Raw genomic sequence first — 43,036 nt, forward strand, 5'->3', positions numbered from 1 at the left:
CCGGATGGGGGGTCGGTATCATGGCGGTGTCCTTCCGCTCCACCACGGAGCGCCCGCCGCCGGCCTTCCTTTCCCTTCTGGCGGGGTTGAAGCCGCCCTGGCCCCACGGCAGGCTGGGCCCATGAAATGGCTCCTGATCGGCTTCGCCCTTCTGTTGTGTCCGGCGGTCGCCAAGGCCGATCCGTGCGAGGGCCGTCTGCCCGATCGCGCCGGCCAGACCTTCTCCGGCGTCGTCCGGTACGTCGGCGACGGCGACAGCCTGTGCGTCGGTCCCGGCGCCGATCCGTCGACCTGGATCGAAGTCCGGCTCTCTGATTTCGATGCGCCCGAATTGCACAGCCCGAACGGACGGGCAGCCCGTTACCGGCTGTCGACGCTCGCGCGGGGTCGGACCCTGAACTGCGTCGCGGTGCGCGGCCGGAACGGCCGGGTCATCGTCTACGACCGGGTCATCGCGGCGTGCCGCCTGAACGGTCGCGGGGTCGGCGACCTCCTACGGGCGGCCGGAGGCCAGGAGGGCGGCAACCAGCCGCCGCGCCTCGACCGGCGCCCGAATATGCGATGACCCTGAACCGGATCCCCCGGAGACTGTGGGATAGTCCGGTGCCGACCGTCCTGACTTAAAGCGGCGGTTGTAATAGGCCTGTGTGAACCCCGGGGGCGGGAGGCGCCTCCTCGAAACACCCGATCGCGGTCGAGCGTCATAGGTCGGTCGGGCGCAGGAACTTCAGCGTTCCGAGGGCCCGTCAGCAAAATTTCGCACGAGCCTCGCCCGGACCTCATCGAACCACGCTTGATCCACGGGACCGGCATTGCGTCGGACGGGAGGTGCGCGTGCCCGGTCGGGACGCCGTTTGAACTTGACCACGGGGGAACGACGGTGGGATGTTCATCCTCTACGAGTTGCTCAGGCGCCCCCGCGGGGGGTCACGGATCGCGAAATGCCGGATGCCTGAATCGATCTACGAGTTTGACTGGAGCCGCACCCCCATAGGGCCGAAGGCTTCCTGGCCTCCTGCACTGCTGACCTCGTATCAGATCATGATGGATACCGCGTTCGCCGCGTGTGCGACGTGGGGGCCGGAACGAACCCTGATGTACAACGCCGCCTACATTCCCGTTCTCGGCGACAAACACCCTTCCGCCCTCGGCCAGCCGATCGACAGGGTCTGGCATGAAGTCTGGAATGATATTCGGCCGTTCGTTGAGCGGACCCTGGCCGGGGGGCGGGTCTATCTGGAAGACCTGCCCCTGATCCTGAACCGCTCGGGCGTTCCGGAAGAGACGTACTGGACGTTTTCCTACAGCCCGCTCCGCGACGGTGAGGAGATCATGGGCATACTGGATATCGCGATCGAAACAACCAGCCGCATCCATGCAGAACGACATCGCCAGCTGCTGGTGGAAGAGAGCGGGCATCGCGTCAAGAACACCCTCGCCCTGGTTCAGGCGATCGCGCGCCGCAGCCTGAAGGACGTCGATTGGGAAACGGCGGCTGATTTCGAGAACCGGTTGCTGGCGCTCGCCCGGGCCCAGGACGTCCTTCAGATGAAGGCCTTCCAGGGCGGAGATCTCGGCAGGGTCATATCGCTGGCGCTTGGACATCTGACGCGTGAGCGTTTCGAGTTCGACGGCCCGCCGGTCGATCTGTCCCCGCGCGTCGCGCAAACGGTCTCGCTGGTCGTCCACGAGCTCGCGACCAACGCCTACAAATACGGCGCGCTGTCGGTCTCCGGGGGGCGACTGAGCGTCCATTGGACCGTCGATGAAGGGCGGCTCGCCCTGACCTGGACGGAGCGGGGCGGCCCTCCCGTCGTGGCGCCTGCAAAATCGGGTTTTGGGTCAAAGCTTATACGACGCGGCCTCACCGGCGCCGGCGGCGCTGAACTCACCTACGATCCCGACGGCTTCTCCGCCGTGTTTTCGGCGCCCGTCGTTCGGCTGAAGGACGATTGAGACCAGGGCTGTTCTGACCTGGCCGGGCCCCTGTTCCGCGGACGAGACGCGCAAGTTGAAATCTGGCGGCCGCAGCCGGAGTCGCGTCCGTACGTCGAGCGCCGAGATAATAGGCGCTATTCACCCGGAAGAAGCGCATGTCTCCTCGCCGCAACACAAAGCGCGCCCGGGTGCATCCTGCAGCCGTGGACACGCGTGGAACCTGATCATGAAAAAGACCAAGGCTCCTTCGGTCGTTCTGGTGGTGGAAGACGAACTGATGCTGCGGATGCGCGCCGTGGATATTGTGGAGGACGCCGGCTTTATTCCGGTCGAGGCCGTGAACGCGGACGAGGCCATCGAAATCCTCGAGTCGCGCGATGACATCGCCGTTCTGTTCACCGACATCCAGATGCCGGGAAGCATGGACGGGCTGAGGCTCGCCCACCTCGTTCACTCCCGTTGGCCCCACATCAAGATCATCCTGGTGTCCGGGCAGATCGCGGTCACCGAGGCCGACAAGCCTGAGGACAGCCGGTTCTTCGCCAAGCCGCTCGAGATCCAGCAAATGATCCTGGAACTCCAGGGGATGGTCGGGCGCGGCGCACTGAAGGTGCTGCCCACGCTCTCCGCCGAGAACGGGTCCTTGACCAAGGAGAACAAGGAGCTTCGCTATCAGCTGCAGCAGGCCGGCGCCCATGCCAAGGCCCTGCTCCTGAAAACGGTTCTCGATACAGAGAAGCAGCAGCTGATCATCGACGAGAACCAGCCTCTTCAGGACGCCCTGACCACTGAAAACGACAGTCTCAAGCTGGCGCTGGAACAGGCCGGGATCGACGCCAATGCGCTGTTGGTCCAGGCCGGCATCGAAGCCGAGGAACGAGACGCCGCAGGAAAACTGCAGAACCTGATCCATGCGGAGCTGCACCACCGCATCAAGAACATGCTCGCGACCGTGGGCGCGATCACCGACCAGAGCCTGCGCACCGCGACCAGCATGACCCACGCGCGGTCGGCGATCGACGGGCGGTTCGCGGCCCTGGCGCGCGCCCACGATCTTCTGACACGCGCCAGCTGGGAGAACGCGACGATCGACAGCACCGTGCGAAGCGCGGTCGAGCCGTTTGACCAGGGGGGCGGCCGGTTCACCATCGCCGGGGAGGACATAAGGATCACCTCCAGTTCGGTCATCGCCTTCGCGATGACGCTGAACGAGCTCTGCACCAACACGACGAAATTCGGGGCCCTGTCGCTGCCTGCGGGCCAGGTCCGGCTGGAATGGCGGATCGAGGAGGACCGCCTTCGGCTTGAGTGGGCCGAGTCCGGCGGACCGCCGGTGGTCGAACCGACACGCCGGAGTTTCGGGACGCGCATGATCACCTCATTGGGTCAGCAGCTCAAAGGCCAGGTTGAGCTCGACTACAGGCCGACCGGATTCGTCTACCGCCTCGACGTGCCGCTCGAGTCGCTGACCACCAAATGGGACCGTCGGTCCTGACGGCCGGGCGGTTGTTGCCCGTTGCGCTCGAAGGCGCGAGTCGACCAGCGACCCCGCGCGGGCCGCTAGGTGTGTTGGAAGGCCCGGCCACGGTCGCCCATCAACACCCAGTCGGCGGTGGTGGGCCGATATCCCTTGCCAAAGGCCTGAGCGAAACCGAGCACGACGAGCTCCGCCCCCTGCGGCATGCTCGAACGGAATACTCCGGCCGGCGGAACCGGGGGCAGCGTGCTGGGCCGCGCCTGGCCGCCTCCACGATCAGGCGGATCGAGGACGGCGTCGCTCACCGGGACAGGAACATGGGCAGCGTGCATTCCGCGAGCAGGGTTCGCGTGACGCCTCCGAACAGCAGTTCTGTCGTGCGGGGGTGGCTGTAGGCGCCAACGACCAGGAGATCGGCGTGCAGATCCGCACACTGTTCCCAGATCACGTCAGCGACAGGCGCGCCGTCGGAGTCGACGCGCCTGACGAGGGCCGTCACATCGTGACGCTCAAGGTGACGGGTGATCTCCGCGGTCGAATCCTCGCCGGTCCGGTCGTTTCGCTCGTCGTCGACGGCGAGAACGACGACCTGTGTCGCGGCCAGGAGGAAAGGCAGGGCGTCGTTGACCGCCCGCCGGACCGCCCGGCTTCCGTTCCAGGCGACCACCACGGTCTGGCCGACCGCTTCGGCCCTCCAGGCGTTCGGGATGAGCAGCACGGGCGTACCGGTCGCCAGAAGCAGGCGCTCGCCCGTCCATCCATCCGGCAGGTCGCGGGGCTTGGGATGGCCGGCGACGATCAGATCGCAATGCAGGGAGCGAAGCGCCGCCCCCTGATCCAGGGCGTCGCGCCAGACCACTCTGAACTCCGAGCTCACGGCAAGCGCGCCGGCCAGGCCCGAGAAGGCGCGACCGGCGGCCAGGACGTGCTCCTCGTCGGCCCGTCGATGGCGCTCGGCCACGTGCCTGACGCTTTCGCCCCTGGCGTAGCTTTCGGAAGGGTGGACGGGCTCTCTTTGAATGCCGTAGACGCCCACCAGATGAGCCTCCTGGCGTCGGGCGAGACGCGCGGCGTGGAGCGCCACTCCCTGACCCTGTTCTGTCGCGTCCATGACGACGGCGATGTCTTTCCAGGTCGAAATCACAACATGCCTCCCTTGAACTCCATTCGTGGGACCGGGGGGCGAGAACGGCGGGTTGGATCTCGCCGCATTGACTCTCGCCGATCGACCCGACTCTCGCCGATCGACCCGGCGGCCGGCGCAGCCCCACCGGGTTGCGCCCGTGAAAAGCCACGGTCCTGACCGCGACCGCCCGGGGACAGACCTCAGGACCTCGACGGCCTGTTCGCCTCAATCCAATGGCGCGTTTCCGCCAGCCAGGTGCGAACCTGGGCCAGCGCCTCGTCCCGACCCAGCTCGTAGCGCTGTTGGAGACTGGCGGTCAGCTCGGCGGCATCCGTCTCGACCGACTCAAGCAGGTCCTGGGCCTCAGCCTGGCCCTCTTGCACACGGACGCGCAGATCGCCCCAACGGTCCTGCAAGGCGGCATTGAACCGCAACCACTGGGCCTCGATCAGGGCCTGAGGTTGCCGATCCGCACGCCAGCGCTCGAGCCGTTCGCCGGCCTGCTCAAGCGACAAACCGAATTCCCGCTGCAGGACGCCGGTGATCTCGGTGAGTTCGCCCTCGATCACGCCCTTACGGTCATTGAAGGCCTCGGACCACAACTTATGGATACGGCCCGAGATGATCTTCCACTGGCCCTCGACTTCATGCTTGTTGACCATTTTCGTGCTCCTTTGGAATTTGCGAAGGGTTCTGTGGATCCGGCGACGCGGAGCGGGAAGCTCGGCGTATGGCGGCTGCGCTCATGTCGGATGCGCCCATGTCGAGTGTGTCGCGTCGAGTGCGGCCGTGCTCACTGCGCGCGGCCAAGGCGTCGCAGGCCGAGCGCGACGGCCAGAAGAAGCGCCCCCCGAAACAGCAGGCTGATCCCCACCGCGGCCGCCAGGAAGCCGAGCGCACTTACAGGATCAGCAAACAGGACCGCCAACCCCAGAACCAGATCGAGGACGCCAAGGAGCAGGTTCCAGCCGCGACCGGAGGCGTTGCGAAACGCGATCCAAAGCTGGAAAATCCCGGCCAGGACCAACCAGACGCCGATCAGGAAAACGACCGACAGGGCCCCCGCGAAGGGATCGAACAGGATCAGGACGCCGGCCAGCGCCGCCAGGACGCCGAACGGGATCGTCCAGCCGGCGGTGGGTCGGGCGGAGACCCCGGCGATGATCGCCAGGACGCCATAGGCGGTCAATGTGATCCCGGTCACCAACCCGGCCGCGAGACCGGCGACAACCGGATTCGCCAACGCGAAGACGCCCAGGATGATCGTGCCGATCCCGTATGCAAGGATCCAGACCCAGCCATTGGGCGTGGACCTGCCCGAGCCAGGCGCGGAGTTGGGGAGCAACATGACCATTGTCCTTGGGTGGTGTCGATCAGATAGAAGCGGGTCACGACGCCGTCACGGCGCCCAGCCCGAGGAGGCCTGTTTCAGCGATCAGGACGAACGGATTTTCGGAACGATCCGCCAGCTCGAAGGCCGCCACGAGGAACGGCTATAAGTGAGACCTGGAGTTTCAGCAATCGATTTGAGCGGCGCGCACGGCCGCCTTTCACCGTCGCTGCGAGACGCCGATTCAGCCACCCGGGCAGGGCCAGGCCGGACCAGGGCCGCGCGACCGGTTTGTTCCGGGGACGCCTGGCAAAAGGAGGCCGGCCCGGGCCCACCTTGCGCGAACAGGCCGAGGTTGACAGCGCCAGGGCCGCCGTCTGTTGTCGGACATGACCACACGCCGCGCCGATGCCGTTCAGAACCGTATTCAGCTGCTCCGGGCCGCGGAGAGCGTGTTCCTGGAATTCGGTGTCACCGCGCCGCTGGACCTGATCGTGGACCGGGCCAAGGTCAGCCGGGCCACGCTGTTCCGCAATTTCGCCGATCGTCAGGCATTGACCATGGCGTTGCTGGAATTGGCTCTACAGGAAGTTCAGGAAGCCGCCGACGCGGTCGCGGATCGCGACGATGGGCTGTTGGTCGTCCTGCGGTTCATCGCCGATCGCGTGGCGTTTCGCGCGCCGCTCCATGAGTATTGGCACACCAGCAACCCGCATCTTCCCGAAATCCAGGCCGCTTTGGACCGGCTCGTTTCGATCTTCGCGGCGCCTGTAACGCGTGCCGTCAAGGCTGGCCTGTGCCGCGAGGATCTGATGCCGACCGATTTCGTCCCCTTGGTGACGATGATGAGCACACTGGTCTTCGGGCGCACAGCTGAGGAACGGCGGCTTCTGGCCGACCGCAGTTGGCGGCTGATGCTTGACGCGCTGAAATACAGCGGGTCGGAGGAGGTCTGAGGCGGGCGTGGGCTCCAGGGACGTACTGCAGGCCGGATCCCGCTATCAGACATCCCGGGGACAGCCTGATGGACGCCGGAGCTTCGGGGCGGTTCGAGAATGCGGCGCATCCGTGTTTGGTGTCTAGCGAGCCGACCCTGCCAACCGCTCGACGATGAAGTCGTCCACGGTCCGCGTGTAGTCGCCCGCAAGGCCGAGCGTGTCATTGACCTCGCGATGGGTGAGGTCGACCGGCAGGGTCACCGTCCGCCGGCCGGCGCCGGCGGTCATGCGCGCGAACGCCCCGGCTTCCTCGCAGGGGTGATCGGGGCGCCGCGTCGAGCAGACCACGAGCATCGGCGTCGCCGCCGGGGTCCATTGGCGGGAGGGCGAGGCGCGGTGCCAGTCGTCGGGGTCCGCGCCGAACGCCTCGTCATAAAGGCGGGGATGCCGACGGGTCAGGACCGCCTCTACGTCGAGGACGGCGGTATCGAGGATGACCGCTCCCGCCAGGGGGCGGCCCACCATCTCGGGTCGGGCCGCCAGCAGGGCGGCGATATGGCCGCCGGCCGAATGCCCCATCAGGATCATCGCCCCGGGATCGCCGCCCCAGGCTGACGCGCGGTCCGCGATCTGGCGAACCGCCTCCGCGACGTCCGTGGCCTGTTCGTAGGCCGTGGCCTCCGGCAGGAGCCGGTAGTTGACGCTGACGAGGATGTAGCCGGATGCCCACGCCGGCCAGGCCGTTGATCACGATCTGGCCGCCGGCGACGCCGAGTGTGCCCAGGGCGGCCCCGCGGTCGTAGCTGCGACCCGATCGGAGCCGCAGCCAGGATTCAAGGGCGGCGAAGGCCAGGGCGACGCCGAGAAACAGCAGGGCGTGCTCTCCGCGCATGCTCAGCCGCCCATGCCCATGGAGCGCCCGAAGGCGGCGATCTCGCCGTGCGCGATATAGCCGTTGCGGTCGAGGTCGGCGGCGGCGAAGCGCTGGGCGCCGACGGCGCGGAACTCGCCAAGGTCAATGGCGCGGTCGTTGTTGCGGTCGATATTGCGCAGCGACTGAAGCGCGTCACGGCTGGGGCGACGGCGCTCGCGCGAGCCGCCTTCCGGCCGAAGGGCGCGCGCTTCCGACAGGGTCAGGCGGCCGTCGCTGTTCGCATCGGCCCGGGCGAACAGGCCCTCTCGGGAGGCGTGGAACTCGGCGGGCGACAGCACGCCGTCGTTGTTCAGATCGGCGCGGGCGAACAGGGCCTCGGCCATGGCCGGGCGCGATTGGGCCAGCGCCGGCGCGGCGGCCAGGATCAGGCCGAGCGCGGCGAAGGGCATGATGAGCTTCATGGGATCTCTCCGGGAAAGGAACCCCGGTCGTCGGGGACGACCGGGGCATTTGGACGGCGGTTCGTGGGGGGGCTTCGTCACCGTCCGAAACGGGATGGTCAGTCAGGGCGGGTGCGGACGACCGTGCTCGAACGGGAGGCGCCGCTGTTGGTCGTGACGCCGCGGGTGATCACGGCGCCGCTTTCGTCCCGATAGACGTCGACGTCGCGCTCATAGCCGTAGCCGCCCGAGGTCTGGACTTCGGAGGAGCGGCTGTAGCCGTTCTCGTCCACGGTCACCTGGCCCGTGCGGGTCTGGGTGTTTCCCGCCGGGCCCGTGTGGGTCGCGGTCGTGGCGTAGCCGTCCCCGGTCGCGACGGTGGTGCGGCTGCGCGAGCCGGAATACGGCTGACCGTCGACCGTGCCGGACCGCGACACCGTGGTCGAGCCCGGGCTGCGATAGATTTCGGCGTTGCGGGTGGCGCTGTGGTTGGGGCCGCTGACGGTGACCGAGCGGCTGCGCGAGCGGGACTGGGCGTCGGCGCTCTCGGCCGTGACGGCGACGCCGGCGAGAGCCAGGATCGCCGCCGAGGCGGCGACCATCGCGCGCCGGGACAAGCTGGTCGGAACAGGTTCGTGGGAGGTCATCAGATCTGCCTTTTGTTTGGGACCGGCTGAACCGGACGCCCTCACCATGCACCCGCCGCAGGCCACGGGTTTTTCACGGCGGCGCCAGTGCGTAACAGCATGTATCCGCCACTGGCCCCCGCCCCTCCCCTGCGCCAAGGTTGCGCATGGCCCAGGGTGCGCTTGTCTATATCGTCGAGGACGATCCGGAGATCCGGCGGCTGGTCTGCGACCTGCTGGCGCGCGAGGACTTCCGCTGCGAGGCCGCCGCCGACGGCGCGGCCTTCTGGGCCCTGTTCGAACGGCGCACGCCGGACCTCGTCATTCTCGACATCATGATGCCCGGCGAGGACGGGCTGTCGATCTGCCGGCGGCTGCAGGGCGACAGCCATGTGCCGGTCCTGATCGCCTCTGCCCGCGGCGAGGCGCTGGATCGCGTCGTCGGCCTGGAGGTCGGGGCCGATGACTATCTCGCCAAACCCTTCGAACCGCGCGAACTGGTCGCCCGCGTGCGCGCCCTGCTGCGCCGCCGCGACCGGCTCGCACCCCCGGACTCGCCCCGTGTCTACGCCTTCGCGGGATGGCGGCTCGATCTGGCGACCCGGGCCCTGACCGACCCCGCCGGCGGCCCGCTGGAGCTCACCGCCGGGGAATTCGACCTTCTGGCCTCCCTGCTCGCCCGACCGCGAACGATCCTGTCGCGGGACGACCTGATGGACATGCTGAAGGGGCGGACCGCCGATGCTTTCGACCGGTCGATCGACATCCAGGTCTCCCGCCTCCGCCGCAAGCTCGGCGACGATCCGCGGGAGCCGCGCCTGATCCGCACCGTCCGGAACGCCGGCTATCTGTTCACCGCGGACGTCGAGGCGCTTTCGTGACGCGTCCCGGCCTTTCGCTTTCGACCCGTCTGACCCTCGCCGTCGTGGTGGTCCTGGCCGTGGTCCAGATCCTCGGTCTGATCGGCTTCGTCAACCTCCAGCGCGAAAGCGGCCGGGGCTGGCGCTTGCCGCTCCCGTCCCGCATCGCCGCGGCGGCGGACTTGCTCGATCGCACGCCGACGCGGGAGCGCGATCTGCTCCTGATCGCCATGAACGGCGACCAGACGCGGTTCTTCCTGACCACGAACGCCCCGCCAGGGTATGTGGAGCGCCCCGGGGTCGGGCCGGGCGTGTTGTCGGCCTATGGCTCCGCCCTGCAAGGTCGCGCGGTTCGCATCCTGGCGCCCGAGATCAGACAGGAGCGCTGGCGACCGCTGCTGCGGGAGCGACCCGCCTACGCCTTCTCGGTGCAACTGGCCGATGGCCAGCGGCTGGTGGTGGCGCCGGGGTCGTTTCAGCGGCGCAGAGTCCGGCTGGCGGCCCTTCTCGTCCTGAACCTTATCATCGGCCTGGCCGCGGCCTTGCTGGTCTGGGGCACCATCCGCGGGGCGACCCGCCCGTTGCAGGTCATCGCCGAGGCTGCGGATGGCTTCGCCGCAGACCTGAACGCACCGCCGATGGACGAGGGGGGGCCGGTCGAGGCCCGGCAGGTGGCCTTGGCCTTCAACCGGATGCGCGCTGAAATCCGCCGGCTGATGGCCGAACGCATACGCATGCTGGCGGCCGCCGCCCATGACGTAAAGACGCTTCTCACGCGCCTGAGACTGCGTGTCGCCCTGATCGCCGACGAGGCGCAGCGGGACCGCGCCGACCGGGACATCGCCCTGATGGCCACACTGCTGGACGACGTGTTGCTGGTCGCCAGGGGCGAGGAACGGCCGGCGATCGTCGCTCCGGTGGACCTCCCGCCGCTGCTGGAGGATATGGCTCGGGAGCGTCGGTCGCTCGGACAGGCGGTGGCGACGGGTCCCATGCCGGGCTCCGCCCTGGTTCTGGCCGACGCGGCGGGCTTGCGGCGGGTGCTGGAGAATCTGATCGAGAACGCAGTCTTGTACGGCGGCGGCGCGGATCTGGAACTGCGCGACGCCGGGGCCGCGTGGCGTGTCGCGATCGTCGACTATGGGCCCGGCCTTGAGGACGCCTTCGAGCCGGACGCGTTCGAACCCTTCTCACGGGGGGAAGCCTCGCGGAGCCGGGAAACCGGCGGAACCGGTCTGGGCCTGTCGATCGCCCGCTCACTGATCCGGCAGATGGGCGGAGAAATCTTCCTGGAGACGACGCCGGGCGGCGGGCTGACCGTGGTCGTGGCGTTGTCGGCTCCGTCCAGCCCGCCGACGTGACGACGGTCGCGGGGCGCTCGTCCTGGCCACGGCGCGAGGGCTCGACTCCCGGTACAGCGGGGCCCGACGGCAGCAGATCCGAGATTGGATGGGCGCCCGAAGGGGGGCTGAACTCACGCGCCTTCGTCGCCATGGCGTCGGCCGCGATGGCGACGCCGGGCGTTCAGCTTCCTGCGTATCCGCCAACCCAGTTCGCGGTGTCGTGACTCGGCCCAGGCGGTCAGGCTTCGAAGGGCTGCCGACGGGGCTCTCCATTTGAGAACGTCAGGCATTGGGTCTCCAGAGCGCGAAGCACGCGCACCGCAATCTGACCATCGGCGTCGTCTATGCCAGCGACCAGCTCGTCCCGCAGGCGGTCGAGCGCCTCATCCAATTTGAGGGACAGGGCACGGCCCAACTCGGTCAAGTGCAGGGTCTTGGCGCGGCCATCGGACAGGTCCTTGCGTCGCTCCAGCAGACCATCCCGCTCAAGTTGAGTGACCGATCGCGCAATGGCGGCCGGATCAAGCGTCGACTCCTTGGCCACATCTTGCTGGCGGATACCATCGCCCAGCCGGGTGATCACAAGCAGGATCGCCGCCGTGGACAGGGAGACGCCCAACTGCGCCAGGGCCGTTCCAGCCGCGCGTTGCCAAGCGCGACCCGCAGGCAGGATCGTCCAGGTCAGCGTCCTTCGCCAATCTTCGCCTTCTCGAAATGACATATGGCGTAAGTCCCATCCTTGATACGCCCAGCGCACGTCTGGTCCGCATTCTCCCTGTCGGCGTGACAACCCAAGCTGACAGTTGTCAACGCCTCGTCGCATCAGCCTTGGACGTCAGTCGCAACCACTATTGTTGATGCGTCAATCAATTCCTATATTCCCACGCATCATCAATTAATCCGTCCCGCCCGTAGGGCGGACGGACGGCATGGAGAGCGGGATGGGCAGGCTTAAGGGCAAGGTGGCGATCATCACCGGCGCGGCGCAGGGCATGGGCGCCTCGCACGCAAGGCGCTTCGTGGCCGAGGGCGCGCGGGTCGTCCTTTCAGACCTGAACGAGGCAGGCGGCGCTGCGCTGGCCGATGAATTGGGCCGTTCGGCGCTATTCGTGCGGCACGACGTGACGCGGGCGCAGGACTGGACCCAGGTCGTTGAGCGGACCGAAGCTGCTTTTGGTCCCCCGACGGTCCTGGTCAACAATGCCGGCGTGCTCGGCCCGATCGCCAGGACGTCCGATATTTCCGAAGAAGATTATCTGAAGGTCTGCGCGATCAACCAGACGTCTGTGTTCCTGGGCATGAAGGCGGTCATTCCATCGATGCTGAAGGCGGGCGTGGGTTCGATCGTCAACATCTCCTCCATCGCCGGCATCGTCGCCAATTACGGCTTTCCCAGCCTGGCTTACGTCGGCAGCAAATTCGCGGTCCGAGGCATGAGCAAGGCGACGGCGATCGAATATGGCCCGAACAACATTCGCGTGAACTCTGTTCACCCCGGCTTCATCCGCACGCCGATGATGGCCGAGGCGACAGATGAGGAGGGGGGCGACGCACTCGTGCAAATCCCGCTGCGTCGCATCGCCGATCCCGCCGAGGTCAGCAATCTGGTGCTGTTCCTCGCCTCGGACGAGGCCTCCTATATCACCGGCGCCGAACATGTCGTCGATGCGGGCATGACGGCCCAGTGACCAATATCGCGAAGGACAAGGACATGGATCAGGACTTCGCAGGCAAGGTGGCGATCGTCACCGGCGCCGCCTCGGGCATCGGCGCGGCGACGGCCCGCAGGCTCGCGGCCTCGGGCGCGGCGGTCGTGGTCGCCGATTTCAATCATCACGGCGCAGAGGCCATCGCCGCCAAGATCGGTGGAGGCGCTCGCGCCTGGGAGATCGATCTTGGTGACTTCGACGCGATCGAGCGGATGGTCGACTGGACCGTGAAGACGTTCGGCCGGCTCGATCTGGCCGTGAACAACGCCGGGATCGGCGGCGATTCAAAGGGCGTGGTCGAGTATGATCCGAACACGTGGCGCCGGGTGCAGGCCGTCAATCTCGACGCCATATTCGGCTGCATGAAGTATCAGATTCCGGCGATGATCGCGTCCGGCGGGGGCGCCATCGTCAATATGGCCTCCGCCTTGGGGCTCGTCGGCCAACGGAACAACGCGGCCTATATCGCCTCCAAACACGCGATCATCGGCGCCACGAAATCCGCGGCCATGGATTATTCGGATCGCGGCGTCCGCGTGAATGCGATCGCGCCGGGCTATATCGACACGCCGCTCGTCCGCAGCGTCGTCAGCCAGGAGGAATTTGACGGGATCGTCGCACTCCACCCGATCGGTCGCCTGGGTAAGCCCGAGGAAATCGCCGATGCCGCGGCGTTCCTGCTGTCCTATCGCGCCTCGTTCGTTACCGGTGCCGTCCTGGCCGTCGATGGCGGATATACGGCCCAATAGCGCATCGCGACCCCGCCCGGTGAGAGAAGACATCCATGAAAGCCGTCCAGCTTGTCCGCCCGACCGAACTTGTCCTCGCCGATCTTCCTATCCCCGAAATCCGCTCGCATGAGGTGCTGCTGCGGGTAACGGCGGCCGGTGTCTGCCATACCGATGTCAGTATCCGACACGAGCAAAGCGACGCCTATCCGTCAGGCCTTGTGCTGGGCCATGAGATCGCCGGCCGCATTGATCGGGTGGGAACGGGCGTGAACGGTTGGCAAGTTGGGGAGGATGTCATCGTCAGCGCTGCAACAATTGTCGGATGATCGCGCCTGGGCCAGATCGTCAACCTCCCCGACGCCCGGCAGATCAGGGAAGATGGCCTGACCGGGACTGCGGCCGGACGGATCGCTATCAGGCCGCGATACTTCGCGGCCGGCCTTGGGGAAGGACACCATGCAAAAATTGACTGCGTTGCGATTGATCATGCGCTTCGGGGCGGTCGGGTCGATACTGCTGGCCGCTCTGGCCGCCACCATCCTGGCATGGCCCGGCCTGGGCTGGGGCGGGCTCGCGGTCGGCCTGGTGGTGGCCCCCCTCGCCTGGCTCGCCTTGAAAAGCTATGTCGAACTGGTGTCGATTATCTTTCAGACCGTCCACTGATCAGTCTGAAGCCCCTTGCGTTGACATCTCTCGCCCCGGTCGTGGCGTGGGTTCGGCCATCAGCCTCGTGCTGATAAGCCGGGAAACCGACGGGACGGGTCCGGGCATCTGCGCCGCTGTCATGTCCGCTCTTCGGCCCGGGGATTTCGGGCTCGGGGACCGCCTCTGGCAGGAGCCATCGCTTGAGCCGCCTCCCGACGCCCCCGGACCTGAGGTGTATCAGGCCCGGATTGCCGGCCAACGCCCCGGCGGCCACGGCCCGGATTTTGATGCGCGATCATGACCCCGCGCCGCCGAAGGTCGAGGTGGGCCGCCGATAGGGCTGGCGACATTCCCTGCGCCCTGTGATCCGCGCCGATCCCCCCGGAAGCGGCCAGGGGCGACGTTTTGACGTTTCGAACACCGGCATCCGCTTCCGAGCCACGCCCGCAGACCCCTTGTCGATATCCCCCGGGAGCGTAAATACGGCGCTTGACAAAACGGACAGTATTGTCCACTTGCGACCCATGTCAGGTCTTCGCAAGGAACGCAGGGATGTCGCCCGCCATCGGGAGGCCATTCTGGATGCGGCGTCACACGTGTTCGCCGAGCAGGGCGTGCATGTATCGCTGGACGCCGTTGTAGAAGCGGCCGGCGTAGGCCGGGCGACATTGTATCGGCACTTTCCCGACCGCGCCGCGCTGCTGCTGGCGCTGTTCGAGCGGGAGATGGCGGCCGTCAGCCGGGCCAGCATCGATGTCGAGCCCGGTCAGGCTCTGTTCTCCATGATCGCGCAATCGGGCCGCGCGGCGCGTGAGGCCCCGGCCCTGGCGGACGCCTGGCGCGCCGTCGCCGCCGACCATCCGCAGTTGCGGGCGCGCCAGCGAGAGTTCGTCAGGCTTTTCGAGGCTCCGCTCGCCGCCGCCCTGAGCGAGGGCGCTGTGCGTCCCGACCTGAAAATCAGCGATGTGCTGGCCGTGATACGAATGGTGATCGCGGCCAGCCGCCAGGAAGATGCGGATGAAGACCAGACAGCGAGCCGCGTGCTCGATCTGGTCCTCAAGGGCATCCTGAGGCGCGATCAATGACCGCAGCCCGGCGCCAGCTCGGCCAGGTCATCGGCGAGGTTCCCGACTGGAAACCTCACGAACGGCCGATGATGCCCGGCTCCCCATCCACCCCTGATTTTTCCAATCCGGTCCGGCTGGGCTACGGCCTAGTCGCCCTGTTGCTCGGGTTCACGGGCGGTCTCGGCACCGCCCTTGTCGCCGTGAATCTGCCCGCGATCCAGGGGGAACTCGGACTCGATCCCGTGCAGGGAGCCTGGCTGAGCACCGTCTATGTGATGTTCAACGTCTCGATGAATCTGTTGGTCATCAAATATCGTCAGCAGTTCGGCCTGACCTCATTCGTGATGGTCTTCCTGTCGATCTACGCCCTCGCCGCCTTCGCCCATCTGGCGACTGACAGCTTCACCGGAGCCCTGGCCGTCCGCGCGCTCAGCGGCGTCGCCGGCGCAGCGCTCGGTGTTCTGGCGGTCTTCTACATGCTGCAGGCGTTTCCGGCCAAGCTGCGCCTGCCGGCTCTGATCCTCGGGATCGGCGTGTCGCAACTGGGAATGCCCCTGGCGCGGATCATCTCGCCTGACCTTCTCGACCTGGGCAACTGGCATGGCCTCTATGTTCTTGAGGCGGGCCTCGCCCTCTCCTGCCTCGCGGCGGTGCGCATCCTTCGGCTCCCTCCGGGCGTTCGTATCCACGCGTTCGAAAGAAGGGACTTTTTCAGCTTCGTCCTGCTGGCGGCCGGCCTGGGACTGATCGTCGCCGTGGCGGGCCTGGGCCGGGTGGAGTGGTGGTTCGAGGCGCCCTGGCTGGGCTGGGCGCTGGCGCTCGCTGTTATTCTGATCGCTGGCGGCGCCGCCTTCGAACACCACCGCGCCAACCCCCTGGTGGACACCCGCTGGCTCTTCACCGGAAGCTTTTTCAGGTTCGCGGTATCGATCCTGCTGGTTCGGGTGCTCCTCAGCGAACAGACGTTTGGCTCCACGGGCCTGCTGCAGACGGTGGGCATGGGAGCCGAACAGCTGCGCCATCTGTATGGCGTCGTTCTGATGGCGACGGTCGCCGGTGTTCTGGTGAGCGCCTTTTCGCTCCTCCTATCGCCCAAGCTGGTCATCATCCAGGTGCTGCTGTCCCTGATCCTGATCGCTGTCGGCGCCTTCATGGATGCGGGGGCCACCGCCCAGACCCATCCCGCCAATCTCTATGTCAGCCAGGCCCTGTTGGGCTTCGCCGGCGCCATGTTCATGGGGGCGGCCGTGATCATCGGCGTCGGACAACTTCTGGCGCGAGGCTTTGGCTCCGTCGTCACCTTCGCCGTCATGTTCGGCGCCACCCAGGTGCTGGGCGGGGTCCTCGGAGCCGCCGCCCTTTCAACGTTTCAGGTGATGCGCGCCCAGCATCACGGCGCCTATCTATCCGAAGCCATCGTGGGCGCGGACCCGCAGGCCGCAGCCCTGCTCCAGACCTACGGCGGCGCCTTCGCCTCCACGGTGGCCGATCGCAGTGTGGCTTCGCTCAATGGCGTCAGCACCCTCGCCCAGCAGGTCACGCAACAGGCCAACATCCTGGCGTTCAACGACGTCTTTTTCGTGATTGGCGTGACGGCCGTGGTGCAGCTCATCGTCTCTCTCGCGCTGATCGTCCGCCAGGCCATCAAGGCCAAGGCCAACCCTCAACCTGCGGGCGACGCCGCCGGCGCCGTCGCCATCTGACGCCCAACTTTTCGAAGAATTGTGCCCCCATGACCGACCATCACCCCAAGGACGCGCAACCGGCGCAGGCCCGGCAGCCCGAGGACGAAGGCCCGCCCACCGCGGCCGCGCCGGTCGGGGAGTCCGCCCTCCCCGGCAAGCGAAAGCCCCCCGTCGCCGCCCTGATTACGGCCATTCTGGCTGTCGCCGCGGTTCTTCTGATCCTGTTCGCCTGGAAGCTGCCGCCGTTCACGTCCTCGATCGAGCGGACCGAGAACGCCAATGTCCGGGGTCAGATCACCGTGATTTCGCCCCAGCTGAACGGTTACATCGCAGAGGTCCTGGTGGCGGATTTCCAGCCTGTGGCCGCAGGAACGCCGCTGTTTCGCATCGACGACCGGATCTATCGGCAACGTCTGGAGCAGGCTCGGGCCACATTGGCGGCGCGCGAGGCGGATCTGGCCAATTCGGCCCAGACCGGGGCCTCACGCAGGGCGACGGTAGGCGCGCGCGACGCTGATATCGCTTCCGCCGAGGCCCAGTTGACCCGGGCTCGAGCCGACATGGTCAGGGTCGCTGACCTCGCGGCCGACGGCTCGGTATCCCTGCGCGAACGCGATCAGGCCGAAGCGACTCTGAAATCCGCCCAGGCGGCCGTGCGCCAGGCCCAGGCCGGTCGCGAGGTCGCGCTGCAGGACGAACGGTCTGTCGGGGTGTCGCGTCACGGCCTGGTTGCGGCCGTCGAGGGTGCTGAGGCTGCGGTGCGCCTGGCCGAGATCGATCTGGCCAATACCGTTATCACGGCGCCCGAAGCTGGCCGTGTCGGCCAGGTGGGGGCCCGCCGCGGCCAGTATGTGACGGCCGGCAGTCAGCTTGTCTCCCTTGTCCCGCCTCAGCTTTGGGTGATCGCGAACTTCAAGGAACGGCAGGCTGGGCGGATGGTCGAGGGTCAGGCGGCGACCGTCACCATCGACGCCCTGGGCGACAAGCAATTCCGCGGCAGGATCCAGCAGATTTCTCCAGCGACCGGTTCCGAATTCGCCGTGCTCCCGGCGCAGAATGCGACCGGCAATTTCACCAAGGTGGCCCAGCGACTCCCGGTCCGGATCGCTCTGGATCCAGGACAGGAGGGGCTCCAGCGCCTGCGCCCCGGCATGTCGGTCGTCGCCCGCGTGGACACGGCCGGCGCCGGGGACGCGCAATGATGCGCGGCCTCCTGATCGTCGGCGCGTCGGCCCTGGTGATGTCCGGATGCGCCACGGTGGGGCCGACCCAAGCACCCGTCGAGACCGCCGTCGCCGCCCCAGAACGCTGGCGCGCTGAAACGCAGGCAGGCACTGCGGTCGAGGCGGGCTGGTGGAGCGCCTTTGGCGACGCCGCGCTCACCGCCGCCGTGGAAGAGGCGCTGGCGCGCAATACCGATATCGCCGTCGCCGAGAGTCGGGTCCGCGAGGCCGAGGCTTCCGCCGCCCAGTCGCGCTCGGCCTTGTCGCCGTCGCTGACCGGCTCGGTCGCGGCCCAGGAGGCGCGTGAGTTGAACGCTTTCGGCCAGGCCGCCGAAGCCGCGCTCGCCCAACCCCAGCTCCAGGTCGCCTATGAGATCGACCTGTGGGGGCGCCTGCGCAGCGCCGACGCCGCCGCCCGCGCCTCCCTGCAGGCCAGCCGCTTCAGCCGCGACGCGGCGGCCCTGTCCGTAGCGGGCGCCACCGCCCGCGCCTATGTAGCCCTCGCGGCGCTGGACGCCCAGCTCGAGGTCGCCAGCCGCACCCTGGTTTCGCGCGAGGATGCGGTCACGCTGGCCTGGCGGCGAGCGGAGGCCGGCCAGACCTCGCGCCTGGAACTGACCCAGGCCGAAGCCGAATTTCAGGCCGCCGCACAGCGGATCCCGGCCCTGGAACTGGCGATTCGTCGTCAGGAGAATGCTCTCAGGCTGCTGACAGGCGCCCTCCCCGGCCCGGTTGCGAGGGGCAGATTCGATGCTCTCATCCTGCCCGACCCGGGACCGGGACTGCCTTCGACCCTGCTGGCCCGACGGCCCGATATCGCCCAGGCTGAAGCCCAACTGGTCGCCGCTGACGCCAGCTTTGCGTCTTCGCGGGCCGCCCTGCTGCCCCAGGTGCGGCTGAGCGCTTCGCTGGCCGAACTGTTCGTCGAAGGGCTGGACCCCGTCACGATCTGGAGCGCGGGCGGCAGCGTCCTTGCGCCCCTGTTCGACGGCGGTCGCCTGACCGCCCAGGCCGACGCATCCGAAGCCCGGCGCGACCAGGCCGCCCTCGCCTATCGGCGGGTGGTCCTCGGAGCCTTTTCCGAGGTGGAGAACGCCATGGAGGGCGTGGACCGTCTCCAGGCCCAGGCGGACCGCGCCGAAGCGCAGCGCCTGGCGCTGAATGAGGCGGTCTTTCACGCCCGCAATCGCTATCGCGCCGGCTACACCTCCTATCTTGAGGAACTTGACGCGCAGCGGGGCCTGTTGACGGCTGAAACAGCGCTCATTCAACTGCGTGAAATGCAGATGACCAACGCCATCGCCCTCTATCAGGCGTTGGGTGGCGGCTGGCCCCCCCCTGCGCCCTGGAACCTTCCATGACCAGGGGCCTGCTTCCCAGGCCCCGCGGCAGACGGGTCGGTCGCGCCGGGACGTTGAGGATTCTGATCACGCGGGGTCGTGTTCGCCATCCTGGGCCCGACCATCCTGCGAGGCTCCCGACCCCGGTCGCCACGTCTCTGCGCAGTGAAGGAGCGACGCCATGTCCATGATCCGGACCACGGTCTGTATTCTTGTCGCCGCGACCCTGGCGCTCGCGGGGTGCGCGAGCGGAGCCCGCAGCGATTTCGGCCTGGGCTTTCGCGAAACCGCCATCCCTGTGGGTTTTCCGGGTGTCCGCTTTTCAGTCGAGGACGCGCTTGCGGCCGAAGTCATGGGGCTGCAGCTGAGTGAGGGCGCGCCTCACGGGGCGGATGGGCGGTTCGACCTGATCGCTCTCTCCGGCGGCGGCGCCGCGGGCGCCTATACGGCCGGTCTCGTTAACGGCTGGACCGAACGGGGCGACCGGCCTGACTTCGAAGTGGTGACGGGCGTTTCGACCGGCGCGCTCGCCGCTCCGTTCGTCTTTCTGGGTCCTGACCGGGATGCCGAGTTACGGGAAGCCTATACCGGCGGCCTGGCCGCGAATCTGCTCCAGGGACGAGGCCTCGGCGCCTTCGTCGGATCCGGAATTTATCAAAGCGCGCCCCTTCGCGCCCTGATCGAGACCTATGTCGATGCGGCCATGCTGACGGAGATCGCGGCCGAGCATCGCCGCGGGCGCGTCCTGCTGGTCGCGACCACCGATCTGGACGCCCAACGCGGCGTGGTCTGGAACATGGGCGCGATCGCGGAGCGTGGCGGCCCTGAAGCGCTGGCGCTGTTTCGCGACATTTTGACAGCGTCCGCCAGTATTCCGGGAGCCTTCCCGCCGGTGATGATAAAGGCCCGGGCCTCCGACGCCCTGGACTCACCGGCTTTCGAGGAGATGCACGTCGACGGCGGCGTCATGAATCCCTTTGTCGCCGTTCCGCAGATGATGTGGAACTGGACGGATCCGAACGGGGTCCTGCGTGGCGCCCGCATCCACATCATAGTCAACGGCAAGGCCGAGCCCGTCGTAAACGTCACGAGCGACGCCGTGGGCAGCGTGCTGGGACGAACGATCGACACGGCGCTCAAGGCCAACCTGCGCGCCAACCTGTTCGCCAACCGCACCTTCGCCGCGCGCAACGGCGTCAGCTTCTCGGTCACCACGATACCCGCGGAGTTCGACGGCGGCGACAGTCTCGACTTCAGCCCGGAAGCGATGCAGCGGGTATACGACCTGGGTCGGGTACGGGCCCTGTCCGGCGAGGCGTGGCGCACGGAACTCAATCTGGCTGCGGATTGACGACATTCGATCGGTTGAAACGCTGAGGCGGCCGCCCGCTCGCCGCTTTCCGCCTGTTCGCTGCTGCGGTTGATCCGGTCGACCCGTTGTTTGGGCAAGACGCAACCTGTCCACACACGCGAGCGGCGCTGAAAGCCGACCGTGTATTGCAGCCGCCCGCGCCGCCTTTCAGACGCCCCGGGCAGCCTGCCGGTGGAAGGAGCCCAAGGGCGTGCAGAGATAGCTGAGTACGAGGTGGACGAGCCGATCCTCAAGCGCGGGGCTGTCCAGCAGCTCGGGCTGCAGGATCATCGTCGAGCGCAACACGCCGAGCAGCGCCTGGCTCAGCACCGTCATCGACAGCGCATCGACGCGGTGATCCGGGGGCGCGGATTCGTTCCACATAGCGGTGACGTCATGCAGTATCCCGGCGAAGCGCGCATCTGGCTTTCCGGTAGAGACCACGGCGAGCAGTTTGAGCAGCACGATCCGCCTGGACCGGCGGCGGCGCGCGAAGAAGTCGATGAGCGCCCGAACGAAATGGCGCGCCCGCGATTCGAGCGACGCCATGGAGTCCTTCACGGCGACCGCGTGCAGTTCCCCATGCAACCGTCCGACCTCGCGGTCCGAGAGGGCGTTCAGGATCGCGTCCTTGTCCGCGAAATACTGATAGAGCGTCCCGATCGAAACGCCGGCGCGTTCGGCGATATGGTTTGTCGTAAACCGCGCCTCTCCGTGCGTCCTTAAAATCTGAGCCGCGGCGTCGAGGATCGCATCCCAAGTCTGCATCGCTCGGGTTTGGCGCGGCGTTCGCCTTTCTGAATCAATGTCTTTGTTCACCATGACTGACCTCCCCCATGGCCGCGCGGAAGCGAGTAGATTATGTGAGCATAGCTCATATTATCGCGACGCCCCCCTGGACAGCGTGAAAGCCAACGCCTCCGGATGCCTCGTACTGGCGTAGTGAGTGTCCGAATGGCCGACGACCCGCCTCTGCCCGATCTCACTCTGCGGCGTCCCCTGCCCGCCCCTCGGAGCCTCTGGCGGACCCTGCGGTGGCCGGCGACGGCGGTCGTCATCCTGGCGCTGGTGATCCTTGGATGGCGATACGGCTGGCCGCATCCAGTCGAGACCTGGACGATGCGGACTGCACCCCTCGACCAAACCGTTGGCGGGCCGGCCTCGCTCGACGCGACCCGTCGGGCCAAGCTGAGTTCGCGCGTGTCCGGCCGCGTGACGGAAATCCTCGTCGACCGCAACGACGTCCTGTCGGCGGGTCAGATCGTCGCCCGGGTGGAACAGGAGGACCTTCGCAGCACCGTGACGGTCTCGCAGGCCAATCTCCAGGCTGCGTTGCGCACGGTCAATGAGGCCGAGGCCAATCTGACCAGCGGCCGGGCAACGCTCGCCAATGCGCAATCGGCCTTTGACCGGCAGGCGGGGCTACGCGCCGACGGTTGGGTATCGCGTGCGAGTTTCGAGCAGTCGCAAGCCTGCTGCGCGAGAGCGACGCGCGCGTCGCCGCGCTGAAGCAGTCGGTCGAGCGGGCCCGGGCACAGGCGGACGCCGCTTCAGCGAGTGTGCGACAGGCACAGGCGCAGCTTGGGTTCGCGACCGTGCGCGCCCCGTTCGCCGGCGTGGTCGCGGCGCGCAACAGGAATGTTGGGGACGTGTTGACCCCCGGGAGTCCGATCGTGGAGATCGTCGACCCGCGAAGCATCGTCTTCACCGTGCGGATCGACGAAAGCGTGATCGGCCGCATCCATCCCCGCCAACCCGCAGCGATCCGCTTCGGCGCCCACCCCGAGCGACCGCTCGCAGCGCGCGTGCTGCGGCTCGGCCGCGAGGTCGATCCCGAGACACGCGAGTTCACGGCCGACGTCATTCCCGAGCGGCTGCCAGCCTACTGGGCGCTCGACCAGCGCGCCGAGGTCGAGATCGTTGTGGGCGCGAACCCACGGGCCCTTATCCTGCCCGCATCCTTCATCGTCCGTCGCAACGGTCAGGCCGGGGTCTGGATCGCGCGGAGGGGTCGAGCCCACTGGCGCGATATCGCGCTCGCCGACGCCGGTGTAGATCGCGTCGAGGTTCTCGAGGGACTTTCCCAGGGCGACGTCGTGCTGGCTCCGACGGGGATCTATGCGCTCATGGCTGTATCGAAGGCGGCGCCATGAACCTTGCGATCAAGGACATCCGCTTCAACTTCATGCGGTTCGCGCTTACCGCGCTCGGGATCGGATTCCTGTTGCTCGGCGCGATCGGCGCGATCGGCCTGTACCGCGGGATCGTGTCCGACGCGCTGCTGGTCATCGACCGCATCGGCGCGGACCTGTGGGTCGTGCAGGGCGAGCGCGTAGGACCGTTCTCGGAGGGCTCGGCGATACCGGCGACGATGGACCGGCGCATGGAGGGGGTCGCAGGCGTCGCGGAGGTCCGCCGGTTCGTACAGTTCAGCCACCAGTTCGAGCATGGTGAGCGGACGCGGCGCGCGACCATTACCGGGCTCGACTATCCAAAGGACCTGGGCGCCTGGTTTGAGCTGAGCGATGGCCGCCGTCTTGTGACCGGTCATTTCGAAGCGATCGCCGACGCCAGCATCGGGCTGCCGCTCGGCGCCACCATCCGGCTCGCCCAAGATGACTATCGCGTCGTCGGCTTGACCCAGGGGCTGGTCGATCCTGCCGGGGATGGCCTTCTGATCGGCGCGCGCAATCGCGTGATCGTTGCAATGATCGCCGAGCAGGCGGTCCTGATCGGGCTGGCGGGATTCCTGCTTGCACTTCTTCTCGCCCAGCTGGTCTTTCCGCATTTCCCCCGCCGGATCGCGATCCTTCCGACGGATCTCGCGATGCTCTTCGCAATCCTGTTCGCGATTTGCGGCATGGCGAGCGCCTTCGGCATCTCCCAGGCGCTCAGGGTTCGCGCCCAGGAGTGCTCGCATGACCGCCCCACCCCTGCTTCGCGTGCGTGACGCCGCGCGCTACTATCCCAGCGGCGACACCGTCGTTCGGGCGCTAGACGGCGTCTCGCTGGAGGCCCGAGCCGGCGAACTCGTCGGCATCTCCGGGCCGAGCGGCTCGGGCAAGAGCACGCTGCTTCTGATCTGCGGCCTGCTCGAGCCGCCGAGCCGTGGCGAGATCCACATCCGCGGCGAGCTGGTCTCGAACGCATCGGCCGATCTCGACCGGCTACGCGGGTTTCGCCGGGACCATATCGGCTTCGTGTTCCAGAAGGCGAACCTCATTCCCTTCCTCACCGCCGCCGAGAACGTCGCCATCGCGCTCGAGATCGCCGACATCGCGCCTGCGGCCGCGCACGGCTACGCCGTGGAATTGCTTCGGACGCTCGGCCTGGGCCATCGTCTCGACAACCGCCCGGCCAAACTCTCGGGCGGCGAACAACAGCGCGTGGCCATCGCCCGCGCGCTCGCCAATGACCCGTCTTTGATCCTGGCCGACGAACCGACCGCCGCACTGGACAGCGTGCGCGGGCGCCAGGTGATGGAACTGTTTCGCCGCATCGCCGTGGAGCGCAACGCGTGCGTCATGGTCGTGACCCACGATCCCCGCTCGCTGGATCTGTTCGATCGGGTCCTTGAGCTTTCGGACGGACGAATCGTCTCTGAAACTACCGCGAGGAGCCGGCACCGACCCGAGGCGATCACCGAATAGTCTTCCCTTGCAGACTTTGACGGCGGCCGACGCCGGGGTTCGCGCAGGAGCCCCGTTCGTCGAGTGACTCAGGGCTTTTCAGTCATGGCGCCGACCAGATCGGTCAAAGTCGTGCGGAGCCTTTCCAGATCCGTGACGGGCATGGCCAGCTTATCGGCGAGCGCCCTCGGCACGCTCTTTGCCCGAGCCCTGAGCGCCTCGCCCGGCTTCGTCAGGGTCACCAGCACCCGCCGTTCGTCCGAGGCGTCGCGGTGACGGGCGATCAGGCCCGCGGCTTCCATCCGCTTCAGCAGCGGCGTCAATGTCCCGGTTTCCAGGTGAAGCTGCTCTCCGACTTCACCGACGGTGCAGGGGGATTTCTCCCACAGCACCATCATGACGAGATACTGTGGATAGGTGAGTCCGAGCGCGTCGAGGAGCGGCCGGTAAAGCCGGGTGATGAGGTTCGAGGCCGCGTAGAGCGGAAAGCAGACCTGCCTGTCGAGCCTCAACACATCGTCTTCGGTCATGCTCTCTCCTCCGCGCCCATCAGTGGGTCGTGACGGTGATGTCGACGTCGATGTTCCCTTTGATCGCGTTCGAGTAAGGGCAGGCGGAATGCGCGGCCTGGACGATCTCTTCAGCGGTCGCTTGGTCCAGACCGCCAATATCGACGGCCATGGCGACGGTGAGGACGAAGCCGCCAGCGCCGTTGGGTTGCATGCCCACGGTCGCCTCGACGACTATGTCCTTATCGCCAACCCGGGCGTTCCTGCTGCGTGAAACGTGGATGACCGCATTTTCAAAGCAGGCGGCATAGCCCGCCGCGAAAAGCTGCTCGGGATTGGTCGCGCCGCCCTTGCCGCCCAGCGCTGTCGGCAAGGCCAGCTGAACGTCGAGCAGACCATCGTCGGTCCGAACTGAGCCGTGACGGCCGCCAACCGCGACGGCCTTGGTGCTGTAGAGGGTGGTCATGGAATTTCTCCTTGGCGCCGGGGCGATGGGCCCGGAACGAAACGGGCGCCAGCCAGTCTTGGAGTTATTAGATTGTGCACGATATTACGGCAAGCAATATATTATTCTCATCGTGGCGGAACTATAAGGCGTCCCACGAAAGCGAAGCCATTCCTGCCGCGCCAGCTCACCACAGCCATGGAGGAGACGTCCGCCCAAGGCTGCGAGCCGCGGACGTTCGTTGAACTCATCCCTCGCCAGCTTTATGCGGCATGACGTCGACGAAAGGGGCAGCGCCGCTCGGACGGCCGACCGAGCCAGCCGGGTTCGGTTTTTCCCATACCTGAGATAAGCTGATCGGCGAGCCGGGCTCCGTAGTTCGCCTGGCCGGTTCTGGAATACGCAATGCGTCGGTTTCTACAGACTCTTCCCCTCCAGGGGCCGTCCCATACTCTCGAGCGGACCGAAGTCGGCTACGCGCTTGTTCGGCGACCGACGGGCGACGTGGACGAGTTTAACCAGCTGGCCCGACAGGCCATAGATCTCGCCGGGGAAGAATTCGTTGCTCTGCCTCGAACGGACGGACATGCTGGCTATGATCAGGTGATTATCATTCCATTTGAATAGGCGTTCGAATTCGGGGTTCCGTCGCCGCCTCCCGGAAGCGCCTGGCTGCATGGCGCTTGAGTCCGCGGAAGGCCGCTATCGGCGGATGTCGGATCTCGTTGACGCCCACCGGGGGGCCTGCCAGTCCGTCGCGAGCCGCCCGACGGGTCTTCATCAAGCCGCGGCGGGCGCCATTTCCCCGCATTGACCCGGGGCGACCTCAGTACGGACAGACAGCAGTCGGACCCATGGCTGAGACCTTCGGCGTTCGTCGAGCGAGCAACGGCGCCAGCCACGGCCGACGCGATCCATTCCGTACGGCGTAGCGAACGACGGCCAGGGCGTCCACAACCGGCATCTGGCGCAGGTAGCGACGCCCTGCCTGGTGATCCCGCCGGGCCGCTCCTTCCCTCCGCTGAAGTTCTGCTTGGGAACGAGGCCGATCCAGGCCGCGGGGTTGCGGCCGGTCTTGACGACCTTCGGTTCAACGATCGTGCCGACCGGGGCGCTGGCCCGCAGCGGACCAACGCCTGGGATCTGCCTCAGCCGACGGCCGACCTCGGTCGAACGCGCGTCGGTTCGGATCAATCGATCGGTTTCGAGTATCTGCTCGTTCTCCGCTGCAGCTGTGCGGCCAGCATGGCGAGACGTCGGCGCCGTGCACCTGGAACACCGAGGAGCGGACATCGGGCGCCGCCCAGAACCCATTATCCACTTACTGCCACGGCGGAGGGGGTCAGGCTCGAGGGGGCGCCATAGCTGGCGAGCGAGGGTCATGCCTGGTGGCGGCCTCCGATGCCCGCGGCGCGCGCCGCTCCGCTGACATCCACCTGATCAAGTCAAGGCCGCCACCACGGCTGCATACCTCCGCCGTTCAAATGGCGGCGTTCGTGGAGAGGACAGGCCGGCCAGAAGGGGCGTCAGCCGACGAACCGTCCCGGCGTCCCGCTCCGCCAAGGCCACCTCGGCCAGAGCCAGATCCAGCATCACGCCCCAGGAGGCGTCGCCGACCAACGCCCCGACCTTGGCCCGGTCCACCTGTCCAAGCAGCTGCTTCGCCTCGTCATACCGGCCGTCGAGAACGAGGCATTCGCCGAGGTAAAACCGGATCACGTGGGTCAGGTCGTAATCTTCGCCGAACCCCTCGCGGACGGTGCGGTAGGCCTGGTCGAGATGGCGCAGGCCCTGCCGTCGGTCGCCCGCCCGGCAGAGGACGGCGCCGAGATCGTTGAGCCCGCCGAGGGTCTGGTGCGCGCCGGGGCCCTGGCTGGCCTCGCTCCCCTTCCAGACCGCCTCGGCGGCTCCGACCGCCTCGGCGTAGCGGCCGAGGGCGGTCAGGGCCTCGTAGCGGGTCGACTGAAGCGCCAGGGTGTAGCGGTTGGTCTCGCCGAACCGCTCAATCATGACTGGCAGCAACGCGTCGGCTTCGGCCAGGCTCCTGTCCACGTCACCGGTCATCAGTCGGGCCTGGATCAGGTTCTGGCGGGCGATCAGGGTTCCGGACTGGCCGGGCCCCAGGGTCCGTTCCCGGTCCGCGACCACCGCCTCCAGCGCCGGAAGGGCTTCTCCAGGACGGCCCAGCCGCATCAGAACCACCGCCTGCTGCTGGCGGACAAGCAGCACGTCGCGCTCCGACAGCCCCTCGGGCCGTGTCCCGGCGATGGCGAGCGCGCGCGAAAAGGCGGCGTTCGCGGCGTCCAGGTCCCCGAAAAAGCCGATTACCGCCTCGGCCTGGGCGACATGAAAGCCCAACATCCCTCTGTCGGCGGCCGGGCCCAGGCGACGGCGCTCGGCGGCGAGCAGGGTCCTGGCCGCGTCCAGACCGCCGGGCTGAGCGGACATGGCCTCCGCCCGGGCATGAAGCAGGCGGCCACGCGCGGCGGCCGACGAGTTCTGCAGCCCGGCGCGGCGCCAGGCGGCGTCCGCCAGACCGAACGACCGGCGTCCCTCGTCATACTGACCGCGCTGGACGAAGGCGGTGGCCAGGGACAGGTGCAGGCCGGCCGCGATCTCCGGCTGACGGGCGAAGCGCGCGTCGACGGTCGAGCGAGCGCGCAGGGCGGCCGTCGCCAAGGTCTCCTCGGCGGCTGACAAAGCCGCCGACGGAAATCACGGCCTCGACCCGACGGCCTGACGCCGTCCTCTGCATGTGGACGACGCAATCCACGGCCTCCGATCATCCGCTGCGGGACCTGGCTCGTCACCTCCCCGATCAGGTCCTCCAGGCGACGCAGGGCCTCTTGGGCGGAGTTGGCGTGGATCGTAGACAGCCCGCCGGGATGTCCGGTGTTCCAGCTCTTCAGGGTCTCCAGAGCGGCCGCCCCGTCGCGCATCTCGCCGATGACGATCCGGTCCGGCCGCATGCGCAGGGCGTCGCGCACCAGGTCCGCCACGCCGATAACCGTCGGCTGTCGTCGGGTCATGACGGACACCTGGTCCCAGGCCGAACACTGGAGTTCGGGCGTATCTTCAATGAGGAAGACCCGGTCGTCGGCGAAGGCCGGTTCAGCCAGGACAGCGTTCGCCAGCGTCGTCTTTCCGGAACCCGTTCCACCTGAAATCAAGATGTTGTGACGTTCTGATGCAGCAATACGCAAGGCGTTCGCCTGCCCGTCGGTCATCATGCCGCCGCGCACATAGTCCTCCAGTCCCCAGATCACGGCGGGGCGCTTGCGGATGGAAAAGGCAGGACCGACGGAGACCGGAGGCAGCACCCCCTGGAACCGCTCCCCCGTCCCCGGCAGGACGCCGGACAGCCGGGGATTCTCCCGCGTCACCGTCTCGCCGACGTAGTCGGCGATCAGCCGGATCGCCCGATCCCTCGCCTCGGTCGAAAGGACACAGCCCGTGTCGCTTCGTCCCGCGCCCACCCTGTCGAGGATCAGCCGCCCGTCCGGATTGGCCATGATCTCGACCACAGCCGGTTCCTCAAGAGCGGCGAGCACGGTCGCACCCAGGGCATGGCGCAGCGCCTCCAACTTACGCTCGGCTATGATCGGATGGGGCGCCACCTAGTTGGCCGCGGCGAAAGACGCAGGTTCGGCGGCAAGGGCGGCCTGCTCCCCATCCCGGCGACCCGAGACGATCCGGGCGGCGGTCGCGTCAAGCAGGCGCTCGATGCGCCGCTCCACCGCCGCCTGCACCGTCGGATCCTCGTCCACCACGGCGTCTGGCAGGCGCAGGAAGAAGGCCTTGGCCACCTCGATCAGCAGTTCCTGGACGATCTGCATGTCCCGGCCGGTCGACCGCATGTGATCACGCAATGATCGTTCGAGGTTTAGCAGCCGGTCGTCAGGGTCAGCCCGAGGGCTCTTGACCAACCCCCGGACGATAGCCTGGCCCGCCGCCTGGCTCAGGGCGATACGGCCCGCCCGTGCCTCCCTGTTGAGGCTCGACACCACCTTAGGATCGTTGATGTAGACCTGCACGCGCGTCGCGGGCGCATCCCTTCTAGCCATCGGCTCGTCCTTGCAGTTGATCCAGGACCGCCTGCTGGGCCGCCATCTCCTGGGCCACCCGCCCGTAGATGTCGGCGGCGCGCGAGGCGGCCTTCCTGTCGTCCATGGCCCCCGCGACCTCCTTGAACAGGGGCAGACTGGCCCCGGCGTCCCGGCCGAGACTGCGCCGTCCGAGCCAAGGATGTGGCTGCCGGCCCGGCGCATCCATGCCCAGCGCCTGGTCCGGCGGCGGCGCTCCCGCGCGGCTGCGAAACGGCTCGCGCCGATCATAGAGAAGCTTCTCGGTCCGAAGCGGTCGCTGGCCCGCGACGAAGACCAGTTGCTGGTCGTCCGGCAGGGCGCGGATTTCACCGGGCTCCAGCAAGGGCCGCTCGACCTCCGACCGCGACACCGAGCTGCGCCCCGCGCCAAACCCTGACGGCCCGCTGCGGCTCGTCCGGGTCTCCGTGACCGAGCCGGTCAGCTTCGACACCTTGTCCTGGGTCAGCGGGTCCAGGGCCGAGAAGGCCGTGTAGACGTGGCAGTTATCGAGGATGGTGTTGTGGGGGCCGTCCGCGCGCCATTCGTTCCGCATCAGGATGTTGCGCCGGTCGAGATAGAGAACGCGGAACTGTTCCCTCGGCGCATGCGCCAGGTCGGCCCGCAGATAGGCCGTCAGGGCGGTCCAGGACGACAGGACCGGCCGCCGGCACGCTTCGGACCGCGCCAGGGCGATCGCCAGGTCACGGGATCTTCCTAGGTTGGCCACGGCGGCCGTCGAAAGGCCCAGGCCGCGGAGCGCGGTCTCGTCGGCGGCGACGGCGCCGGCCAGGCTCCCGAAGGCCTCCAGCAAACGGGCGGCAGCGGCTCGGCCGACGGCCACCGACGAAGCCCGCCCCAGAAGGGCTGCTAGCAGGTCGAGATCGGCGTCGTTCGCCGGATCATGGGACAAGGCCGTCGGATGGACAGCGGAATCGGACAGAGAGGACACGACAGGCTCCTGGCTTGCACGCTCCCGATCGGAGCGCCCCAGTCCGCCCTTCCTTTCCCTTCCGGCCAAGCTTGCTCATAGAGCCTAAACCCGAACGACCTAGCGTCCGGACATGAGACTTAAGTTGCCCCGTTCCCGACCCGCCCGCCGCCTCCTCGTCCTGGCGACGGGCCTCGCCAGCGTCGCCGTCCTGCTCGCCCTGGACGGGCTTCCTGCGGACCTCGCCCTTCTGACCGCGCGACCCGCCGCTTCGGAAGCCGCAGCGCTGACCACGCAGCCGGAAACGGACTTCGAATGCGCCGTGGCCTATGTGAATGACGGCGACACCCTGCGCTGCAAGGACGGGACAAGGGTGAGGCTCCATGCCGTGGCGGCGCGAGAGGCCGACGAAACCTGCTCGCCAGGCCATCCTTGTCCGGCGGCGAGCGGCGCCTCGGCGACCGCCCGACTGAACCAGCTTGTCGAAGGCAAGGTACTTCGTTGCGAACAGACGGGTCGAAGCTTCAACCGCGTCACCGCCGTCTGCTGGACCCCGGCCCACGAGGAGGTCAACTGCGCCATGGTGCGCAGCGGCACGACCCTGGTCTGGGATTCCTTCAACCGCCAACGCCCCCTTTGCCGAGGCCGAGTCGACTGAAGGCGGCGCCATCGACAAGACGTCGTCCCGGCGTCTCCAGCTACCGGGCCAGCGCAGACGGCGCCGCTCCTTGACGCTTCAGTTCACGGCCTTGCCCTCGTCCCGCCTGGAACCGCTCGGCCCCTGAGGACGTCGCGGCTCACCGCGTTTTCGCCGGCGAATCGTCACCCCAGGGCGACGTCCGGCGTGCGGAAAGGCGCAAGGTCTACGCCCCTGAGAGAAGGCTCCGTCATCCAACCCGCCGCTTCGTCGGAGTGGAGCCGCTCGAGCAGGGCCGCGAGTTGCTCGCGCTGGCTTTCCACATCGGCCAGCCTCTCCTCGATGATCCGCCTGAGGCCGCTCGCGCCGCCATCCCGAACGATCCCGGCGATGTCCGCCAGAGGGATGCCGAGGCGTCGCATCCTCACCACCTGCAGGGCCTTGCCCACCGCGGCGGACGAATAGACCCGCTCCTGGCGTCCGCCCCGATGCGGCGTCAGAAGGCCGAACTCCTCATAGTATCTCAAGGCCCGCGCCGTCGTGCCGGCAAGGCTTGCAAGCTCCGTGATCGTAAGCCCGCGGAGGTCTCCCTTCCGCGAGGGGCGGCGCGTCCCGGCCATGAAATCTTCCTGATGCAAGACCGGCCGGCATGCGGCGCGGACAGATTGTAGGTCGCCGGCCTCATCCGTCATCGCCGGAACAGCGCCAAAGATGAAGACGGGCTTGAGGTCTATCTCCAGGCTCCCGCAGCCGCGACCGTGAACGGCTGCTCGCCAACGTCATCGCCAAGGGCGGCGCAGGCCATCGCGACGTCCTTGTCGAGATAGGGTTTGATCCGCTCGAGGAGGTCGGCGGCTTTCGCTCCGCCTTGAAATCTGGACAGGGCGTAGCTGGCGCCGCTGGAGGTCATGACGGCCTGAACCGTCAGGTCCGCATCGAGGCCCCAGCGATCAGCCTGGATCCGAATCTCCGCCGCCAACGACATCTGCGCGGCGAAGAGGAGGTTGTTCAACAGTTTCGCCCGACGCCCGTCGCCCAGCGCCCCCACGTGAAGGATGCATGCGGCATAGGCCTCCAGAACAGGCCTGGCGGCGGCGAGGGCCTGGGCTTCGCCGCCCGCCATGACAGCAATGCGGCCGGCCAGGACGGCGTCCCGATCACCGCTGAAGGCGGCGTCCAGCAGTTTCACGCCAGCAGGCGCATGGGCGGACAATCGCCGGAAGAGATCAGGATCCCCGGTCGTGTGGATCATGACCACGCTGTTCGCCCGCATCGCCGCCAGTGCGCCGTCCAGGATCAAGGCCTGGTGGATCTGGCGATCGTCAAAAAGGCAGACGCCGAGGATATCGACATCGATAGCCGCCTCGGCGCCGGATCCGCACGCGCTCGCCCCAGCGGCTTGAACTTCGTCACCTTCCCCAGGCTTTCGGATGAAAGCTTTCAGGTCATGGCCGGATTGCAGGATCCTCAGCGCCATCGGGACGCCGATCTGCCCCAGACCGATCCAGCCGACCTTCATCCCGGGCCTCGTAGGCCGCCGCGCGGAGCCGTCATCTCTATTCCTCCGCGCGCAAGGCCTGGGCCGTGCGCTCATAGGGCTTGAGCCCCGACCAGGTGAGCCACAGGCCGAGCAGGGAGACCGGCGCCCCGACCAGGGCCAGCGCATAGGGCAAGGCGGCGTCGCTCTTGAACACATGGTCGGTGACCAGGGCGATGGACATGGGGCCGAAGCCGATGCCCACCAGACCGCCGAACAGGAGATAGAGCGCCACGGCCTTGCCGCGCATGCGATTGGGCGTGATTTCCTGAACCGCCGTCGGAGCCGCCGCCTGGGCCATGCCGAAGCCGGTGACGACCAGGGTCAACAGGAGGAAGCTCAACCAGGGCGTTCCCACCAGGGACCAGGCGCATACCGTCGGCAGCACCAGCAGCCAGGCCAGCATGGCGACCCGCAGGCGGGCCGCCGGCACGCCCTTCGCCGCCCAGCGATCGCTGATGTAGCCGCTCGCCAGGGTCCCGGCGAGCCCGCCGACGGCCACCAGGACGCCGATGATCAGGCCCGAGGTCTTGGTCGGGATGTCGAAGCGTCGATCGAAGAAGGTCGGGGCCCAGGCCAGGTTGCCGTAACCGATGATGGCGACCACGCCTGGATAGGTCAGCACGCGGCTGTAGGTGGACTTGAAACGCCCCAGATGACGAAGGAACTCCATCCAGGTGCCTTCCGCCTTGCTCTTGCCCGTCGCCTGATCGCGACGAACCGGCTCGCGGATGGTCAGGACGATCAAGGCCAGGATCACCCCTGGAGCGCCCGCGATGAGGAAGGTCATCCGCCATTGCTCCATCTGCCCCACGAACGGCAGGGCCAGGCCGGCTTCGGGCACCAGATGGGCGATAAGGGCTCCGAGGATCAGGGACGCGCCCGAGCCGATGGCCAGGGCGAGATAATAGACGCTGAAGGCCCGTCCCCGCCGATGAGGCGCGACATAGTCGGCGATGATGGAATAGGCGGCGGGGGCCAGCACGGCTTCCCCGATACCGACGCCCATGCGGGCCAGGACCAGATGGTTGTAGTTCTGCGCAAAACCCGAGAGGACCGTCATGACGCTCCAGACGACCATGCCGACGATGATCAGGTTGCGCCGCACGGTCCGGTCGATCAGCCATCCGAACGGAAGGCCGGCGACCGTATAAAAGAGGGCGAAGGCATAGCCCTGGAGGAAGCTGAACTGGGTGTCGGAGATGCCGAACTCGGCGCGAATGGGCTTGACCAGGAGCGCCGGAAGCTGTCGGTCCAGCTGCGACAGCAGGGTGGCGACGAACAGGACCCCGATCACATACCAGGCATATTTGAGCGGCGGATACGGCGGCTCGACGCCGGACCGCTCGCCTGGCTTGTGTGTGGTCCCGACCATCAATCTCTCCCTCGTCTCTTGTCCGGTCGATCCCGGCTGACAGCGCCTTGTCCTGCAGCAGGCGGCGCGTTTCTTTCCTGGCCGCCAGCGTCCGCAGCAGCGGACAGAATACCTGCGTCGTCACAGGGGCTGTCAAGAAGTGTTTTGATATCGGAATATTGTTCGCACAACAGAATACGTCCAAACTCCGCCAGGCGAGGTGGGTCCGTCCCTGAAGCGCTGACAGCCCTGATCCCTAGCGGACCATGAGCATGCCGCCGTCGACGGCGATCACCTGGCCGTTGATGAAGCGGGCGCCGTCTGAGGCCAGGAAGGCGAGCACGGGCACGAAGTCGCGCTCGACGTCGCCCAGCCGCCCCCCGAGCGGGATGGTCTGCGCCTTGACGGCGTCGTGGGCCGCCAACTGGTCCTCGTCCATCGCAGCGCGGGTCTGGTCGTACATCGGGGTCCAGATGGCCGGCGCCACGGCGTTGGCGCTGACGCCCTCCCTCCCCCACTCGACGGCGATGGTTCGCGTCCAGGCCAGGACGGCGCCCTTGGCCGCCGCATAGGCCGCCTTGCCGGGATGCCCCTTCACGCCGGCGGCGGACGCGAAGTTGAGGATCGTCCCGCCTTGCGCTCTCAGATGCGGGTAGGCGGCGCGATTGGTCAGGAAGGCGCCGGTCGCATTAACCGCCATGACATGGCTCCAGAGATCCAGCGAGGTCTCGGCGGCCGCAGCGAAGGGCGCGACGCCGGCGGCATGGATCAGGACGTCCAGTCCGCCCAGAACCCTGACGGCGGCCTCCACGGCCTCGATCACCGAAGCTTCCGAGGCCACGTCGACCTGAAAGAAGGCCGCAGCCCCGGCTTCATCGACGATCCGCGCGCCTTCAGCCGACTGGAGATCCAACGACGCCACCCGCGCGCCCATGGCGGGAAAGGCGCGAACCATGGCCGCCCCCATGCCGCTGGCGCCGCCGGTGATGATGATGCGGCGTCCGTCCAGCGATGCCGACATGGCCATGCTCCCCGCGAAGGCCGGCCCTGCGGTCGGCCGATGCTAAAAAAGAGGGGCGCGGTCGGATAGAACCGCGCCCCGAGGATAGAGGGCTGGAACCCCCAGACGTACGCTCGCCTCAGAAGGCGTAGGACACCGACATCCCGTAGGTGCGCGGGCTGCCGACGACGATGCTGTTGAAGTTCCCCCCCGCGAACGAGCCCGACCTAGCGGCGAAATACTCGTCCGTCAGGTTCTTGCCGTAGAGGGCGACCGTGATCGGCCGGGCGTCGAAGGTCCACGACACCTGGGCGTTGAGCAGGCCATAGGCGTCCTGGCGGATCGACTTCCGCTGGAACTCCGAAAGGTCCACCGGTCCAGCTGCGGTGATCGTCACCGTGTTCAGGAAGTAGACGTCCGAACGCCAGTTGTAGTCGAGATGCAGGTCAAGACGTCCGGCGTTGAACTGGACGGGATAGTCGGCGCTGACCGACCAGGTCGTCTTGGCCACCGTCGGCACCTCGCTGCCCTTGTAGGGGCCGTCGGTGAACTTGGGCTCGATCAGGCCGAGCGACCCGTGCAGGCGCAGGTCGCCCAGCAGGGCCGTGGCTTCAAACTCCGCGCCGTAGATTTCCGCGGTGCCCGAGTTGAGCACGGCGATGACGATCGGCGACGTCTGCAGGATGGCGTTCTGCTGGATGTCGTCGAAGGTGGAGAAGAAGCTGCTGGCGGAAAACCGCAGCCGGTTCTCGAACAGGGCCAGCTTCGCGCCGATCTCGTAGCTGCCGACGCTTTCCTCGTTGAAGGGCGTGAAGAAGGCCGCCGTCGTGCCGCTGGCCTGCTGGAAGCCGCCGGTGCGGAAACCCTTGGAGTATTTGGCGTACAGCAGGCCGTCGCCGGGAAGCCGGTAGTCCAGGCCGACGGTGAAGGGCACGGTCTCGAAGCTGATGTCGTCCGGCGTATAGAGGCAGCTCCCTGGCGCTTCGTTCAGGCCCATGGCCGTGAACGGACAGGGCGCCGGCGTGATCGCCGAAGCCGGCGGTTCGGCGTTGGTCGGATAGCCCGTCACGACATAGCGCGCAGGCGTGTAGGTCATGCCGCGGGTGTCCTTGACGGCGCGGACGCCGGCCGTGAAGCGCAGGCTCGGGAGGATCTCGTAGCTCGCCTGGGCGAAGACGCTGACCGACTTGTTGTCGGGCCGGATCGTATTGTCCTGGATGGCGGCGGGGATGCGCGTCAGGGGCGTGTTGCGCACCTGTTCGTGGAAGTAATAGGCGCCCACCGTCCAGTTCAGACGATCAGACAGGCTTGCGCCCGAGAGCTGCAGCTCCTGGGAGACCTGTTCGCCGTCGAGGACGAACTCGCGGGTGTCCGCCGTCGGCAGGGGCGTGCCGTCCAGGTCGGTCGCGCCTTCGAAATAGACGTTGCGATAGGCGGAGATCGACTTCAGCACGCCGAACGGCAGCTCGGCCGTGATGGTCCCGTTGAAGTCATAGACCCTGGAGTCATTGACCGGATTGATGCCGGCCTGGCTGATCCGCGACCCGGGCGCGGCCACATAGGGGGCGTACATGGCCGGGCTCAGGCCGGCCTGATAGGAGTTCAGCACCCACAGAGGCTGGTGGTTGGAGCCCCAGTAGTGGTCGAAGCTCAGGTCCACCCGCAGCTCGGGGGCGATGTCGGCCCGCACCGAGGCGCGAACGAAGTCGTCGTTCTGGTCGGCGACGTCGCTGCCCAGCGTCGGATTGCGGCCGTAGCCGGAATGCTCGACATGGCCGTAGACCAGGCGGGCCGCCAGCTTGTCTTCGACGAGCGGCAGGTTGACGATGGCCGTGGCGCTCAAGGCGTCGTAGTTGCCGTAGCCGACCTTCAGCGAGCCCCCGAACTCATAGTTCGGCTTGTTCGTGGTGATGTTCAGCGCGCCGCCGATCGTATTGCGTCCGAACAGGGTCCCCTGGGGGCCGCGCAAGACCTCGGCCGAGGCGACATCCACCAGGGCGAAATTACTGCCTTCGGGACGAGCGTAATAAAGACCGTCGACATAGGTGCCGACCGCCTGGTCGACGTTGGGGAGGACGCCGCCCGGCGCGACGCCGCGGATCGCCAGGATCAGGTCGTTGTTGCCGTAGGGGGTCGCCGTAAAGGTGATGGACGGCGCATTCTCGGTCAGGGCGCGCACGTCGGTGATCTGCCGACGCTCCAGCTCCCGAACGCCGAAGGCGGTCACGGCGACCGGCACGTCCTGCAGACGCTGCTCGCGCCGTTGGGCGGTCACGATCACATCCTCAAGACCCGTCGGTCCGCTCGCAGGCGCCGCAGGCTCGGGCGTCGCGCCCGTCGTCTGGGCCAGGGCGGCGGAGGGCAGAACCAGCACGGATGCGCTAGCGCAAAGCAGGGCTTTCCAATGAACAGCGGTCAACGACACTCTCCCTAATGTCCGGCACGAGGGGTGAGACCCGCCATGCCCGCGACCTTTGCCGCGAGGTCGCCTCGCCGACACGGCCGCTTGTCGTCTCCCACTCGGTTATGGACTTCGCCGAGTCAACAAATTTTCTCATACCGAAATATCATTCTGAATCTAGTCCGATCCCTGAAGTCTGTCCTGAGGCGTTCGACGCCGGCCGGACCGGAACCGACGCCGAAAACCCCGGCGCGCCGCCCTGGACGGCGTCGCCCGGGCTCCGGAGCGCATCGGGGCGTCGCCCCTCTCCGGCCGCCTTGAGGCCCGGCGAGGTCGAGACGGTTCGCGAGTTGTCCAAAATTCTCTGGTCAGAACCACATTCTCGGATGTATGGATTTGGGGCTTCCCAGGGAAGCGGGCCAACATCCCGGAATCACCAGTGAATCTCCTCGATCAGTTCGGCGCGCCAGCGCTCCCTTCCGGCCTAGAGTCGCTGCGAGACCAGGTACGCGCCTTCCTGGCGCAGCGGCTGGCCGATTATCCCGCAGAAAAACGCGCCCTCTCCTGGATGGGCTTCGATCCCGAATTCAGCCGGGCCCTGGCCAGGCAGGGCTGGGTAGGCCTGACCCTGCCGAAACAATATGGGGGTCACGACGCGACGTCGTTCGAGCGGTTTGTCGTCAGCGAAGAGCTGCTGGCCGCCGGGGCGCCGGTTTCCGCGCACTGGATCGCGGATCGTCAAAGCGCGCCCCTGATCCTGCGTCATGGCGCCGAGAGCCAGAAGCAGCGCTATCTTCCAGCTATCGCCGCCGGCGAGATGTATTTCTGCATCGGCATGAGCGAGCCGGATTCCGGTTCGGACCTCGCCTCCGTCCGGACCCGCGCCGACCGTCAGTCGGACGGCCGCTGGCGGCTGAACGGGCGCAAGGTCTGGACCACGAACGCCGATCGGTGCCACGCCATGATCGCCCTGGTCCGCACGGATCCGGCCAGCGAACGACACGCCGGCCTGTCCCAGGTGATCGTGGACCTCGGCCTGCCCGGCGTGACCATCCGTCCCATCCGCGACATTTCCGGCCATGAGCATTTCAACGAGGTCACCTTTGACGACGTGATCCTGGAGGCCGACGCCCTGGTGGGAACCGCAGGCGAAGGCTGGGCGCAGGCGACCTCGGAGCTGGCCTTCGAACGCAGCGGCCCCGAACGATTCCTGAGCGCCCTGACGCTGTTCCGTTGCCTGACGGAGGCGGTCGGCCGCAACCCCGACGCCCGCCAGGCGGTGGAGATCGGCCGCCTGGGCGCCTGGCTGGTCGCCCTGCGCGCCATGTCCATCTCCGTCACCGGACAACTGGCCGGCGGACAGGATCCGGTCTGGGCCGCGTCCTGCGTCAAGGACCTGGGCACAGGATACGAGCAGGACACCGTGGAGACGGCGATACGTCTGATCGATTCCCTGCCCGAGACCGATCAGGCGCAAACCACGCGCCGGGTCCTGGCCGTCACCCAGGGCATGGCGCCGTCCTTTTCATTGCGGGGCGGCACCCGCGAAATCCTGCGCGGCATTCTCGCGCGCGGCCTGGGAGTCCGCTGATGCGCGCCATGTTCCAGGAGAGCGTCGAGCGCCTGTTCGCGGACGCGGTCGACGCCGAGACCCTGCGCCTCGCCGAGACCGGCGCCTGGTCCGAAAGCCTGTGGGCGCAGATGGAGGCGCTAGGCCTCCCCCTGGCCGCCGTTTCCGAGGACCTGGGAGGAATCGGCGCAAGCTGGACCGACCTCTTTCCCGTCATCCGGGCCTGCGGCGCCAGCGCCGCCCCCGCCCCTCTGCCGGAAACCCTCGTCGCCAACGCCCTTCTGTCCGCCTGCGGAATCGCCCCGCCGGAAACCGGCGTGATCGTCTTCGCGGCCGGCGACGCCGCCTCGGCGCTGCGCGGCCTGCCCTGGGGCCGCCAGGCGCGCTGGCTGGTCCTGCATGATACGGCGCGCGGACGCCTGGGCCTGCACGACATGGCGGGCGCGAACATCGTGCACGACGTGAACGTCGCAGGCGAGCCGCGCGACACGGTCGTCCTCGCGGCCGGCTCCCTGGTCTCGGACGCCGCCTTTGACGGACCGCCCGACACGGTACGCCTGTGCGGCGCCCTGATCCGCTCCGCCCAGATGGCCGGCGCCCTCGGGCGGCTGACCGAAATGAGCGCCCAATACGCCAACGAACGGGTCCAGTTCGGCCGCCCGATCGGCAAGTTCCAGGCGGTCCAGCAACAGCTCGCCCTGCTTGCGACACAGGCGGCTGCCGCCGGCGCCGTCGCTGAGGCCGCCTTCATGCAGGCCCGGCGGACGCCGCATTTCGCGACGACGGCCTCGGCCAAGGCCGTGGCCGGCGAAGCGGCCGGCCGGGGCGCGGCCATCGCCCATGCCGTTCACGGAGCCCTGGGCTTCACCCACGAGCACAGCCTGCACTTCCTGACGCGACGCCTCTGGGCCTGGCGGACGGAGTACGGATCAGACGCGCGATGGTCCGAACGGCTCGGACGCCTCATCGCCGACGCCGGCGAGGACGGCCTGTGGCCCTTCATCACCGAAACTCTCAAGGAGCGCCCTCAGCCATGAGCGACTTTCTTCTGAAATCTCGCGACGGCCCCGTGGCCGTCTGGACCCTGAACCGACCGGAGCAGCGCAACGCCTTCAGCCGCCCCGAGGACATGTACGCCTTCGAGGAAGCCTGCGAGGAAGTCCGCGCCGATCCCTCCATCCGCGTCGTGGTCCTGACCGGGGCCGGTTCGGCCTTCTGCGCGGGCGGCGACGTCAAGGCCATGCGGGACCGCACCGGCATCTTCGAAGGCTCGCCCTACCAGCTGCGCAATCGCTATCGCGACGGCATCCAGCGGATTCCCACGGCCCTCTACGAGCTGGAGACGCCGATCGTGGCCGCCGTCAACGGGCCGGCGATCGGCGCGGGCCTGGACCTGGCCTGCATGTGCGACATCCGGATCGCTTCGGAGACGGCCACGTTTGCGGAAAGCTTCGTCAAGCTGGGCATCGTCCCGGGCGACGGCGGCGCCTGGCTGCTTCCGCGCATCGTGGGCATGCCGCGCGCCAGCCACATGGCCCTGACGGGCGACGCCCTGGACGCCAAGACCGCGCTGGACTGGACCCTGGTCACGCAGTTGACGGCGCCGGACGCGCTGATGGAGACGGCAATGGCCCTGGCGCACCGCATCGCCGGCAATCCCGGCCACGCCCTTCGCCTCACCAAGCGGCTGCTTCGCGAGGGGCAACACATGCGGCTGGGCGCCCTGCTGGAATTGTCCGCTGCCTATCAGGCGCTGGCGCACCATACCTCCGATCATGCAGAAGCCGTGGCGGCCATGCTTGAAAAGCGCCCCGCGCGCTTCACTGACAGCTAGACGGAGTTCACCATGCGCAAGGTCTTCCGCGAGGACCACGAGATGTTCCGCGATCAGGTCCGACGCTTCGTCGAGACCGAGATCGCGCCGCATCACGCCCAATGGGAACGGGACGGGATCGTGCCCAAATCCCTCTGGCTCCGGGCTGGAGAGGAAGGCCTTCTCTGCGTGACGGCGCCGGAGGCCTTCGGCGGGGCCGGCGGCGACTTCGGCCACAGCGCCGTGCTGATCGAGGAGCTGGCGCGGGTCAATGCGACCGCTGTGGGCTTCACGACCCATTCCGACATCGCGGTCCCCTATCTGGTGAACTACGGCTCCGAGGACCAGAAGGCGCGCTGGCTGCCCAGGCTGATCAGCGGCGAACTCATCGCCGTCATCGCCATGTCGGAGCCGCAGATCGGCAGCGATCTGCGGGGCATGCGGACCAAGGCGCGCCTCGAGGGCGACCATTACATCTTGTCCGGCCAGAAGACCTTCATCACCAACGGCATAAACAGCGGCCTCGCCATCGTCGCCGCCAAGGTGGAGGGACAGGCCAATCCCAAGGACATCACCCTCTTCTGCGTCGAGGAGGGTACGCCGGGCTTCACCAAGGGCGCCAAGTTCGAGAAGATCGGCCTGCGCGGCCAGGACACCTCCGAACTCTTCTTCTCCGACGTGCGGGTGCCCGTGGAGAACCGCCTAGGCGAGGAAGGTCAGGGCTTCGCCTGTCTGATGACGGAGCTGGCGAAGGAGCGCCTGGTCATCGCCATCCGGGCGGCCGCTTCGCTTGAAGCCATGCTGGACAAGACGATCGCCTATACCCGCGAGCGCATCGTGTTCGGAAAGCCTCTGCTGGAGTTCCAGAACACCCGCTTCAAACTGGCCGACGTGAAGGCGCGGACGACCATGCTGCGGGTCTTCGTCGACGACTGCCTGCAGAAGCTTCTGGACGGCGAGCTGACGCCCGAGACCGCCGCCATGGCCAAGCTGACCGGGGCCGAGCTTCACGGCCAGCTTCTGGACGAACTGCTGCAACTGCACGGCGGCTACGGCTACATGAGCGAATACGACGTCGGTCGCGCCTGGGTCGACGCCCGGGTCGCGCGCATCTACGCCGGCACGTCCGAGATCATGAAGGAAATCATCGCCCGCACCCTTTGAACGCGGTCGTCGGAGTTGGATCATGGACCTTGGCCTCCAGGGTAAACGCGCCTTCGTCAGCGCCTCTTCCACGGGACTGGGCAAGGCCTGCGCCCTGTCGCTGGCGCGCGAGGGGGCCGAGGTCTGGCTCAACGGGCGCGACGAAGAGCGGCTGGCCCGCGCGGCGGACGAGGTCGAGTCCGCCGTCGGCCGCCGCCCGCAGACGGTGGTCGGAGACATCGACGCCGCCGAAGGCCGCGCTGCGGCGCTTGCGGCCTGCCCTGCCCCGGACATCCTGGTCTGCAACAGCGGGGGGCCCAAGCCTGGCCGCATGGATCAGTGGGATGAAGCCGTCTGGAACGAAGCCGTCACGGCCAAGATGGTCTCCCCGATCCTGCTGATCCAGAGCGTGGTCGGCGGGATGCGCGCCCGAGGATCGGGGCGGATCATCGTCATCACCTCCGCCATGGTGAAGACGCCGCAACTGGCGATGGCCTTGTCCACCGGACCGCGCGCGGGCCTGACGGCCTTCTGCAAGGCGCTGGCCCGAGAGGTCGCCGCCGACGGCGTCACGGTGAACTGCCTTCTCCCCGAGAAGATCGACACGGATCGCCTTGAGCGGATGACCCGGTCGCTGGCGCGCCTGCGCCAGATCGACGAGATCGTCGCTCGCGCGGAAATGGCCAGCACGGTCCCCGCCGGACGTTTTGGCCGGCCTGAAGAGGTCGGGGACGCCTGCGCCTTCCTCTGCTCGTCACGGGCGGGCTACATCACCGGCCAGAACCTCCAGCTCGACGGCGGCGCCTACGCCGGCCTCGTCTAGACGCCCGCTCCCCGCTCGACGTTCTCGTCCCTGACACGCGCCCGGCGCCGCCCGATCCTTCACCGTCAAAGGCCGCTAGGCGAGCGCCTGCATGGGAACGCCGTGCGGCTGCTGGGCCGCGCCGCGCGCTGGATCGATGAGGCCCGGTCATAGAAAACGCCCGCCGGAAGGTTCCGGCGGGCGTTTCCCAGGTCGCTCCGGGGAGAGAGCGCGCCTGGAGCCTGATCGGTCGAGGAGGAATCGCTTCGCGCTTCCGCCGAGGCCGTGAATCAGGCTCCAGGATTGATGCTGGAGCGAATATCTGGGTTCAGATGCAATCCCATCTGAACCGATTTCGCTCTAGCGACGGCCCGAGACCGTCGATTCCGCCGAAGCGTTCTCGAACATGCGGTTGATGTCGCCCGAGGTCACCGGCTTGCCGGCTTCACGCTGCGGCGCGGCCCCGCCGAGCCCCAGCAG

44 protein-coding genes and 1 pseudogene are annotated in these 43,036 nt (G+C 67.5%); 25 read left to right on the forward strand and 20 right to left on the reverse strand.

Annotation, left to right across the window (positions count from 1 at the left end):
* Positions 1-121 precede the first annotated feature (121 nt).
* The 3 genes from HX774_RS11005 to HX774_RS11015 all read left to right on the forward strand — a co-directional run bounded on the left by HX774_RS11005 (position 122) and on the right by HX774_RS11015 (position 3,433).
* Positions 122-565: a thermonuclease family protein gene (locus HX774_RS11005; RefSeq protein WP_178826758.1), complete on the forward strand. Its 444-nt coding sequence runs from the start codon at positions 122-124 to the stop codon at positions 563-565.
* A 320-nt stretch (positions 566-885) separates the two neighbouring features.
* A complete protein-coding gene (locus HX774_RS11010) occupies positions 886-1,956 on the forward strand; it encodes a sensor histidine kinase (RefSeq protein WP_178826760.1) in 1,071 nt (356 codons plus the stop codon).
* A 208-nt stretch (positions 1,957-2,164) separates the two neighbouring features.
* The gene (locus HX774_RS11015; RefSeq protein WP_178826762.1) at positions 2,165-3,433 is read left to right on the forward strand and encodes an HWE histidine kinase domain-containing protein; all 1,269 of its coding nucleotides are present in this window, start codon (positions 2,165-2,167) and stop codon (positions 3,431-3,433) included.
* A 283-nt stretch (positions 3,434-3,716) separates the two neighbouring features.
* Here the strand turns inward: HX774_RS11015 and HX774_RS11020 are convergent, their stop codons facing one another.
* The 3 genes from HX774_RS11020 to HX774_RS11030 all read right to left on the reverse strand — a co-directional run bounded on the left by HX774_RS11020 (position 3,717) and on the right by HX774_RS11030 (position 5,889).
* Positions 3,717-4,559: a universal stress protein gene (locus HX774_RS11020; protein WP_178826764.1), complete on the reverse strand. Its 843-nt coding sequence runs from the start codon at positions 4,557-4,559 to the stop codon at positions 3,717-3,719.
* Between the two features lie 182 nt (positions 4,560-4,741).
* Complete coding sequence (locus HX774_RS11025) at positions 4,742-5,203, reverse strand: hypothetical protein (protein ID WP_178826766.1); 462 nt, start codon at positions 5,201-5,203, stop codon at positions 4,742-4,744.
* A gap of 131 nt (positions 5,204-5,334) precedes the next feature.
* Positions 5,335-5,889: an HdeD family acid-resistance protein gene (locus HX774_RS11030; protein WP_178826768.1), complete on the reverse strand. Its 555-nt coding sequence runs from the start codon at positions 5,887-5,889 to the stop codon at positions 5,335-5,337.
* Between the two features lie 371 nt (positions 5,890-6,260).
* Between HX774_RS11030 and HX774_RS11035 the strand changes: the two genes are divergently transcribed.
* A complete protein-coding gene (locus HX774_RS11035; protein ID WP_255500401.1) occupies positions 6,261-6,827 on the forward strand; it encodes a TetR/AcrR family transcriptional regulator in 567 nt (188 codons plus the stop codon).
* Positions 6,828-6,950: 123 nt separating this feature from the next.
* On the opposite strand, the gene HX774_RS11040 is transcribed toward HX774_RS11035, so the two are convergent.
* From HX774_RS11040 to HX774_RS11050, 3 genes are all read right to left on the reverse strand, one after another.
* A complete protein-coding gene (locus HX774_RS11040; RefSeq protein ID WP_370523485.1) occupies positions 6,951-7,523 on the reverse strand; it encodes an alpha/beta hydrolase in 573 nt (190 codons plus the stop codon).
* Positions 7,524-7,703: 180 nt separating this feature from the next.
* Positions 7,704-8,144: an EF-hand domain-containing protein gene (locus tag HX774_RS11045; protein WP_178826772.1), complete on the reverse strand. Its 441-nt coding sequence runs from the start codon at positions 8,142-8,144 to the stop codon at positions 7,704-7,706.
* Between the two features lie 98 nt (positions 8,145-8,242).
* The gene (locus HX774_RS11050; RefSeq protein ID WP_255500397.1) at positions 8,243-8,770 is read right to left on the reverse strand and encodes a hypothetical protein; all 528 of its coding nucleotides are present in this window, start codon (positions 8,768-8,770) and stop codon (positions 8,243-8,245) included.
* Positions 8,771-8,916: 146 nt separating this feature from the next.
* On the opposite strand from HX774_RS11050, the gene HX774_RS11055 reads away from it, so the two are divergent.
* Both HX774_RS11055 and HX774_RS11060 read left to right on the forward strand, forming a co-directional pair.
* Complete coding sequence (locus HX774_RS11055) at positions 8,917-9,630, forward strand: response regulator (protein WP_178826774.1); 714 nt, start codon at positions 8,917-8,919, stop codon at positions 9,628-9,630.
* Positions 9,627-10,970, forward strand: coding sequence for a sensor histidine kinase (locus HX774_RS11060; RefSeq protein ID WP_370523481.1), 1,344 nt, complete (start codon positions 9,627-9,629; stop codon positions 10,968-10,970). Before HX774_RS11055 ends, HX774_RS11060 begins: the two co-directional genes overlap by 4 nt.
* A gap of 220 nt (positions 10,971-11,190) precedes the next feature.
* Here the strand turns inward: HX774_RS11060 and HX774_RS11065 are convergent, their stop codons facing one another.
* Positions 11,191-11,571, reverse strand: a complete 381-nt coding sequence (locus tag HX774_RS11065; RefSeq protein WP_255500398.1) for a MarR family winged helix-turn-helix transcriptional regulator — start codon at positions 11,569-11,571, stop codon at positions 11,191-11,193.
* 322 nt (positions 11,572-11,893) lie between these two features.
* Here HX774_RS11065 and HX774_RS11070 point away from each other — a divergent pair, with 322 nt between their 5' ends.
* From HX774_RS11070 to HX774_RS11110, 9 genes are all read left to right on the forward strand, one after another.
* A complete protein-coding gene (locus HX774_RS11070; RefSeq protein WP_178826776.1) occupies positions 11,894-12,640 on the forward strand; it encodes a glucose 1-dehydrogenase in 747 nt (248 codons plus the stop codon).
* Complete coding sequence (locus tag HX774_RS11075; protein ID WP_178826778.1) at positions 12,637-13,410, forward strand: glucose 1-dehydrogenase; 774 nt, start codon at positions 12,637-12,639, stop codon at positions 13,408-13,410. The genes HX774_RS11070 and HX774_RS11075 overlap by 4 nt, the downstream gene beginning before the upstream one ends.
* A gap of 35 nt (positions 13,411-13,445) precedes the next feature.
* The gene (locus HX774_RS11080; protein ID WP_178826780.1) at positions 13,446-13,718 is read left to right on the forward strand and encodes an alcohol dehydrogenase catalytic domain-containing protein; all 273 of its coding nucleotides are present in this window, start codon (positions 13,446-13,448) and stop codon (positions 13,716-13,718) included.
* A gap of 130 nt (positions 13,719-13,848) precedes the next feature.
* On the forward strand, positions 13,849-14,055 hold the full coding sequence (locus tag HX774_RS11085; RefSeq protein WP_178826782.1) for a hypothetical protein: 207 nt from the start codon (positions 13,849-13,851) through the stop codon (positions 14,053-14,055).
* A gap of 506 nt (positions 14,056-14,561) precedes the next feature.
* Positions 14,562-15,122, forward strand: a complete 561-nt coding sequence (locus HX774_RS11090; protein WP_178826784.1) for a TetR/AcrR family transcriptional regulator — start codon at positions 14,562-14,564, stop codon at positions 15,120-15,122.
* Positions 15,119-16,807, forward strand: a complete 1,689-nt coding sequence (locus tag HX774_RS11095) for an MFS transporter (protein WP_178826786.1) — start codon at positions 15,119-15,121, stop codon at positions 16,805-16,807. Before HX774_RS11090 ends, HX774_RS11095 begins: the two co-directional genes overlap by 4 nt.
* A 29-nt stretch (positions 16,808-16,836) precedes the next feature.
* The gene (locus tag HX774_RS11100) at positions 16,837-17,991 is read left to right on the forward strand and encodes an HlyD family secretion protein (RefSeq protein WP_178826787.1); all 1,155 of its coding nucleotides are present in this window, start codon (positions 16,837-16,839) and stop codon (positions 17,989-17,991) included.
* The gene (locus HX774_RS11105) at positions 17,988-19,373 is read left to right on the forward strand and encodes an efflux transporter outer membrane subunit (RefSeq protein WP_178826789.1); all 1,386 of its coding nucleotides are present in this window, start codon (positions 17,988-17,990) and stop codon (positions 19,371-19,373) included. Before HX774_RS11100 ends, HX774_RS11105 begins: the two co-directional genes overlap by 4 nt.
* A gap of 160 nt (positions 19,374-19,533) precedes the next feature.
* Positions 19,534-20,703, forward strand: coding sequence for a patatin-like phospholipase family protein (locus HX774_RS11110; protein ID WP_178826791.1), 1,170 nt, complete (start codon positions 19,534-19,536; stop codon positions 20,701-20,703).
* Positions 20,704-20,871: 168 nt separating this feature from the next.
* On the opposite strand, the gene HX774_RS11115 is transcribed toward HX774_RS11110, so the two are convergent.
* Positions 20,872-21,525 (reverse strand): TetR/AcrR family transcriptional regulator, encoded by a 654-nt coding sequence (locus HX774_RS11115; protein WP_178826793.1) that lies wholly within the window; start codon positions 21,523-21,525, stop codon positions 20,872-20,874.
* 132 nt (positions 21,526-21,657) lie between these two features.
* On the opposite strand from HX774_RS11115, the gene HX774_RS11120 reads away from it, so the two are divergent.
* Genes HX774_RS11120 through HX774_RS11135 form a run of 4 tightly spaced genes read left to right on the forward strand, consistent with a single transcriptional unit; the run spans position 21,658 to position 24,353 of the window.
* Positions 21,658-22,212 (forward strand): HlyD family secretion protein, encoded by a 555-nt coding sequence (locus HX774_RS11120; RefSeq protein WP_178826796.1) that lies wholly within the window; start codon positions 21,658-21,660, stop codon positions 22,210-22,212.
* A complete protein-coding gene (locus tag HX774_RS11125) occupies positions 22,140-22,856 on the forward strand; it encodes an efflux RND transporter periplasmic adaptor subunit (protein ID WP_178826798.1) in 717 nt (238 codons plus the stop codon). The genes HX774_RS11120 and HX774_RS11125 overlap by 73 nt, the downstream gene beginning before the upstream one ends.
* Positions 22,853-23,653: an ABC transporter permease gene (locus HX774_RS11130; RefSeq protein ID WP_178826800.1), complete on the forward strand. Its 801-nt coding sequence runs from the start codon at positions 22,853-22,855 to the stop codon at positions 23,651-23,653. The genes HX774_RS11125 and HX774_RS11130 overlap by 4 nt, the downstream gene beginning before the upstream one ends.
* On the forward strand, positions 23,622-24,353 hold the full coding sequence (locus tag HX774_RS11135) for an ABC transporter ATP-binding protein (protein ID WP_178826801.1): 732 nt from the start codon (positions 23,622-23,624) through the stop codon (positions 24,351-24,353). Before HX774_RS11130 ends, HX774_RS11135 begins: the two co-directional genes overlap by 32 nt.
* A gap of 68 nt (positions 24,354-24,421) precedes the next feature.
* Here HX774_RS11135 and HX774_RS11140 read toward each other — a convergent pair whose 3' ends face one another.
* The 7 genes and pseudogenes from HX774_RS11140 to HX774_RS20095 form a co-directional block, all read right to left on the reverse strand.
* Positions 24,422-24,862 (reverse strand): MarR family winged helix-turn-helix transcriptional regulator, encoded by a 441-nt coding sequence (locus HX774_RS11140; RefSeq protein WP_178826803.1) that lies wholly within the window; start codon positions 24,860-24,862, stop codon positions 24,422-24,424.
* Between the two features lie 19 nt (positions 24,863-24,881).
* Positions 24,882-25,307 (reverse strand): organic hydroperoxide resistance protein, encoded by a 426-nt coding sequence (locus HX774_RS11145; protein WP_008262237.1) that lies wholly within the window; start codon positions 25,305-25,307, stop codon positions 24,882-24,884.
* 759 nt (positions 25,308-26,066) lie between these two features.
* A complete protein-coding gene (locus HX774_RS20410; protein ID WP_370523483.1) occupies positions 26,067-26,669 on the reverse strand; it encodes a transposase in 603 nt (200 codons plus the stop codon).
* Positions 26,670-26,726: 57 nt separating this feature from the next.
* Positions 26,727-27,965: a tetratricopeptide repeat protein gene (locus tag HX774_RS11155; RefSeq protein WP_218650389.1), complete on the reverse strand. Its 1,239-nt coding sequence runs from the start codon at positions 27,963-27,965 to the stop codon at positions 26,727-26,729.
* 158 nt (positions 27,966-28,123) lie between these two features.
* Positions 28,124-28,903, reverse strand: a pseudogene (locus HX774_RS20090) (ATPase, T2SS/T4P/T4SS family); the annotation flags it as partial.
* Positions 28,904-29,350 carry a hypothetical protein gene (locus tag HX774_RS11165; RefSeq protein WP_178826811.1) on the reverse strand — a complete coding sequence of 149 codons (447 nt, stop codon included), beginning with the start codon at positions 29,348-29,350 and terminating at the stop codon, positions 28,904-28,906. It abuts the pseudogene before it with no gap.
* Positions 29,343-30,320: a type IV secretory system conjugative DNA transfer family protein gene (locus HX774_RS20095; protein ID WP_370523484.1), complete on the reverse strand. Its 978-nt coding sequence runs from the start codon at positions 30,318-30,320 to the stop codon at positions 29,343-29,345. The genes HX774_RS11165 and HX774_RS20095 overlap by 8 nt, the downstream gene beginning before the upstream one ends.
* A gap of 124 nt (positions 30,321-30,444) precedes the next feature.
* Between HX774_RS20095 and HX774_RS11175 the strand changes: the two genes are divergently transcribed.
* Positions 30,445-30,957, forward strand: coding sequence for a thermonuclease family protein (locus HX774_RS11175; RefSeq protein WP_255500399.1), 513 nt, complete (start codon positions 30,445-30,447; stop codon positions 30,955-30,957).
* Between the two features lie 164 nt (positions 30,958-31,121).
* On the opposite strand, the gene HX774_RS11180 is transcribed toward HX774_RS11175, so the two are convergent.
* The 5 genes from HX774_RS11180 to HX774_RS11200 form a co-directional block, all read right to left on the reverse strand.
* On the reverse strand, positions 31,122-31,556 hold the full coding sequence (locus HX774_RS11180) for a MerR family transcriptional regulator (protein WP_178826813.1): 435 nt from the start codon (positions 31,554-31,556) through the stop codon (positions 31,122-31,124).
* Positions 31,557-31,666: 110 nt separating this feature from the next.
* Entirely contained in the window at positions 31,667-32,455 is a 789-nt protein-coding gene (locus HX774_RS11185) for an NAD(P)-dependent oxidoreductase (RefSeq protein ID WP_178826815.1), read from the reverse strand.
* Positions 32,456-32,492: 37 nt separating this feature from the next.
* On the reverse strand, positions 32,493-33,848 hold the full coding sequence (locus HX774_RS11190; RefSeq protein WP_178826817.1) for an MFS transporter: 1,356 nt from the start codon (positions 33,846-33,848) through the stop codon (positions 32,493-32,495).
* A gap of 235 nt (positions 33,849-34,083) precedes the next feature.
* Entirely contained in the window at positions 34,084-34,848 is a 765-nt protein-coding gene (locus HX774_RS11195) for an SDR family NAD(P)-dependent oxidoreductase (RefSeq protein ID WP_178826819.1), read from the reverse strand.
* Positions 34,849-34,966: 118 nt separating this feature from the next.
* A complete protein-coding gene (locus HX774_RS11200) occupies positions 34,967-37,246 on the reverse strand; it encodes a TonB-dependent receptor (protein WP_178826821.1) in 2,280 nt (759 codons plus the stop codon).
* A 421-nt stretch (positions 37,247-37,667) separates the two neighbouring features.
* On the opposite strand from HX774_RS11200, the gene HX774_RS11205 reads away from it, so the two are divergent.
* Genes HX774_RS11205 through HX774_RS11225 form a run of 5 tightly spaced genes read left to right on the forward strand, consistent with a single transcriptional unit; the run spans position 37,668 to position 42,577 of the window.
* Positions 37,668-38,819, forward strand: coding sequence for an acyl-CoA dehydrogenase family protein (locus HX774_RS11205; protein ID WP_178826824.1), 1,152 nt, complete (start codon positions 37,668-37,670; stop codon positions 38,817-38,819).
* Positions 38,819-39,835: an acyl-CoA dehydrogenase family protein gene (locus tag HX774_RS11210; RefSeq protein ID WP_178826826.1), complete on the forward strand. Its 1,017-nt coding sequence runs from the start codon at positions 38,819-38,821 to the stop codon at positions 39,833-39,835. Before HX774_RS11205 ends, HX774_RS11210 begins: the two co-directional genes overlap by 1 nt.
* Entirely contained in the window at positions 39,832-40,632 is an 801-nt protein-coding gene (locus HX774_RS11215; RefSeq protein WP_178826828.1) for a crotonase/enoyl-CoA hydratase family protein, read from the forward strand. The genes HX774_RS11210 and HX774_RS11215 overlap by 4 nt, the downstream gene beginning before the upstream one ends.
* Before the next feature lie 12 nt (positions 40,633-40,644).
* Positions 40,645-41,775: an acyl-CoA dehydrogenase family protein gene (locus HX774_RS11220; RefSeq protein ID WP_178826830.1), complete on the forward strand. Its 1,131-nt coding sequence runs from the start codon at positions 40,645-40,647 to the stop codon at positions 41,773-41,775.
* 22 nt (positions 41,776-41,797) lie between these two features.
* Positions 41,798-42,577: an SDR family oxidoreductase gene (locus HX774_RS11225; protein ID WP_178826832.1), complete on the forward strand. Its 780-nt coding sequence runs from the start codon at positions 41,798-41,800 to the stop codon at positions 42,575-42,577.
* Positions 42,578-43,036 lie beyond the last annotated feature (459 nt).

Source organism: Brevundimonas sp. P7753 (assembly GCF_013386595.1).
Taxonomy (GTDB): domain Bacteria; phylum Pseudomonadota; class Alphaproteobacteria; order Caulobacterales; family Caulobacteraceae; genus Brevundimonas; species Brevundimonas bullata.

What these genes read in the sequence shown, in the direction of transcription:
- HX774_RS11005 (WP_178826758.1), top strand. Translation starts at nt 122, where the DNA reads ATGAAATGGCTCCTGATCGGCTTCGCCCTTCTGTTGTGTCCGGCGGTC.
- HX774_RS11010 (WP_178826760.1), top strand. Translation starts at nt 886, where the DNA reads ATGTTCATCCTCTACGAGTTGCTCAGGCGCCCCCGCGGGGGGTCACGG.
- HX774_RS11015 (WP_178826762.1), top strand. Translation starts at nt 2,165, where the DNA reads ATGAAAAAGACCAAGGCTCCTTCGGTCGTTCTGGTGGTGGAAGACGAA.
- HX774_RS11025 (WP_178826766.1), bottom strand. Translation starts at nt 5,203, where the DNA reads ATGGTCAACAAGCATGAAGTCGAGGGCCAGTGGAAGATCATCTCGGGC.
- HX774_RS11030 (WP_178826768.1), bottom strand. Translation starts at nt 5,889, where the DNA reads ATGTTGCTCCCCAACTCCGCGCCTGGCTCGGGCAGGTCCACGCCCAAT.
- HX774_RS11035 (WP_255500401.1), top strand. Translation starts at nt 6,261, where the DNA reads ATGACCACACGCCGCGCCGATGCCGTTCAGAACCGTATTCAGCTGCTC.
- HX774_RS11045 (WP_178826772.1), bottom strand. Translation starts at nt 8,144, where the DNA reads ATGAAGCTCATCATGCCCTTCGCCGCGCTCGGCCTGATCCTGGCCGCC.
- HX774_RS11050 (WP_255500397.1), bottom strand. Translation starts at nt 8,770, where the DNA reads ATGACCTCCCACGAACCTGTTCCGACCAGCTTGTCCCGGCGCGCGATG.
- HX774_RS11055 (WP_178826774.1), top strand. Translation starts at nt 8,917, where the DNA reads ATGGCCCAGGGTGCGCTTGTCTATATCGTCGAGGACGATCCGGAGATC.
- HX774_RS11070 (WP_178826776.1), top strand. Translation starts at nt 11,894, where the DNA reads ATGGGCAGGCTTAAGGGCAAGGTGGCGATCATCACCGGCGCGGCGCAG.
- HX774_RS11080 (WP_178826780.1), top strand. Translation starts at nt 13,446, where the DNA reads ATGAAAGCCGTCCAGCTTGTCCGCCCGACCGAACTTGTCCTCGCCGAT.
- HX774_RS11085 (WP_178826782.1), top strand. Translation starts at nt 13,849, where the DNA reads ATGCAAAAATTGACTGCGTTGCGATTGATCATGCGCTTCGGGGCGGTC.
- HX774_RS11090 (WP_178826784.1), top strand. Translation starts at nt 14,562, where the DNA reads ATGTCAGGTCTTCGCAAGGAACGCAGGGATGTCGCCCGCCATCGGGAG.
- HX774_RS11095 (WP_178826786.1), top strand. Translation starts at nt 15,119, where the DNA reads ATGACCGCAGCCCGGCGCCAGCTCGGCCAGGTCATCGGCGAGGTTCCC.
- HX774_RS11100 (WP_178826787.1), top strand. Translation starts at nt 16,837, where the DNA reads ATGACCGACCATCACCCCAAGGACGCGCAACCGGCGCAGGCCCGGCAG.
- HX774_RS11105 (WP_178826789.1), top strand. Translation starts at nt 17,988, where the DNA reads ATGATGCGCGGCCTCCTGATCGTCGGCGCGTCGGCCCTGGTGATGTCC.
- HX774_RS11110 (WP_178826791.1), top strand. Translation starts at nt 19,534, where the DNA reads ATGTCCATGATCCGGACCACGGTCTGTATTCTTGTCGCCGCGACCCTG.
- HX774_RS11115 (WP_178826793.1), bottom strand. Translation starts at nt 21,525, where the DNA reads ATGGTGAACAAAGACATTGATTCAGAAAGGCGAACGCCGCGCCAAACC.
- HX774_RS11120 (WP_178826796.1), top strand. Translation starts at nt 21,658, where the DNA reads ATGGCCGACGACCCGCCTCTGCCCGATCTCACTCTGCGGCGTCCCCTG.
- HX774_RS11130 (WP_178826800.1), top strand. Translation starts at nt 22,853, where the DNA reads ATGAACCTTGCGATCAAGGACATCCGCTTCAACTTCATGCGGTTCGCG.
- HX774_RS11135 (WP_178826801.1), top strand. Translation starts at nt 23,622, where the DNA reads ATGACCGCCCCACCCCTGCTTCGCGTGCGTGACGCCGCGCGCTACTAT.
- HX774_RS11140 (WP_178826803.1), bottom strand. Translation starts at nt 24,862, where the DNA reads ATGACCGAAGACGATGTGTTGAGGCTCGACAGGCAGGTCTGCTTTCCG.
- HX774_RS11145 (WP_008262237.1), bottom strand. Translation starts at nt 25,307, where the DNA reads ATGACCACCCTCTACAGCACCAAGGCCGTCGCGGTTGGCGGCCGTCAC.
- HX774_RS20410 (WP_370523483.1), bottom strand. Translation starts at nt 26,669, where the DNA reads ATGACCCTCGCTCGCCAGCTATGGCGCCCCCTCGAGCCTGACCCCCTC.
- HX774_RS11165 (WP_178826811.1), bottom strand. Translation starts at nt 29,350, where the DNA reads ATGGCTAGAAGGGATGCGCCCGCGACGCGCGTGCAGGTCTACATCAAC.
- HX774_RS11180 (WP_178826813.1), bottom strand. Translation starts at nt 31,556, where the DNA reads ATGGCCGGGACGCGCCGCCCCTCGCGGAAGGGAGACCTCCGCGGGCTT.
- HX774_RS11185 (WP_178826815.1), bottom strand. Translation starts at nt 32,455, where the DNA reads ATGAAGGTCGGCTGGATCGGTCTGGGGCAGATCGGCGTCCCGATGGCG.
- HX774_RS11190 (WP_178826817.1), bottom strand. Translation starts at nt 33,848, where the DNA reads ATGGTCGGGACCACACACAAGCCAGGCGAGCGGTCCGGCGTCGAGCCG.
- HX774_RS11195 (WP_178826819.1), bottom strand. Translation starts at nt 34,848, where the DNA reads ATGTCGGCATCGCTGGACGGACGCCGCATCATCATCACCGGCGGCGCC.
- HX774_RS11210 (WP_178826826.1), top strand. Translation starts at nt 38,819, where the DNA reads ATGCGCGCCATGTTCCAGGAGAGCGTCGAGCGCCTGTTCGCGGACGCG.
- HX774_RS11215 (WP_178826828.1), top strand. Translation starts at nt 39,832, where the DNA reads ATGAGCGACTTTCTTCTGAAATCTCGCGACGGCCCCGTGGCCGTCTGG.
- HX774_RS11220 (WP_178826830.1), top strand. Translation starts at nt 40,645, where the DNA reads ATGCGCAAGGTCTTCCGCGAGGACCACGAGATGTTCCGCGATCAGGTC.
- HX774_RS11225 (WP_178826832.1), top strand. Translation starts at nt 41,798, where the DNA reads ATGGACCTTGGCCTCCAGGGTAAACGCGCCTTCGTCAGCGCCTCTTCC.